This is a genomic window from Paenibacillus tengchongensis (assembly GCF_008973665.1).
Lineage (GTDB): Bacteria > Bacillota > Bacilli > Paenibacillales > Paenibacillaceae > Paenibacillus_AQ > Paenibacillus_AQ tengchongensis.
The window spans coordinates 115,344-173,014 of sequence record NZ_WACP01000005.1 but is presented as its reverse complement, the minus strand read 5'-3'; the positions used below and the strand labels follow the sequence as shown (position 1 = coordinate 173,014).

The following is a 57,671-nucleotide window of genomic DNA, read 5'->3' as shown; positions in this document are numbered from 1 at the left end:
CGTTTCTGGGCTACCGGGCCATCCGGATCAGTCTCGACCGGAAGGACCTGTTCAAGACCCAACTGAGAGCGATTCTGCGGGCAAGCCACTACGGTCATGTCAAAATTATGTTCCCGATGATCTCCTCTGTTGAAGAAGTTCAAGCGGCCAAAGCCGTGCTTCAAGAGGTGAAGGCCGAACTGGAGACAGAAGGGGTCCCCTTCGACAATAAGATCCCGGTCGGCATTATGATTGAGGTGCCGGCAGCGGTGATGATTGCCGATCTGCTGGCGGATGAAGTCGACTTCTTCAGTATTGGCACCAACGATCTGGTGCAGTACGTGTTGGCTGTCGACCGGATGAACGAGCAGATTGCCCATCTCTATCATCCTTACCATCCGGCGGTTCTGCGGATGATCAGACAGACGGTTGACGCCGCCCGCCGCGGTGGCATCACGATCAGCATCTGCGGGGAAATGGCCGCAGATGAACGCTCCCTGCCCCTGTGGCTGGAGCTGGGCATCCGTGATCTCAGCATGTCGCCGCAGGCGCTGCTGCGGGTCAAGCACCGCACGTTGAACACGCTGGCCTCCGAAGCCCGGGAGACCGGGAAGGTCTGCTTCCGCCACCGGACCAGCCTGCAGACGGAGGAGGTGCTCAGCGCCTTCGCGCAACGCAGCAGCCTACCGCTGGCTGCTGGCGCTGAACCGAAGGAGAAGACCTCATGCAGCAATAAGGGATCGGCCTAGCAAGATACAGATAGAAGCTACAACGAAGAATCCGGCATGCCCGCCGGATTCTTTTTTTTGACCGGTCAGAACTTTTACATGGGAAAATGGCTTAAACTCCAAAAAAATAAAACCGTTTGCGCCAGATTGCAGTCAGTATATACAGAAGCATTTGGACAGACAAGCCAGAACGACTAGCAGAGAGCATATGGAGAGGGGGAACAGTATGGAGGATTTGCTGAAGGGGCAATGGGTGCGGCAGATGGAAGATAAGGCCGAGCCGTTTCTTGAGCAGGTGTCCGGCCAGAAGCGGATCTTGTACGGCATCGCTTACAGCTACTTGCGGAATGAGAATGACGCGCTGGAGATGCTGCAGGAAGCCACCTACCGGGCGTGGATCAAACGCTCAAGCCTGAAGGACCCGGGACGGTTTGCCCCGTGGATGACCCGGATTCTGATCAACTGCTGCAAGGATGAGCTGAAACGCAGAAAACAGCTTGTCCCCGCTGAGCCGCAGGCGCGGGACAGCGGAGTGGCTGAGATGACCAGCGACCGCAAGCTCGATATGGAACGCGCTTTGGATAAGGTGAAGCTCAAGTACCGGCAGGTGCTGGTGCTTAAGTATTATCAAGACCTTACGCTGTCGGAAATCGCTGCAGTGCTCGGCAAACCGGAGGGGACCGTCAAGACCTGGCTGAACAAGGGATTAGAGCAGCTGCGCAGTCAAATGGGAGGGGGAAAACGGTATGGCGGTAAATGAGGAACAACTGCTGAAAGAGTATTTTCAGGGGATTTCTGCACACGCAGACGGGGTGTCTGAAGCGAAATTGAATGCGGCAATAGCAGAGGGAGTCGGTAAGCAGCGCTCGCGGCGGCGGCAGCCGCGGCGTAAATGGGCGCTGGCTTTCACGGCGGTGCTGGCGGCCTTACTGCTGCTGCTCATCCCGCAGCTTGGAGACCGGGTTCTGGAGCCGGACGGCGGGCAGGCTGAAACAAATGCGGCGGCCCGGTTAGGGCTGTCAGGCGCAGCAGGTATTTACGGCAGCAGCCAGACGACGGCCGCTTCCGCTTTTGAAGCCGGATTACTGAAGAAGATTGATGGAGCCGTAGCGGAAAAGGGCAGCTATAAAGTGGAGATCGAACGGATCGCCGCGGACCGTAAAGGGATGCTTCTGGTATTCTCTCTTTACAACAACAGCGGACATAAGGTGGAGGTTGCTTCCTTGACACTGGCGGACCAGGAGGGGCAGCCGCTTATATACACTGGCAGTTCATCGCCGAACGAGGCCGCTACAGGCGCTACCCGGTTCTATAGCCAGCAGCTGTGGGCTGGAGAATATTCCTCCCTGCCGGATACGGTGTATGCGAATATAGTGGTGGGCGCCGAAGGAGCTGCAAGCAGCGGGCTTGCCGTTCCGGCATCCGATGCTACCAGGTTGACCGTTCCCTTGAAACTGGATAAAGCGGAAATGGCCAAAGCGGGACAGGAGCTGAAGCTTGATCAGACTTTAACCGCAGCGGGACAGAATATATTAATCAAGAGTGCGTACTTCTCCACAACAGGCGTGTATCTGAATATAGCCTACGACTCTGCCAACTCCAAACAAATATTCAGTCTGATCAGCCCGCAGCTGATTCAGGGAACCGATAATGTATATACCGGATACGGTTTATTGCAGACGATGAAGCTGAATGGCGAGACCATGTATGTTTTTCCAAGAGATAATACTTCGAATGCTCCCCTGAAGCTGAGAATCAGCGGAATTGTGGCTCTGGATAAATCGGCAACCCGGCTCATAATCGATACGGACATGCAAAAAATCATCAAAGCTCCGGATGACCGCCTCAAATTCTCCGCAGAGTCAAGCGGGGAAAGCATGATTCTGGACTACGAGCTGAAATCAACAGAGCTGGCGAAAGGCTACCTCAGCATGCAGCTGGCAGATCAATTCGTGGATGGCACCGGGCAGAAGCATCTGCTTCAAACGTCGGCCTGGTCTTTGGCACAGTTCAGAAAAGCCGCAACGGCAGCAGAGAATCCTTCATACAGGTATTCCTTTGATCTGGGCTCCGGCGATTTGCCGCAGCCGCTGACCTTTACTTTGGAGAGCTACCCCAATCCGATTAAAGAACGGGTGGAGGTAACCATCCGGGAGTAGAATCCTTTCATCCCAAAAGCCCCGCCAACGGCGGGGCTTTTGGGGCTTATTCTCCGGCCAGCGCGTCGCAAAAGGCTTTGCCGTAAGGCGGCAGGTCCGGCGGCCGCCGCGCCGAAATAATGTGGCCGTCGGTGACTACCGGCTCATCCTTCCAGACCGCTCCCGCATTCTCCATGTCGTCGCGGATGCCCGGCGTGGAGGTAACGGTGACACCCTGCAGGATTTTGGCAGAGATCAGCACCCAGCCGGCGTGACAGATTTGCCCGATCGGCTTGCGGGCGGCATGAAAGTCCTGAATCAGCTTCAGCACCGCGCCGTACCGGCGGATCTTGTCGGGAGCCCAGCCGCCGGGCACCAGGATGCCGTCATAATCAGCCTCTTTCAGCTCGTCCCAGGAGAAATCGGCCACGGCGGGAACGCCGTATTTGCCGGTGTAGGTTCTTCCCTTTTCCAATCCTGCCAAGTGCACCTCGGCACCTTCCTCCCGGACGCGGTACACGGGATACCACAATTCCAAATCCTCGAATTCATCATCTACTAATGAGATGACCTTTTTACCGGCGAGTCTCATTCTAGCAAGCAGCTCCTTTCATGTCGGGTTCCTGTCCATTCTAGCAAATCCGTGAGCTCAATTCATCTTTGTGCATTGCAAAGCCTGGCGCTTTTGCCAATTTAATCATTATATGCAAACGGGAAGGGATTTCGCGGGGCATAGTCGAATATAGCTATGAAAAAGGATGAATACGTTCTTAATTATAATATCCGAGGTGCCTGATACGATGTATAATGACAAAATTGCCAAGAAGGCCTGCGGCTGCGGCGGAACGATGACTATACATATGCACACCCTGATATACAGCGCAAAGATAAAAATCAAACATGTTCCGGTCTATACCTGCGCCGTATGCGCCCGTTACGAACCGCTGCCCTGCATTAAGCAGGATCTGGTAGCTTTTCTGGGGGAGCTCAGTGCAGTTGCGGCGAAGCGGAGAAGTTATTCCTTTGCCGACCGAAACGAGTGGGCTTGTGTGCTGAAGGAAACCTTGGCTGCGGGGATGTTCCCGGGCGGTACTGCCGAGCTAGAAGACTCAATTGTAACTGCAATCCAGGCAAAAGTGGATTTGCTGCTGGATGTCTACCGTCTGGCGGTGGACATGGGGGACCGCAGTTGGATGGATGAGACGGAGCGGAGACTATCCCAGTTAACCTTACAGACACCGGAAAACGCTGATTATGGGGGAAAACGTAAGATCGAGGGCTGAAATTCCAGCGTTTGTTGAAAAAACACAGCATTACAATTATTTTTCTGCAAAAACATTGAAAATATTTCATTATACATTGGATTTTTCATAAACTTTTTGATACGATAGTACGTAGAAGTAACTAAGTACATGGCTGCAATGGGATTAAAGCTGGGGATACCTGCGGAATTTGTGCCTTTTGAAAGAAATTTGAAAGGAAAATGAAGCGTTATCATTGCACATTTGTACAAAGTGTCGTATCATAATTTTAATTAGTCGAACGATAAAATTTATCGCAATGGAGAGAGTAATTTGACGGTAACCATTTACGATGTAGCTAGAGAAGCAGGCGTGTCCATGGCGACGGTATCACGGGTTGTGAACAATAACCCCAACGTGAAACCGCAGACCCGTAAGAAGGTATTCGAAGCGATTGAGCGTTTGGGCTATCGTCCGAATGCCGTGGCGAGAGGGCTCGCCAGCAAGAAAACGACGACCGTCGGCGTCGTCATTCCCGATATCTCCAACTCCATCTTTGCGGAAATCGCCCGCGGGATCGAAGATATCGCTAATATGTATCATTACAATATTATTCTGTGTAATGCGGATAAACGTAAAGAAAAGGAAATCCGTGTTATTAACACGCTGCTGGAGAAGCAGGTCGACGGATTGCTATTCATGGGCGGCACTGTGACCGATGAGCATATTCAAGCTTTCCAGACCTCAGCGGTTCCGATTGTACTTTGCGCAACCCGCGATGAGAAAGGGACTTATCCTTCGGTGGATATCGATCATGAGGCAGCGGCATATGACGCCGTGAACACCTTGATCCGCCACGGCCACCGTGAAATCGCTATGATCAGCGGCACGCTGCAGGACCCGGCTAACGGTTATGCCCGTTTTCAGGGATATAAGAAGGCGCTGGAGAATGCCGGCATCGAATACCAGGAGGACCTGGTGCGGATCGGCAACTACCGGTACGAATCCGGTGTCGAAGCGATGAAGTATTTCCTCGGTCTTAAGAAGAAACCGACGGCTATCTTCGCCGCAACCGATGAAATGGCAATCGGCGCGATCCACAGCATCCAGGATGAAGGCTTCAAGGTTCCCGATGATTTCTCGATCATCAGCGTAGACAACATCCGGATGGCCTCCATGGTCCGGCCGCTGCTGACTACAGTCGCCCAGCCGATGTATGACCTTGGCGCGGTAGCGATGCGTCTGCTAACCAAGCTGATGAAGAAAGAAACGGTGGACAACCCCCGCGTAATTTTGCCGCATGAGACGATTCTTCGTCTGTCGGTCAATCATCTGAATAAATAAGGGCTGACCTGCACACTGGATAGTCCGAACATAACGAAGCTCCGGTTACGGAGCTTTTTATGTTGCAGGAAACAAGAATAATGGAGGGATATCATGAATCAACCCACAGGCATTATTGGAGCCATGGATGAGGAAATTGCACTGCTTCTGGAGCGGATGGAAGACAGCGGCTCTGCCGTAAAAGCCGGGATCACCTACTATACTGGCAGGCTGCTGGGCAAGCCGGTGGTAGTCTGCAAGTCGGGAGTAGGTAAGGTTAACGCTGCTGTAACTACACAAATTCTGCTGGATACCTTCGGAGTGAACCGCGTGCTGTTTACAGGGGTAGCGGGGGCGCTCCATCCGGAGCTGGAAATCGGTGATATCGTTATATCGGAGAGCTGCATGCAGCATGATATGGATGTGACGCCGCTCGGATATCCCAAGGGGGTCATTCCATATCAGGAGACCTCTGTATTCAAAGCCGACCCGCCGCTCACGGCGCTGGCCGAAGAGGCTTGCCGGGCGCTCAACTGCCGTTATGTAACAGGCCTGGTTCTGTCGGGCGATCAGTTCATTGCCAGCGGCGAAGCCGTGCTGCAGCTTCGTGAGGAGCTGGGCGGGGCATGCGCCGAAATGGAGGGGGCGGCGGTAGGGCAGGTTTGTTTCATGAACGGCGTGCCGTTTGTCATCATCCGTTCCATGTCCGATAAAGCCGACGGCTCGGCACACCTGAATTACCGCGATTTTACCGAAACGGCTGCCCGTAATTCCTGTGCCATTCTGGAGTATATGCTGCAAGCATTGTGACCGGCCTTTCAAATATCTAATACATAAAGCGCTGCCTGAAACGGACTCTGTCAAAAGCCTCCTGCGAAGACACCGGCACTTCCTTGCCGATCCGGACCATGAGGCAATTGGCGGGATGGGAGCAAATCTCCGGATCATCCGTGGCGTACCACACCATATCGACGGTCTTCATCAGCTTCTCCATCATATGCCGGTACGCCCACACATCCAGCCCGCTGCCCTTCAGGTCCCAATGCCAATAATATTCGGTCGTAAATACGATACAGTTCTCAAGCTGCTCCCGTTCAAAAGCGCTGGCAATCAGCAGCTTGGCCAGTCCGCTTCCCCGATAATCATCCGCCACTTCCACCGCTCCCAGCTCAATCAGGTCCTTCATTCCGCCTTGTGACCACAGTTCCTGCTCGTCCGGATAATGGAAAGTAACATAACCGACGACTGTTGTCCCGTCCAGCGCTGTAATCACCCGGCCCTCCGGCAAATCCGCAATTTCAGTCAGCGCCTCCAGCTGTTCATGCGGTTTACGGAAGGCATCGAGGTCAGCATGCATGGTTAAACCAGCCAGATACGGGGACGGGAGAGGGCCGCCAACTGTAAGTGTACGCTCCTTATGCCTGTGAAGATGCGAAACCGGGATTTTGCGGTGATTCATATCTCTGCTCCTTCCACAACCTGATTATGGTATGTAAACGCTTCCTGTGATATACTGATTCAGACATAAAAAATTCACAATTACAATATTGACACTATTGCCTGCAGCAGAGTTCTCACCCCTAAAGCTTAAATCAAAGACGAAAGGGAGGCAAGAGAAATGGGGCAAGTCCAGCGTGAAATTGTGCCGGCAAGTGCGGCAGACCCGAATATGCGGGATTATTCGTTGGAAGTCAACGGCTTCCGCTGGGAGGACGTCGCCAGTGCGTTCTCCTGGTACACCAGCGGGAAAGTCAATATGGCCCATGAAGCGGTGGACCGGCATGTACTGGAAGGGCGCGGCGACCGGACGGCGCTGATTTACAGCGATGCCGGGAGCGAGGAGCGCTATTCCTTCAGTGAGCTCCGGGAGCAGTCGAACCGGGTGGGCAATGTCCTGCGCGGGCTCGGGATCGGCAAAGGTGACAGAGTGTTTATTTTCATGCCGCGCTGTCCGGCGCTGTATTTCAGTCTGCTTGGCATTCTGAAGGTCGGAGCGGTAGCCGGGCCCTTGTTCGAAGCGTTTATGGAGACAGCCGTCAAGGATCGGCTGGAGGACAGCGGTGCAGTGGCGCTGATTACAACGCCGGAGCTGCTGCAGCGCGTGAAACGTGCGGAGCTTCCCGAGCTGCGCCATATAGTTGTAGTGGGCGGTACCGGCGCTTCGGACGAAGGAACGATCAGTTATGAGCAAGCGACGGCCGCAGCCTCCGGAGAACTGGAAACAGAGTGGCTGAGCCTGGAAGACGGTCTGATCATGCATTACACCTCCGGCTCAACCGGTAAGCCGAAGGGTGTCTATCACCTGCAGCGGGCAATGATCCAGCATTATTATACAGGCAAGGCTGTGCTTGATCTGAAGGAGGCCGATGTGTACTGGTGCACAGCGGATCCGGGCTGGGTCACGGGGACTTCATACGGTATATTTGCCCCGTGGCTGAACGGGGTGACAAATATAGTGCGCGGAGGGCGGTTCAGCCCGCAGGACTGGTACCGGACCATCGAACGCTACCGCGTCACCGTCTGGTATAGCGCGCCTACTGCGTTCCGCATGCTGATGGGGGCGGGGGAAGGTGCGCTTCAGGGCGTAGATATCAGCAGTCTCCGTCATGTAATGTCGGTAGGGGAGCCGCTGAATCCCGAAGTGGTCCGCTGGGGACAGCGGGTGTACCGTCAGCGTATCCATGATACCTGGTGGATGACGGAGACCGGAGCGCAGCTGATCTGCAATTATCCGGCCATGGACATTAAACCGGGTTCCATGGGCCGGCCGCTGCCTGGCATAGAAGCCGCCATCCTGGATGACCGCGGCCACCGGCTTCCGCCGTATGCCATGGGCAACCTGGCTATCCGGACCCCCTGGCCTTCGGTGATGGGGGCGATCTGGAACAATCCGGACAAATTCAACGAGCATTTCCGCATACCCGGCTGGTATGTCTCCGGCGATTCAGCCTACATGGATGAGGACGGCTATTTCTGGTTCCAGGGACGGATCGATGATGTTATTAATTCCTCCGGAGAACGGATTGGTCCGTTCGAGGTGGAAAGCAAGCTGGTGGAGCATCCGGCGGTAGCTGAGGCAGGCGTGATCGGCAAGCCGGATACGCTCCGGGGAGAGATTATTAAAGCGTTTATCGCACTCCGGGAAGGCTTTACGCCAACGGATACGTTGAAGGAGGAAATTTCCGCATTCGTCAAGGCAGGGCTTTCGGCCCATGCTGCTCCGCGGGAGATTGAATTCAAAGAGAAGCTTCCCAAGACCCGATCCGGCAAAATCATGCGCCGGGTGCTGAAAGCCTGGGAGCTGCAGCTGCCTGCCGGCGATTTATCCACCATTGAGGATTAACCCGCTCACTGGATTAAATGCAAAGAAACCGTTCCTTGAACGTCAAGGAACGGTTTCTTTAATATGGTAGCCTGGTCCGGCCAGTCCTTACGGTGCGCTGCCTGCAGTGTTGCCGGCAGTATTGCCCGAAGCGTTGCCGGGAGCATTGTTTCCGCTGCCCGCTTCACCGCTCATAGCAGGCGGCTCAATAATAATCATTCCGGAATCCTCGGTATTCTCCGGCGGGAGTCCATCCTCCGGCGTAGGTACTGCCCCCGGATCGCTTTCCGGTGACGGGGTAATCTCCGGAGTGGCTGCAATGCCGCCGGCCACACTCGCCGAAGATGTCTCGTGCCCGGCCACATCGACGGCTGTGACATAGAACGTGGCGTTCACGCTTTGCGGAGTCCCCGGATTAAATACGGTGGCTTCCCCGACCGAGAGGACTGCTTGCTTCTTGAAGGCTCCTCCGTTCAGCGACCGGTAGAGCCGGTAACCGACAACGTCGGCCGAGCTGCTCGGCGTAAAGTTAATGACGGCTTTGCCGGTGCTGTAGGAGACGCTCACTGTGCCTGGAGGGGCAGGAGATGAGCCGTCGTCCACCCGCGGATCCACCTCGGTCGGGAAGTCGGTCTTTGCGTCTGCAGGCATATAATACGCCAGCGACTCATGTTCTTCCATCCCTTCAAAAGCGGCCAGGAGCTCCTTCACCAGATCCTGTATCGGCTTTTCGCGCTTAACCACAATTTTTTCTTTGAGGAAGTCCTCAGGCGTACCTTCCAGCGGCAGGTAATTCACGTCGTTGAAGGTAATGTATTTGGCTTTGGATATGCCGTCATCGCTGTCCGTAGGCACAAATTCGGCATTGAACAAATCGGTAGTGAACTTGTCGGTCAGCTCGGTCGGCAGCTTGCCGCTGTAGGCGGAGACCGTCTTCTTGACGATACCCTCCGGCTGCGGGAATTCTTTGGTGGCAAAAAGCTCCGGCTGCTTATCGATTACAGCATTCATGACCTTGGTCCATAAGGTCTGGGCTTGCCGTTTCTGCTTATCACCCTCCAGCGTGTTGATCTGCTCTTTATAGCCGACCCACATGCCGAGTGTGACATCCGGAGTATAGCCCATGAACCAGACATCCCCGTAATTCTGTGTTGAACCCGTCTTGCCGACAATCGGCACTTCCTTGAAGTGCTCAAAGTTGCTCTTGACGGTAGAAGCCGTACCCTCTGTGATTACAGTGCGCAGCATATCGGTCATCAGGTAAGCGGTCTGCTCGGAGAACACCTGCTCCGGACTGTCTTTATGCTGGTAGATAATTTTGCCCTGGGCATCGACAATTTTCTCGATCATATAAGCATCATTGAAAGCACCCTGGTTGCCGATGGCAGAGTAGGCATTGGTCAGCTCTTCTACGGACACCCCGTAACGCAGCCCGCCGATAACGCCTGTCTGTGCCTGATAGTCGTTATCCTGGAGGGTCGTGATCCCCAGCTTCTTGGCAAAAGCCCAGGCATTGTCGATGCCGACCTTGTCGTTAAACAGCTTCAGCGCCGGCAGATTAAGCGATTTGTTCAGCGCATAGCGCGCTGTTACAAGTCCCTGGTAACGGTTATTGGCATTCTTCGGAATATGGAAGCCCTTAGAGCCGTCTTTCAAAATGATCGGCGCATCGTCCAGTATGCTTGCCGGTTGGATCAGTCCGGCATCGAGCGCCGGCAGATAAGCAGCAATCGGCTTCATGGTCGAGCCGGGCTGGCGGATCATTTGCGTGGCATAATTCATCTGTTCAATGTTGAAGTCACGGCCTTCGATCATTCCGAGGATCGCCCCGGTCTTATTCTCGATCATCATCCCTGCGGTCTGTTCGACGCCTTTGGTCTTGCTGTCTTTTGTGAAATTGTCTTTGTCGTCGGAGACGCTGTGCATAGCGTTGTATACTTTCTTGTCTATCGTCGTATACACGCGGTATCCGCCCGTCATGAGCTGCTGGCGTGCTTCTTCGAGAAGCACGGTGTCATCAGCCGTGGAAGTGTCTTCAGTGAGGCCGTTCTTGCTCAGGTTGATCGAGAGCAGAATACCTGCCGCCTGGCGCTCGGTCTCCAGCATCAGATAAGGATATGTAGCATAGGCCTTCTTGGTATGCGGTGCCAGCGAGCCCTTGATGTCGAACAGCAGGGCCTCGTCATACTGCGTGGTTGTAATCTTGTTCTCCTCGAGCATCCGGCGGAGCACAAGCTGCTGGCGTTCAAGCGCGCGGTTAAAAGCGGTCTCATTAAACTCCCCGACGCCGTTGAAGGCGGAGTATGAGGAAGGGAGCTGCGGAAGCCCGGCCAGATATGCAGCCTGGGCGACATTCAGCTTATCCAGATCATCCAGTCCGAAGATGCCTTTGGCGGCGGCCTTGATGCCGAACACGTTGTATCCGTTCGAGCCGTTGCCGAACGGGACTTTGTTCAGATAGGCGGTAATAATCTCATTCTTGGAGACAAAGCGCTCCATGCGCAGGGCCAGCAGAATCTCTTTCACCTTGCGGTCTTCAGTGCGGTCCAGATTCAGGAACACGCGTCTGGCAAGCTGCTGGGTCAGCGTGCTGCCGCCGGTCTGTACGGATTCGTTCAACAGCCGCTGCTTGACGGCACGCAGGGTGCTGCTGAAGTCGACACCTTTATGGCTGTAGAAATTGTTGTCCTCAATAGCGAGGACGGCATCAATGACAAGCTGCGGTATATCATCATATGCGATTATTCTGCGGTCCTCTTCGGTTCTCAGCTGGCCGATCGGCTGCCCGTCGCGGAAATAGGCAAAGCCGGTGATGGCATTCTGGCTGATCTGCTGCTGAATGATTTCTTCGGAGCGTACGGGTTCATCCTTCACAATGGAAGTGACGTAGCCCGCGAGTGCTCCTCCGGCAAACAAAAGGCCCATAATGCCGAGTATAAACATCCATTTTACGACAGATCCGATTCTGCGGAGCCAGGATCTGCGGGGTGGACGCTGTTTTACGGATTTCTTTTTGTTCTCCTCAACCATCGACGATAATCCTCCTTTTAACGGAACTATTATAGCACAATTTGCCGCTTTTGAATGCGCTTCTGCGTAAAGGAGGGGCGCCGGCAGAAAAAGGCAAAAGAGCATACAAAAAGCCCCCGGACATATCCGGGGGCTTTACGTTCGCCGGTTAGGCGGATCTTAACGGTTGTAGAATTCGACGATTTGCTTCTCGTCGATGTCTTGGGACAGCTCGGCGCGTTCCGGCAAACGGATGTATTTGCCTTCGAAAGCAGCGTCGGCGTATTCCAGGTAAGCCGGCAGATGAGTGCGGCCTTCCAGAGCTTCCTTGATGGATTTCATCGAACGGCTTCTTTCGCGCAGGCCGATAACGTCGCCTACACTTACACGGTAAGAAGCGATATCGACTTTCTTGCCGTTAACGGTTACGTGACCGTGGGAGACCAGCTGACGCGCGCCGGCGCGGGAGTTGGCGAAGCCCAGACGGTATACGAGGTTGTCCAGACGGCTTTCGAGCAGGAACATGAAGTTTTCGCCCGCGATACCTTGCAGCTTCTGAGCCTTGGAGAACAGCGTGCGGAATTGCTTCTCGCCCAAGCCGTACATGTGGCGCAGTTTCTGCTTCTCGAGCAACTGCATGCCGTAGTTGCTTACTTTGCGGCGTTGGTTAGCGCCATGTTGTCCCGGAGGGAAAGGACGCTTCAAATCTTTGCCTGTTCCGCTGAGGGAAATGCCCAGGCGGCGGCTGAGTTTAAATTTAGGACCGGTGTAACGTGCCATATTATAGTAGACTCCTTTAAATTAAATTTCATTTGAGGGCTCTATTTGCGCCGCGAATCGTATCCGTGAAAGCATTCTGTGGTTTCACACTGCCAGGGAAGTTCAGCCGCTGCCCCGGCAGTAACGATAAGCGTGAGGGTGACACAACGTTCCGCCCGATAAGACTTGTTACAGTCTTGTTCAACAATAAATATTATATGAAAATGAATGCTAAAGTCAAGCAACTCTTTAAATAGTTTTTTGTCAATCTTTGTCGTTAGTTCTTTGGTCCTAAAAAAAATCAGGCCATTGCGGAAAATATAATGCAATGCGGGAGGAAAGGGAGTAAAATGTAGCTAATTGGATGCAATCGGATTCTTCAAATTGGATGCAAAGGGGATCCTCTTATGTCAGATCAGGAAGCGCGTGATCAAGAATATTATCGTGCGCTGTTGCAGGAAGCCGTGAGATCAGGCGGAGAACTTCATGATCCCGCCGCTTGGTTAAAGGAAACGGATATCGTCTCCCACGACTTTCCTTATGCTGCGAGGCTTATTGCAGAAAGTTTCAGGGAGTGGCGCACGGAGTCCGCTCCGCAATATGCAAAGCACTGGGATTGGTGTGTACTAAGCCACGAAGCCAAATGGATCGGCCCTGCTGTGCAGACCGTGCCCGGCCGGGAGGACACAGAACGCCGCCTGCGCAGCAAATGGCTGGAATACGCCGCCATCAGTCTCGCCTCCGGAGAAATATTTGCCGCACCGGAGCAGATGGACGGCCAGCAGATCTATCTGATGACCTTTCCGCTGCGCACCCGCAAGCTGGGGGAAATCTTTGCGCTGCTGTGCTGTGCAATGCCTGCGGTGCAGTATGAACAAGGAGGTTGGCACACGGCGGAAGCGATGGCCATGCATTTTCCCGTCTGCTTTTACCGGAACTTCGAGCATCTTTTTGTGTCCGATTTGGCCCGGACCCACCAGCAAGCGGAACGGGAGAATAACCGCCGCTCTTTGCTGTTTCAGATCGTGCAGCGGATGCATGACAACATTGATGTAAATGCCGTGCTCTCGGAGGTCATCGACAGTATCCTGGCCATGTACCCGGGTGCCCGGCTGGATTTGTTCATGTCACAGGATCACCGCAGCACCCATCCGCAGGTCAAGCCGCTGCAGCTCCGGCTGGGCAGCGATGATGTATGCGCGCGAGCCTTTAAGGACGGCCAGATAACCCTGAATGCCGGACGGGACGAGAGCGATATAGTGGAGATCGGCCTGCCGCTCGGCGGCAAGCAAGGGGTGTACGGGGTATTTCATATGATCATGGACAAGCCCTCCTTCCCTGAAGTGGATTTGCGTTTTTTGGCAATGGTGGCCGATACAGCGGGAACCGCCTTTGAGAACGCTAAGCTGTATGAGCGTTCCAATCAGCTGATCCGCGAGCTGCGGATGAGCAATGAACTGACGCAGCGGCTGAATCAGAGTCTGCGGCTGGGCGATATTTTCCAATATGCCTTCGAAGAGCTGCTGGAGATGTTCGGCGCCGATTATTGCTGTATCTTGCATATGAATGAAGAGAAGGGCGGCCTGGAGGTCATTGCCTGCAATCACCTTCCGCTGGTCGGCGAAATCATCGGCTGCGGGGAAGGCATCAGCGGTAAAGTGTATACAACGGGAGAAGCAATCATCCTCTCGGATTTTGCCGGTACGCCCGGAGCGAAGTCGCGGCTGATGGAAGCGACCCGCTCGCAGTCATTGATTGCCGTTCCGCTGAATGTCGGCGGTGTAGTGCGGGGGACGATTATGCTGGCCCACCAGTCCGCGCATTTCTTTTCCTACGACAGCTTCAGGCTGTTGCAGGCAATGGCCGGACATATCGGCCTGGCGGTAGGCAATGCCCGCCTGCATGCGGAGGTGCGTTATCTGGCGAACCGGGACAGTCTTACAGGGCTGTATGCCCGTCATTATCTCGACGAGGAGATTAAGGAGCGGATGACGGCAGATTTTTGCGGCTCATTGATTGTCGTGGATATTGACCAGTTCAAGACGGTGAACGATACTTACGGCCATCAGCGGGGGGACAAAATCCTTAAGCAGGTCAGCGAGATTATCAAGTCGTCTATCCGCCAGGGCGACATTGCCGCCAGGTGGGGCGGCGAGGAACTGGCAGTCTATCTGCCGCAGCTTGGTGTGCAGCAAGCGGTCAATGTAGCTGAGAGAATCCGCAAACGGGTAATGGGAGAAACAGAGCCCAGAGTTACCGTATCCTGCGGAGTGGCAGAGTGGAGCTGGATCGACGAGCGGGTAAGCGTCGAGTCGCTGTTCTACCGCGCCGATATGGCGCTTTACGAAGCGAAGAATAACGGACGCAACCTGGTCGTTATCGACAGTGCGCTTACGGAAGGTTTGATTAAGAAGCCCCTGGCCTAGCCGGGGGCTTTTCTATTATGCAGCAGGAGGTATACAAGGCCGGCGGGCAGGGGATACAGCCGCAGACTTAGGGACAACCTAACAGTAGTTTATGGCAACCATACTGCTCGGGAAAGGCTTGAATGTTATGCAAATATGGAAGAGGTTTATAAGCGCCCCAAAGGCACTTCTTTTGCTGTTAGCCTGCTGCCTGCTCTGCTCCGGTTGCTCTGCTTCTGGCGGGCAAAAGCCGGCGGCAGAAGCGCTGAGCCTGGCGCTGGCCGGCATGGACGGAAGCGACGGCGTATCCTTTGAGGGAGCGGCCGCCCTGATGCTGAACGGCAAGCTGCTTGAAGAATCGGCGTTATATTACGGCGGCAATGTCGAAGATCATCACAAGGTGAGCCTGCATACGCTGCTCCCGGACGGTGAAGGACAGCAGACGGCTGCTGCCGGAAGACAGAAGCGGAACAAGCAGACTGCGGCCACCTACGCTACACGTCTGGAGAAAACGGATGGCGGCTGGACCATGCTGGCGGAAACGGCAGCGGATGAATGGAATCCGCTGCCCGGGCTAAATCCGCTCCGCCAGCTGGAGGAAATGGAGCAGCTGGCGAAACGGCAGGTCACCGAAGAAGGAGGAGCGGCCGCAGGTATCCGCCTGCTGCGCATTGAGCTTGCTCCTGAAGCGGCCAAGGAGCAATTAGCCGCCGCCCTGGAGCGCGATATGCTGGTGATCCGTCCAGCTGCGTCAAACAGCGGTGCGGCCGACGGCAAGGAGGCGGCAGGGAAGGAGCTGTCGGCATACTGGGAGCAGAAGGAGCAAGAACTGCACGGAAAGCTGGCGGGGGCAGAAGTGGCCTCTATTTATTCCCTGCAGGTGGATGCCAAGCGCAACCGGCCGAAGAAGCTGTCATGGACGCGCAGGATAACCTATCCCGGTTCTGCAGGGCAAGCGACCGAGGAAGTATATGTGTCCGAAGTGGAGTTCTACGGTTACCGCTGAGATTTCTTCGCGGTCACAACGCTTGCGCTTGACAGTCGTCGTGCTACAATAGTAAACGGTACGTCTATTTTTTAGCTTGAGGAAGGAAGCGAGAAGCGATGAAGGACCCCAGAATTCAGAAGCTGGCGGAGAATCTGGTCGGGTACTCCGTGAATGTACAGCCCGGCGAAAATGTGCTGGTGGAAATGATCGGCACAGAAAGAGATTTGATCAAGGCGGTTGTGGAAGAGATCGGCAAAGCCGGAGGTAACGCATTCGTGCAGCTGACAGACCGTACGGTCCTGCGTAGCATGCTTAAATATGCCACCAAGGAAAGCCTGCAGACCTGGGCGGATATCGACCTGAACCGCATGAAGCAGATGGATGGTTATATCGGCATCCGTGCCGGCGAGAACATCAACGATCTGGCTGATGTGCCGGAAGAGAATATGAAGCTGTATAACGCGATTTATTCACATGCGGTACATAGCGAGCAGCGCGTGAAGCACACGAAATGGGTTGTGCTGCGTTACCCGAACGCGAGCATGGCGCAACTTGCCAATACGACTACAGAGGCGTTTGAGGATTTCTATTTCGAGGTATGCAATCTGGACTACGCCAAGATGGATAAGGCGCAGGATGCGCTGGCCGATCTGATGCGCCGTACCGACAGGGTCCGGCTGGCGGGTCCGGGCACAGACCTCAGCTTCTCGATCAAAGGCATCGGCGCCGAGAAGTGCTCCGGGCAGCGCAACATTCCCGACGGTGAAGTGTACAGTGCCCCGGTACGGGACTCTGTCAATGGTACGATCAGCTATAACGCGGCTACGGTGTATAATGGTATTACCTTCGAGAATGTGAAGTTCACTTTCGAGAACGGCAAAATTACCGAGGCATCCAGCAACGATACCGCCCGTCTGAACGAGATTCTGAATTCGGACGAAGGTGCGCGATATATCGGGGAGTTTGCTATCGGCTTTAATCCGTACATCCTGCATCCGATGAAGGACATCCTGTTCGACGAGAAGATTGCCGGCAGCCTGCACTTTACCCCGGGGCAAGCCTATGAGGTCACCGACAACGGCAACCGCTCCTCGATCCACTGGGATCTGGTGCTGATTCAGCGTCCGGAATACGGCGGTGGAGAAATTTATTTCGACGATGTGCTGATCCGCAAAGACGGGATCTTTGTCATACCGGAGCTGGAAGGTCTGAACCCTGAAAATCTGAAATAACCTGTAATAACAAGAAAATCCCTTGCGCGAGTAAGCGGATTCAATGTATCATGGTATTGATTACAAGACCTTGTTCCATAATCAAGTTGTGGAGGGATTCCTATGTCCAGTAACAATGCAGCAATCGTGGAAATTGCACAAACAGCAAGCAAATTCAACTCATCCATCGTTCTACAAGCGGACAACAAGTACATTGATGTTAAGAGCATCCTCGGTTTATTTACTACGCTGGTATCCAGCCAAAGCTATGAGCTGCATGTACACGGGTCCGATGCCGATGAAGCCAAACAGGCTATGAGCGAAGTATTTGCCAAACACGGATTGAAATTTACAGTGGTTGCTGAGTAGTGAGAGCTTGAATTTCATGAAGACGTCCTGCCCTGGCGGCAGGGCGTTTTTCCTGTGCAGGATTGTTCCAAACACAATTCTTGTATTAGGCCCCGATTTCGACTAATATTAAAGAAATGGCAAACCGCAGCAGTAACTTTTGGACATGGGGGGGAAAATGCATGACTTCATCAGATTTGCAGGAACAGCTGAATCTCAGAGCGATCACTCTTCTACAAGAAGATGCCAATAAAATTCAGAAGCTCATTGAAGTACAGATGGAGAATTTGGCGACGCGTTACTGTCCTCTCTATGAGGAAGTGCTCGATACCCAAATGTACGGCTTCTCCAGAGAAGTGGATTTTGCGGTCAGAGCCGGACTCGTGCCGGAGCTTACGGGCAAGCTGCTACTGAGCGAGCTGGAACGCAATTTGGCTGTATTATATGAGGCTTTGAACCAGAAGGCAGAGGAACGCGGGGTATAAGCGGCCTGTCAGCCAGTATCTCCGTTCATAGAAAACGCACATGAACCTCCGGCAATCCGGAAGCTCATGTGCGTTTTTGGTTTGTTTATACCAGATAAAAAGACACGCCGAGGATGACATAGACGGCGAGCAGAAGCAGGCCTTCATACCAGTTGGTTGAACCGTCCTGGGTAATGGATTTGGCGATAAACACGGAGACGGCAATCGCCACAATCTCAATAATGGTGAAGACGATATCCATCGTGCCGTGCATGAAGTAGCTGGAGAAAATAAGCACAGGTGCTACAAACAGCGCAATCTGCAGACTGCTTCCGACGGCAATCTCCACGGCCGCGCCGATCTTGTTCTTCATAGCCAGCATGATGGCGGCGCTGTGTTCGGCGGCATTGCCGATGATGGCCACCAGGAACGCACCGACGAACAGCTCGCTGAATCCGAAGCGCTCGGTCAAGGTTTCCAGTGTGCCGACCAGCCATTCGCTGACAAAGGCAACCATTACAGTTGCCAGGATGAGGTAGAGAACCGATTTGCCTTTGGACCAGACAGGCGGGTGCTCATTGGGCAGCTCCTCTTGGCCGTCCACCGCAACATCTGCGAGATACTTCTTGTGGGTAATCATCGAGAACACCAGCCAGGCGATATACGCGACGATCAGCACTCCCGCAACCACCAGACTCAGTGTCTTGGTATCACTCTCCGTAATAGAGTGGGTGTTGAAGAACATGGCGGGCACGAACAGGGCGATGACGGCCACGATCATGAGGGAGCCATTCATCCCCGCCAGCGTCACATTGAAGTTCTGCGTTTTAAACTTCAGGCCGCCGGCAAAAAGGCTGAGACCGAGCACGAGCAGCAGGTTGCCGATGATCGAGCCGGTTAAGCTTGCCTTAACCATGTCGTAAAGCCCTTCTTTGACCAGGAAAAAGGCGATAATCAGCTCTGCGGCATTGCCGAAGGTGGCGTTCAGGAAGCCGCCGAGCCGTTGTCCGGCGTAGTGGGCTACGCTTTCCGTCGCTCGGCCGAGAAAGCCGGCGACAAAGATGACGGCAACGGCGGAGACGGCGAACTGAAGCGTGTGGTCCCAGTCCGCATAGTGTCCGATGGCGCTGAGGATAAACGCGATGATCATCAGCGCAGGAGAAATCCATTTTTTCAAGTGCGACACACTCCAGTCTCAAAATATGTAGTTGTTAAATCCATATTTCACTATACCCAAATCAATCCAGTATGTAAACGGAATTGACAATGAGATGGATGTATTTGCTTTTTAACCCGCTTTCGAATTACAATAATTGATAATGAGTGTAGGGGGGATATGGCATGGCAGAACAACTTCAACAACTGGAAAATGGTAACATACGGATATCGAATGACGTCGTTTCGAAGATTGCCGGTATGGCCGCTCTGGAAACGCCGGGGATTGCAGCCATGTCAGGCGGATTGTCCGAAGGCTGGGCGAAGCGCCTCAGCGGCAAGAATGTGCAGAAGGGCGTTACCGTGGAAGTGGGGCAGCTGGAAGCGGCTGTAGATCTGCGGATTATCGTTCTGTATGAAACCCCGATTCACGAGGTTTGCCGGATGCTGCAGCAGAATGTACGTGAAGCAGTCGAGAGCATGACGGGTCTGCGCATCGTAGAGGTCAATGTCAAGGTTGAAGGCGTAGCCTTCAAGAACGACGAAATCGCGTAAGAAGCGGGCACGGTTCTTCAGCCGCCGGCGGCTTTCGGTCTAGCGGCCGGAACCGCATAGATAGGCAAGGCAAAAGGCAGTCCGGATAAACCGGACTGCCTTTTGTGTGTGCCTATCATTTATCTGCCGCCTGCGCTCCGGGCATTGCGGATTTCGCGGACGGTGACGGACTTGGTCACTTCCTCTTTGACTGGACGGGTGCTCTCACGGGAGATGCTCAGCATGATGCCCATACAGAGCATGCTGACCAGCAGCGAGGATCCGCCGTAGCTGATGAACGGCAGCGTAACGCCGGTCAGCGGGATCGTCTTGGTGACGCCGCCGATATTGATAAAGGCCTGAATGGCGATAAGGCCCATGATGCCGATCCCGACGAGCGTACCGAACGGGTCGGTGCAGCGGAGGGCGATCAGAATGCCCCGCCAGATGAAATACAGATACAGCAGCAGGAAAATGGAGGTTCCGATAAAGCCCAGCTCCTCGCCGACAATGGAAAAGATAAAGTCAGTATACGGATAGGGCAGATAATGCAGCTTCTGCACGCTCTGACCGAAGCCCGTGCCGGTGGTTCCGCCTTCGCCGAAGGCAATCAGCGACTGGACGATATTGAAGCCGCTGTCGGACTCGTCCGCGAGCGGGTCCATAAAGGCGGTGATACGGTCCAGCTTGTAGCTGCCCTCCACAGCGGCTGTATTGGAAGCGGGGGAAAGCGAATCGACAGCCATCTTAGCGCCCATCACAATGCCAACGCCGAGCACAAGCAGGGCAATGGATCCGAGAATATGCTTCATGCTGGCTCCGCCCGCATAGATGACCAGTCCGCTGGTGGCTACCAGGATCAGGCAGGAGCCCAGATCCGGCTGCATCATGATCAGTCCGGCTACGATTCCGACGATGACCATGACCGGGATATAACCGGTGCGCAAATCGCGGAAGCGTTCGCCTTTCTTGGTAATCAGCGCCGACAGGTACAAGATGATCGAGAGCTTGGCCAGCTCAGTCGGCTGAATTCCCATCTTGCCGATGCTCAGCCAGCTCTTGGCACCGTTGATTCTTTCCGTGAAAGCGACAAGCAGCAGCAGGATTAGTGTCAGGACGAACAGCGGAGCATACCATTTCTTGAATTTGCTGTAATGGATGTTCATTGCTGTAAACATGACGACGGTACCCATAGCCACCCACATCACTTGGCGCTTAATGAAGTATAAAGGATCATTGCCGAATTTATCGCTGGCCAGCGTCAGGCTGGAGCTGGAGCTGAAGACCATGACAAGTCCGAAGCCCACCAGCAGCAGCGTCAAAATAAGCAGCTGAAAATCCGGTGTGCCTCTGGACGGCAGGCTGGCTTTAGCTTTGGCTTTGGGGGCCTGCCTGGCTTTCGAATTGCTTCTGGGCTTGGCGGCGGTTTTGACGGTTCCTTTCACGGCGCTCATGTCTCCAGCCGCGCTTTCATGCCGAAAATATGTATATTTATAAAAATCATAGTAATTGATCTCCTTAATCGGATAGAATTATAGATTTATAGCTTTCGAAAAACACTGTTTACCCAATAATAGTATGTTTCCGGGGGCAGTGCAAGGTAATCGGGTCCTATGATTCCCTAGTATATAGCCTTTCTGCTACAATAGAAGAAATATAGCCTTTTGCGGCTGAAATCCGGCAACTTCACCGGAATTGGGCCGGAGCGGGTTATGGCAGAGAGGACGAAACGATATGGAAACTTTGACGCTTGAGCAGTTACACCCGGAGATGGTCAAGTGGCGGCGCCACCTGCATGCGCATCCGGAATTATCCTACCAGGAGAAGGAGACCTCGGCTTATGTGGCGGCGAGACTGGCCGAATACGGCATTGAGGTCAAACGAAGCTCTTCGGGGTATGGCCTGACCGGGATTCTGAAAGGGGACAAGCCCGGAAAGACAGTGGTGCTGCGCGCCGATATGGACGCGCTGGCGATCCGGGAAGAGAGCGGGGCCGAATACGCCTCATTGAATGAAGGGGTCATGCATGCCTGCGGCCATGACGGGCATACGGCGATGCTGCTGGCGGCAGCCGCCTATTACAGCGGCCGGCGGGAGAGCATTGCGGGAGAGGTGCGCTTTCTGTTCCAGCCCGCAGAGGAAATCTGTCCCGGCGGCGCGTTGGGATTGATCGCTGAAGGCGTGTTGGAAGGGGCAGACGCCGTGTACGGCCTGCATCTGTGGACGCCGCTGCCGGTAGGAACGGTAGGCAGCGCACCCGGGCCGCTGATGGCTTCGGCCGATGAATTCTTCATCGACCTGATCGGCAAAGGCGGCCACGGCGGGATGCCGCATAAAGCGGTGGACAGCATTGTGGCCGGAGCGGCGCTGGTCATGCAGCTGCAGACCATCGTCAGCCGTTCCGTCGATCCGCTGCGCCCGGCGGTGGTCAGCATCGGGACCTTCCAGAGCGGCACGGCCCAGAATGTGGTGGCGGAGCGCACCCGGATTACCGGGACGGTGCGCGCGTTCGACGAAGAGACGCGCCTGCTGATCCGGCGCAGGATCGAGGAGCTCACCGCCGCTGTGGCGGCGGCATACGGCGCTGAATCCCACCTCGACTACCTGATGGGTTACCCGCCGCTGGTGAACCACGAGGCGGAATTTAACCGCTTCTTCCGAGTAGCCCCGCAGGCGTTGGGCAATGACGTTCAGGTGATGCTGCTGGAGAAGCTGATGCCGGCGGAGGATTTCGCTTACTACGTCCGGGAGATCCCCGGCTGCTTCATCTTTGTGGGGGCCGGCAATCCCGGTAAGAATGCGGTGTATCCGCATCACCACAGCAAATTCGATTTCGACGAGGAAGCGATGCTGCACGGTGCCCGCCTGCTGGTCGCTATGGCCGACTCTTGCTTAAATGAGCAGACTGGCGTATAAATATGGCATAGCGGGGAAATCCTACTGTCATCCAGCCCAAGGATAGGAGGTCCCCTGCTTGAAAACAGTCAAGGAAGTCATGACGGTGCAGCCGGCATACGTTACACTGCTGGACAATGTTTACGAGGCAGCCGTTAAAATGAAGGAGCATGACACCGGATTTATCCCGGTGGTCGATGCTGAAGACCATGAGACCCTGATCGGAGTCATTACTGACCGCGATCTGGTGATCAGAGGGTATGCAGAGAAGCATTCCGGCTCTACCGCCGTGGAGACGGTGATGAGCAAGGAAATCATTTCAGTGTCTCCTTCGGCTACCATAGATGAAGCTGCGGAGCTCATGGCCCAGAAGCAGGTGCGGCGCCTGCCGGTAACGGAAGGCCGGAAGCTGCTTGGCATCGTCTCGCTCGGCGATCTGGCGGTGCGGAATCTATTTGCGGATGAAGCCGGCGAAGCGCTCAGTGATATTTCGCGTCATCTGCATTAAATACACAGTGATTATACGGGGAAGCTCATGTCCGGCCTTAGGCCGGAGGTGGGCTTCTTCCTGCTTTAATAGGGATTAGATGCACTATGAACATATTGGAGGGGTTGCTATGAATGGACAAGGCGCCTGCATCCTGCGCCGGGACCGCACCGTGCTGCTGGAGTGCGCCCATCCCGGATTTGCGGAGGCCAGAAGGCAGCTCTCCGGTTATGCCGAGCTGCTGAAGAGTCCGCCCGCTTATCACACATACCGGATTACACCGCTGTCGCTATGGAACGCTGCGGCTTCCGGCCATACCGCAGAAGAGATCTGTGCCAGTCTGGCCGGATTGTCCCGCTGGGCTGCTCCGGCGGGCCTGTATGAGGAAATTGCCGAAATAATGTCCAGATACGGCAGCCTGGAGCTGTGTACCTGCCCCGGAGACCCGGCGCTGATGCTGCTCCGTGCATTCGGGGATAGCCTGCCGATGCCGCTGGAGGAGAATGCAGCCTTGACCGGTCTCGGACTGCGCCGGGCCGGCCCCCGGGAATGGCTGCTGCCGGCCGCGGGGCGCGGCCTGCTGAAGCAGGAGCTGACCCGGCTCGGCTACCCTGTGCTCGACCGGGCCGGCTACCGGGCGGGGCAGACCTTGTCCGTGGCCTGGAGCGGCGGAGGGTTCCGGCTGCGCGGTTACCAGCGCGAAGCAGCCGGCGCCTTTGAGACGGGCGGCGGCAGCGGGGTTGTCGTCCTGCCCTGCGGCGCTGGGAAGACCATCGTGGGTATTGCCGTGCTGGAGCGGCTGCAATGCGAAACGCTGATCCTGACCTCGAGCGCCACCTCTGTCGGGCAATGGCGGGAGGAGCTGCTGCGCCGCACCAGGCTCCCCGAAGCGCTGATCGGCGAGTATACGGGAGAGAAACGGGAGGTGCGTCCGGTGACGGTGGCGACTTATCAGATGCTGACCCGCCGGGCCTGCAAAGACGGACCTTTTCTGCACATGAGTCTTTTTAATGAACGGAACTGGGGGTTGATCGTTTACGATGAGGTGCATCTGCTGCCGGCTCCGGTGTTCCGGGCGACTGCCGACATTCAGGCCACCCGCCGGCTGGGGCTTACCGCCACGCTGGTGCGGGAGGACGGACGGGAGGACGACGTCTTCTCTCTGGTCGGCCCTAAATGCTACGAGCTGCCCTGGAGACAGCTTGAACAGGAAGGCTATATCGCTGCGGTCGAATGCGTTGAGCTTACAGTTCCGATGAATGAGCGGCTCAGGAGCGAGTATGCTTATGCGGGCAGCAGGGAGCAGTTCCGCCTCGCGGCGGTAAACCCGGACAAGGCGGAGGCGGCAAGACGGATTGTCGAGGTCCACTCCGCCTCACCGGTGCTGGTGATCGGACAATATCTCGACCAGCTTGAACAGCTGGCAGATGCGCTGCAAGCTCCGCTGGTTACCGGTAAAACGCCGCAGCGTGAGCGCTCGGAGCTGTACGAGGCCTTCAATGGAGGGGCGCTGCGGGTGCTGGTGGTGTCCAAGGTGGCGAACTTTGCCCTCAACCTGCCGGATGCCGCAGTGGCCATTGAAGTCTCGGGCGCCTACGGCTCGAGACAGGAGGAAGCGCAGAGGCTGGGCCGCATTCTGCGTCCGAAGCCGGGAGACAACAAGGCATACTTCTATACGCTTGTCTCGGAGGACAGCCGGGAACAGGATTTCGCACTGCGCCGCCGGCTGTTCCTCACCGAGCAGGGTTATGAATATGCGGTCAGAACCGCTCATTCCCTAATGAAAGGAGATCAATAATGTACGGGTTGACCGATGAAGCACAGGAAATGCTTATGCGGATATTCTCAGCCCATTCCGCCCTGCCGTTCCCCGCAGAGCAAGCCGGCAAGCTCCGTCCGCCCGCGATGTGCCGGGCGGAGCTTGCGCTGGTCCTGCTGGAGCTGCGGCAGGAAGGGTGGCTGGAGCTGCGGCAGAAATTATGGGGGGAAGCCTGGTACCGGATTCCTGAGCTGCGGATTCCGCAAATCCTGCATGAAAGGTTTCCGGTGGCACTCTCCGGGGAAGACAATGCAGTAATTACCGGCGTGGAGGGCGGTCCGAATATAGCCGGCGAGCTGTTCCGCGCGCTGGTCTTTATGTCCGGCGCCGGGCTTATGCTAACGGCCAAGGGCGAAATACATAAAGCTGCCGCCGGCCGTTTTGCTGCTGCGCTGAAGGGAAACGGCCAGGCGTGGAGCGGGCTGCTGCCGGTCGCTTCCGAGGCTGCGGGGAATCTCTCCGCCGGGGCTGCCGTGCTGCTGGATCTGCTGTTTACCCTGGGACTCGCGGTAAAAGAAGGCGGCGCAATCACGCTGGTGCCGGAGACGCTGGCCGGCTGGCTTAAGCTGACCGAAGCCGAAATGAACGATATTCTTTATCGAGTGCTGCTGGCGCGGTACGGCGCCCGGGAGCCGGAATTGCTTCATTTCCGGTATTGGATCTCCGGCAGCCGCTTCGCGCCGGGGCGCTGGGCCAAGCTGCCGGAGGTGCTGGCGGAGCTGGAGCAGGCGGGCCTGACAGCAGGCCAGCCGGTCCAGATGCTTCAGCAGCATTGTGAAAGCTGGCTCACGGCAATGGCCGGCTGCGGCTGGATGGAGCTTGGCGGCGGCGCCGGAGGAGAGCGGTGCTTCCGCTGGACGGAGGGCAAGCCGCGCCTTGCGGGCAATGCCTCACACGGGGAGGCGGGGAGTCCTGCCGCCACTGTGAACGGGGAGCCGGCGGGGCATGCCGCCGCAGAGCGCGGTCGAAACGCAGCTGCGCGGGCAAGCTTTATCGTCCAGCCCGATCTGGAGGTGCTCGTGCCTCCGGAGGTGCCTTACAGTGTCCGCTGGACGCTGGCTGCCTGTGCCGAGCTGGAGCACAGCGAGGAGCTGTGGAGCTTCCGCTTATCCAGGGAGCGGCTGGAGCAGGCGGCAGAGCATGGCCTGGACCCGGAGCAGGCCATCGCCTGGCTCGCCGGACACGCGGACGGCGGTCTGCCGGAGCAGGCCGGACAGGCGCTGCGGCTCTGGAGCAAGGGAATCGGCCGGACCGTCTTGTCGGAGGCGATTCTCCTGACCTGCCGCAGCCTTGAGGATGCTGCGGTGATCGCCGCGCATCCGCGGCTGCGGCTCATGCGGCTCGGCCCGCTGCACTTCGCGGTGGCGGCCGCAGACGTGGCGGCGCTGCGCAAGGAGCTGGCCGCAGCCGGCCTGGCTCCGCCGCGCGCGTTCGCCGGGCAGGAGGCAGCGGCGGGCGCGCTGCAGCAGCTGTTTATCGGCGGCAGCGGAGCGCAGCCGCCCGTGCGCTATGCGCTGCCGCCGCTGCGCGCAGCGCACGGGCCCGGAGCTCCTGCATTTACAGAGCTGCCGCTGGTTCCGGCCACTCCAGCGGAGCAGGCGGCGGAAGAGGGCGGTGTTCCGCTGATGTGGCTGAAGGAGTGGCGGCATTACCACGCCTCGACTGCCCGGGAGATGATGGAGCATGCGCTGGAATACGGGCTAAAGGTACAGATTGCCGTTAGCGGCGAAGCCTGCGTGTTCATCCCTGAACGCAGCCACGGCGCACCGTGGAGGGTGTTGGGGATCCTGCTGAGGCCGGGCTCCATGCCGGAGGAAACGGTGCTGGCCGCAGGCGAGTGGCAGGAGATGAAGCTGCTTCCGCCCGGGGGACGCAGAAATTCTTCTTCTGCTGCGACGGGCGGTTATGGTATGATAAGAAAGTCTACTGGTACACCGTAGAATATTTGTACAGAAATGAGTGAAGTTCATGAGCGTAGCGGAAATGAACACGGTCGATATGACCGAAGTGCTGACATACGCCTATGAATTAGGCGATATGATTAACCAGTCCGCCGAAGTGGCGGATTACTTATACTGGAAAAGCCGGGTGAACGGCAACCCGGACATCCAGAGCATGGTCAGACGGCTGCAGGCGAAGAAAGAGCTGTTTGAAGAGACGCAGCGGTTCGGGCATTTCCATCCGAACTACCATGCCGCGAAAGACGAAGTGGCGGCCGTGGAGAAGGATTTGGAGCAATTCGAGGAGGTTGTCCGCTTTAAGCAGGCGGAGAATGCGCTGGACGACATGCTGCATACGATGTCGGAGACGATCGCCTTCGCGGTCTCGGACAGCATCAAGGTTCCAAGCAATGACCCGAATCCGAAGGGCGGATGCGGCAGCGGGGGCAAATGTTCCTGCGGATAAGCCCTGGCGGCATGCCGGGATGAACGAGAGGCGGATGAGCACATGTTTGCGGAACGGACAGGATATATCGTCTGGGTCAGCGACGTCAAAGCGGCGCGGAACTTGGAGAAATACGGGACACTGCATTATGTCTCCCGTAAGATGCACTACGCGGTAATGTATGTGAATGCGGACCGGGCCGAGGAGGTCATGAAGAATGTCCGCCGGCTCTCCTATGTACGCAAGATCGAAAGATCCTACCGCAATGAACTGAAGACGGAATATTCGAGCAACGCGCAGGACAAGACCCGGTATTACGGTCTGTGACCAGCAGCAATTGCCCGCAGAAGCAGGCGCCGTCAGGCGTCTGCTTTTTTAAGGTTATCCCTGAAAGTCCCTGAATGGACTTCATGCCAAGGCCCCGCTTTGCGGGGTTATTTTATATGCAAAAAATCCGGCATGTGGGGTCTGAGGGTACATTCCTGCGCAAGCCCGGGACGCCTTTCTTGGTGGAATTTGCCGATTTGTGATCGTTTATCCGTGAATTTTATCGCCGCTTAATATTTGCGTCCTATACTGGAAGAATAGTGACAAAATTCACGAGAAAACATGCGGGTGATGGGATGAAAGCAGAGAATGCTTCCAGAGGGCTGCCTTTATGTATGCAGGTTATGCAGCATCTGAACGGAAGGATCAAACAAGAGATCAAGGAATTGGGGAGGCTGTCTGCTTTTCTGGATATTATGCATCAGGAGCGGCTGGATACGTTCTTTCAGCCGATTGTGCAGCTGGCCGGAGGGCGTACCATCGGACATGAGGTGCTGAACCGTCCGCCCAGTTCGCCGCATTTTCCCTCTACAGAGCAATTTTATGAGTTCGCCGGGTGTACGGAGCAGATGTTCCGCTTTGAGCTGTTTTGCCGCCGGATGTCGCTCTCCAGGTATGTGGAGCGCAGCAGCCGCACAGAAACGCCGGCGGACGGCCTGGTCTTCATCAATGTTCATCCCGGTGTGCTGGGTGACGTCCGCCACAAAAGCGGTGAAACGATGGCGCTGCTCGGCGAACTGGGCCTGTCTCCCGAGCGCATCGTCTTTGAATTGACAGAACGCCAGGCGGTTCAGGACTATGTCGGCTTTGAAAAGGTGCTGTCGCATTACCGCAAGCAAGGCTTCCGGATTGCCGTCGATGATGCAGGGTCAGGCTATAACAGCCTCAAGACACTCGTTTATCTGAAACCGGAATTCATCAAGCTGGATAAATCGTTGATCCGTGACATTCAGGACAGCCGGGAACAGCAGGAACTGCTGGGGCTGGTCAGGGAGTACGCTGAACGGTCGGGGACTAAAGTGATCGCCGAGGGAATCGAGACGGAGCAGGAGCTCTATTACTTACGGCAAAGCGGAATTCATTTCGGACAAGGGTATGCACTCGGCAGGCCGGCAGGCAGACCGGTTCCAGGAGCGCTGCCCGCCGACAGATCTGCGCTGCGACAAGGGGGGCTCAAGCATGTTTCTTCAAATCGGTGAAATTGCCGAACAGATTCCGGAAATATCCCTGGATCAGAAATGTGAGGTGGTAGACCGGATTTTTAAACAGAATCCGCATCTGCACGGGGTGGCCGTGACAGAGAACGGAGTGCCGATGGCGCTGATTATGCGCATCCGTTTTTACCAGAGCATCGGAACCCTCTATGGATATACCTTGTATATGGGCAGGGCGGTAGAGCTGGTCATGGATAAAAAACCGCTGCTGGTCGATTACCGGACACCGATAACCGAGGTCAGCAAGCTCGCTATGAACCGCAGCGACGAGCATTTGTATGATTATGTGCTGGTTACCCGTGAGGATAAGCTGTTCGGGGCGGTCAGCGTGCGGGATTTGCTGCTTAATTTTGCCGAAATACAGGCGCTTGCAGCCAGTTTCCTCAATCCCTTAACCGGACTGCCGGGCAACCTGAGCATAAACGAACGGTTGGTGAAGTCGCTGCTGCAGGAGCAGTTCAGCGTGCTGTACATCGATCTGGACCACTTTAAGGCGTACAACGATACATATGGATTCAAAGAAGGCGACCGGATGATTCAGGCGACGGCGGAGATCTTGAAGCACAGCGCGCTGCGGGCAGACGGATTTCTGGGCCATATCGGCGGGGATGACTTTATCATCTGCCTGAATCATTACCGCTACGAAGAGTGCTGCAGGGACATCATCCGCCAATTCGAGAAGACGATGCAGGAATTCTACCATGAGACGCATTTGGCCAAGCGTTATGTGCTGACCGAAGCCCGCTCAGGGGCAGTCGAGGAGATCCCGCTCGTCTCCATTTCGATTGCCGTGGTGACCAGCCGCTGGCGGCGTTACGATTCCATTGAGGCTTTGTCGGGCGAGTCGGCGCGCATTAAAAAGAAATGCAAGGGGATTCCGGGCAGTATATGCGTGGACGATACCGGCATCCTGGCCGGGTCGGCAAGCTGAGCCTGGCAGTGATTGGATGGAACAGAAAGGGAACATGCTTGAACAAGCCGTGTATATAGGGTAAGATGGACAACAATAAGAGCATGCCTAGACCCTTTTTGTGTGGAGTGTGATGAATATGCCCTTCAAGGGGATGGAATTGGAGCGGACGTATGAACCCTTCCATATCATGCTGAACGAGCACTGTGTCGCCGATATCTCCATCACCCACCACGCGCGGAGCCGGTATGCCGACCGGATTCAGCAGGAGGGCGCTGCCGCAGAGGACCTGGACGCCTGGCTGTGGCAATGCCTGAGGCAGCGCCGGATCAAGCCTTACCAGGCTCCTGAGTACAATGCGTATCTGATTGACGACGATACGGTCATGATCGCCGAGTTCAACCGGGTGGAGGGTGTAACCAGCCTCTCCGGCCGTCCGCTGGATGTGATGGTGGCTTTGACCTTCCTCGGACGGATCTCCGCATTGCCCCAGCTGCGGGATTTAAAGGGATATTATGCGCGGCTGGCACAGCCCCGCCGGAAGAAACCGGGCAAGAAGCGCCGCAAGCGCAGATAACCCGGCAGCCCCATAAGCAGACATGCGGCTTTATTGCTGCATGTCCTTTTTTGAGATTATAGAATTTATAAGTTCTTCTGCTAATTGCGGGATGTACTGGAGCGATCGGCAGCCACAGCTGCTCTTTACTTTGACGAAGGAGTTTTCGAGGCATGAATTTTCATCAGCTACATATTTTTTATACCGTGTCTGAACGGGGCAGCTTCTCTGCAGCTGCGCAGACGCTGCATATGACCCAGCCTGCGGTGACGATGCAGGTGCAGGCGCTGGAGGACTATTTCGGCACCAAGCTGTTCGACCGCTCCAGCAAAAAAATTATGCTGTCCGAAGCGGGCCGTACGCTGCTGCCGTTCGCCCTCCGCAGTATCCAGCTGATGCGGGAAACTGATCAGGCGATGTCGGCCTTTACCCATATGCTTGAAGGGCGGCTGCTGCTGGGTGCAAGCCTGACCATCGGCGAGTATGTGCTGCCGCGGCTGCTCGGCCCTTTCGGCAAGGAATACCCGCATATCTCCATCATGATGAAGGTGATGAACACCACGCAGATCATGGAGGAGATTCTGAAGCATCAGCTGAATTTCGGGCTGATCGAGGCGCCGGTCTCCCATCCGGACATGGAGGTGGAGCCGGTGATGGGCGATGAGCTGAAGCTGATCGTTCCCGGCGGACACCCTCTGGCGGATCAGGCGGAGGTAACGCTGGAGGAAGCGCTGCGGTATCCGTTCGTGCTGCGCGAGCAAGGGTCCGGAACGCGCCGGGTCATGGAAGAAGAACTGATATCCAAGGGCATTGACTCTGGGGCCATGCAGGTGGTCATGGAGCTGGGCAGCACAGGCGCAGTGAAATCGGCCGTGGAGGCGGGGCTGGGCCTGACGATTATTTCCGCTTCCTCCGTCAAACATGAAGCTGCGCTGGGGCTGCTGCGCATCGTCGATCTGGCCGGGACCTCTTTTAAACGGCAATTTTATGCAATTCACCTGAAATCAACGCTGCTGCCGATCTCTGCAGTGACCTTCCTGACTTACCTGCGGCAGCATACGAATGAACGGTAAGGGCCTTTCCTGCGGGCCGGTGCCGATAGTTTAGGAACGGGGGATGGGCATGTCTATTGTATTGCGGAGTGAACGGGTGGTGCTCAGAGATTTGACAGAGAGCGACATCCGGCGGATGTATTATCATTACTATGAAGCAGAGGACCGTGAATTTCTGGAATGGGACGGGCCTTATGAACCGCTTGAAGAAGAAACGTTCGGGCAGTTCGCGGACCGTTACCAGGCACAGCTGGCCATTGTCGGCACCGATACGCCCCGCAACCGGCTGGCGATTGAAATCGGCGGCGAATTGAAGGGCACGGTGGGCCGCTACTGGGTCGATAAAGCGACCAATTGGTTTGAAATCGGCATCACCATCTATGATTCCCGTTACTGGTCCGGCGGCTACGGCACTGAGGCGTTCGGTTGCTGGATGGAGTATTTATTTGCAACAGTGGATACTGTCCGGCTCGGCATCGGCACCTGGTCGGGCAATACCCGCATGATAGGCCTGGCGGCCAAATGCGGCATGCTGGAAGAAGCACGGGTCCGCAAAGCACGGATTGTGCGCGGCGACTACTATGATGCGGTCAAGATGGGCATTCTCCGCGAGGAATGGGATGCGCGCAGCATCCGGTATATTAAAGATTGGAGTGGCGTACATGCAGCAGGATGTGATAAATAAGACCACGTTGGAAAGCAGCGGCGGTTGCGATTTGCATACGCATACTTCAGCTTCGGACGGCAAGCAGCCTCCGGCAGAGAATGTGCGGCTGGCCTGGGAGAAGGGGCTGGAAGCTGTGGCAATCACCGATCATGATACGGTGAGCGGTGTGGCCGAGGCTGTGGAGGCCGGACGCCAGTATGGGATTACTGTCGTGCCCGGCGTAGAGATCAGCACGCGGGCGGGCGGTAAGGAGATTCATGTACTCGGCTATTACATCGATACGGAGCAGGAGCTGTTCCTGTCGCGGTTGGCGGCTCAGCGGGACACACGGGCGCAGCGGAATGAAGCTATTCTCGCCAAGCTGCGCGAGCTCGGCATTTCCATTACGCTGGAGCAGGTCATAGCGAATCTGGGCCGGGAGCTGAAGCCGGACGAGAGCATCGGACGACCGCATATCGCCGATGAGCTGGTCCGGCTGGGAGCCGCCGGGAATATGCGCGACGCTTTCGACAAATATCTCGCGGAAGGGGCAGCGGCATACGTATCGTTGCCGCGGATTTCGCCGGAGACGGCCTGCGGCTGGATCAGGGAGGCCGGCGGTGTTCCGGTGCTGGCCCACCCCGGCATCTACGGGGACGATGAGCTGGTCCGCAGCATCCTCAGCACCGCGCGGCCTTATGGCATAGAAGCTTACCATTCGGACCACAGCCCGGCAGATGCAGCGAGGTACACCGCCATGGCGGAGGAGTTCGGCCTCCTGGCTACCGGCGGCTCCGACTATCACGGTGTGCGCCAGGGCGTCGTCTTCCACGGCGACATCGGCAGCGTCCGCGTTCCGGCGGATGTGCTGCTGCGGCTGCGGGAGGCCTCAGGCAGCCACTAAAAGGGGCGGATTGAAACTGCAGTGAGCCGGAATGGACGAGCTCATTTCATAATCGGTTATGCAACAAGGGCAAATAGGACAAAGAACCTCCGGATTATAAGCGTCAGCTTCTGATCCGGAGGTTCTTTTGTATGGTGGCGGCTGCGTTATGCAGCCGCCACCGACATAAAGGAATTTAAGGTTTAACTGCACTTTGTACAACTATATCGTTGGGAATACCGGTTTTGCTTGAAATAGCTGCATTTGGCACAATTATTATTACGGAATATTCCCAATCGGCTATTCTCCCGCGAGTATAATTGCAGATAGTGCAATTAAAGCGGAGGCGGAGGCAATATAGCCGGGAATAATTGTATGAAATACATTTACATCACGGTTTTGGATGAAATTGCTCGCCATTTAGGCCCAAGAATCCCGCCGCCGCTCTAGCTCTTCAGCGCACTCGGGAGGCTCTTGATCCGCTCTTCGTCCGGGGTGACGAATAACGTCTTCTGATGGTCGTATATGACGAAGCCTGGCTTGGCACCGCTTGGCTTACGGACATGGCGGATCAGCGTGCTGTCCACCGGTACGCTGCTGGACTGCTTGGCCTGGCTGAAATAAGCGGCCAGCTGCGCAGCCTCTTCCAATGTAGCCTCGCCGTAGCTTTCACTGCGGATGACCACATGGGAGCCGGGGATGTCCTTCGTGTGCAGCCAGGTATCGCCAGGTGCTGCAAGCCGGTTCGTCAGGTATTCGTTCTGCAGGTTATTCTTGCCGACATAGATGTCAATGCCTTCGGATGATGTGAAGACCTGGAGCGTGGGCCGGGCGTTCTTTTTCTTCTTCTTGGCGCCCTTCTTGCTGCGGTCCCGCAGATAGCCTTGGCTGACCAGCTCTTCGCGGATTTCCTCGATATCGTTCAGGGAAGCGTCCGCAAGCTGCTGCAGCAGTGTCTCCAGGTAGACAATCTCTTCACGCGTCTTAACCAGCTGTTCATCGATGACCAGCAGACTGTTCTTGTATTTGTTGTATTTCTTGAAATACCGCTGGGCGTTGTCGGAAGGGCTGATCAGCGGGTCGAGCGGGATCGTGAGCTCCGCCTGGTTCTCGTCGTAATAATTCACGAGCCGGACCTCCTTGTCACCCTTGGAGACGGCGTGAAGGGAAGCGAACAGCAGCTCGCCGCAGATCCGGTAATGGTCGGCATCCTTGGCTTCTTCCAGATCCTTGTGAAGATTGTCCAGCTTCTTGATGTTCTTGGTCCGCTCGTTGGTGAGGAAGCGGATCAGATCGCTGACCCGCTGCTTCACGGTATCGCGCTCAGCCTTGTCACCGTAATAATCCTCCATGCAGGCGCTGATCGTCTCGTAGTGCTTAAGCTCATCTCCTGGCAATGTGAGCGGTATAGCCGAATAGACCAGCTTCCCGCGCGCATTCGCTCCGGATACAGGGGAATAATGATTCTCCCGTACCGGGGAGAGCACAGCATCGAATGCAGCCCACAGCTGTCCGGCTGCAGATTCATCCATAGGCTGCAGAGCACCGCTGCTTAACCGCTTCGCAATCTCCCCGGCTACCAGGGGACTAATGCCGCTGAATGCGTGCACAAGCCAGCCCGTGAGATCGGCGGAAGGGGCGGGACCGCCGCTTCCGTCCGGCCGCTGCGGCTCCACGTGGCCGGCTAACTTGGCGATGTCGCCTTCGATGAGCTCTTCGGCCGGCGCTTCTTCCGCTTCGGCCTCCCGCCGGGCGGCTTCTTCAGCGGCGACCGCTAAGCGGAAGAATTCTTCCCGTCCGATAGTGAGCGGGTTCAGCTTGTGCTGCTGCGGCGGCTCTGTATAGGCGAAGCCGGGCATGACGATCCGGTAGCTGCTGATGGATGGCGTTACATGATGAATTCCGTCGATAATCGTCCCTGTATTCAGGTCGGTAAGAATAATGTTGCTGTGCCGGCCCATCAGTTCTATGATGATCCGCTTCGCCGAGACATCTCCAAGCTCATCCCGGGTCCGGATATCAAGATGGATGATCCGCTCCATGCCGACCTGGGTGACCGCTTCAATCATTCCGCCTTCGCAATGCTTGCGCAGCAGCATGCAGAACATCGGCGCCTCGGCCGGATTGATGCTGCTGCGTTCCGTCAGATGCAGCCGCGGATATGTCGGGTTGGCCGACAGCAGCAGCTTGCCGCCGCCTCCGGCCCCCCGCAGGATAAAGATCAGGTCATGGAGGTTGGGCTGATATATTTTGCCGATGCGTGCGCCGGTGAACGGCTGAAGCTCATGCACGATCGCTCTGGTAACAATGCCGTCTAGTGCCATATTAGTTCTCCTGTCGCATGAATGTGATAATCCCTCTCTATGATGCCATAGATTGACACCTTGCGCAAAAGGAGAACCCGCTTCTCCGGTGATAATTTGGGACGACCATGAATACAATGGCTCATGAACGGGTGGAAAAGCTGTGCGCCGCCGGAAGTCAAGAAACGACCGGGAGGGGAAAGGGTAATCATGGAACAAAAAAGTTGGCACCGGCTCGGTGCGGAAGAACTGCAGAAGCTGCTGAGCGTTCATCCCGAAACGGGCCTGAGCGAAGAGGAAGCGGAGGCAAGGCGCAAGGAAAGCGGCGCCAATGAGCTTTCGGAAGGCAAGACGGTCTCGCCGTTGACCCTGCTGCTGAACCAATTCAAAGATTTTATGGTCCTGGTGCTGATGGGCGCGACACTGGTATCGGGACTGCTGGGCGAATATCTGGATGCGGTCACGATCGTTGCCATTATTGTGCTGAACGGGATACTCGGGTTCGTACAGGAGTTCCGTGCCGAGCGCTCGCTGCGGGCGCTGAAACAGCTCTCGGCGCCCACGGCCAAGGTGCTGCGCGGCGGCAGTCAACAGACGGTACCGGCGAGAATGCTCGTTCCCGGCGATATCGTGCTGCTGGAGAGCGGCGACCGCGTGCCGGCGGATGTCCGCTGGCTGGAGTGCAGCGCGCTGTATGCCGAGGAATCCGCACTGACCGGTGAATCGCTGCCCGTCTCCAAGCATGCTGAAGCGATCCACGCGGAGGAGATACCGCTTGGCGACCAGAAGAACATCGGCTTCATGGGAACGATGGTTACCCGCGGGACCGGCAAAGCGGTGGTAATCCGTACAGGAATGGATACGGAAATGGGCAAGATCGCCGACCTGATCCAGAACACGGAGTCGCAGGAGACGCCGCTGCAGCACCGCCTGGAGCAGCTGGGCAAAATCCTGATTTATGTCTCGCTCGGATTGACGATTGTTGTAGTGCTGGCCGGCATCCTGCACGGACAGCCTGCCCCGGCCATGTTCCTGGCCGGCGTCAGCCTGGCGGTTGCAGCCATCCCGGAAGGCCTGCCGGCGATTGTAACCATCGCCCTGGCGCTTGGCGTGCAGCGGATGATCAAGCGAAAGGCTATCGTACGCAAGCTGCCGTCGGTAGAGACACTCGGCTGCGCTTCTGTCATTTGCTCTGACAAGACAGGCACACTGACGCAGAACAAAATGACGGTTACGCAGGTGTGGGCCGCCGGCCGGAGTCTGGAGGTCACCGGGGAGGGCTATGCCCCGTTCGGACAGATTCTGGATAAGAATAAGCCGGTTGATCTGAAAACGGACCAGAATTTACGGCGGCTGCTGCAGGTCGGCGCCCTGTGCAGCAATGCGGAAATTGTGGAGACCTTCCCCGAGGAAATGCGCGGTAAGCGCAAAGCTAAAGAAAAGCCGGAAGCGGATAAAGCAGGTCCACTGAAATCCGTCTGGGAGCTGAAAGGCGACCCGACGGAAGGCGCCCTGGTCGCCCTGGCGGCTAAAATGGGGCTCAGCGCGCAGACGCTGGCCGTCACCTTTGCCCGAGAGAAGGAATTTCCCTTTGACTCCGAGCGTAAGCTGATGTCCGTGCTGGTCAGCCATCCCGGCGGCCGGATGATCTGCACCAAAGGAGCGCCCGATGTGCTGCTGAATAACTGCTCTTATATGCTTTGGGAAGGCGGAGTGGTGCCATGCACGCCAACCCTGCGGCAAAGGGTGCTGGAAGCCAATGAAGGTATGGCCTCCGGGGCGCTCCGTGTGCTCGGCATGGCCTACCGCGAGCTGCGCTCCGGGGAAACGGCGGCCAGCGAGAAGGAGGCCGAGTCCCAGCTCATCTTCGTGGGACTTGCCGGGATGATCGATCCGCCGCGCCGGGAGGTGCGCGATGCGATCAGTGTCACACGCCGGGCCGGCATCAAGACCGTCATGATCACGGGCGACCACGGGACAACCGCCGAGGCGATTGCCCATCAGCTCGGCATTCTGCAGCGCGGCGGCTCCGTGCTGACGGGCAGCCAGCTTAGCCGAATGGATGACGATGCGCTGGACAAAGTGTCCGACAAAGTATGTGTATATGCCCGTGTATCTCCGGAGCATAAGCTGCGGATCGTCAAGTCGCTGCAGCGACACGGCCATGTGGTGGCGATGACCGGCGACGGGGTTAACGACGCACCGGCGATCAAGGCGTCGGATATCGGCATCGCGATGGGCATTACCGGCACCGATGTGACCAAGGAGGCGTCGGCGCTGGTTCTGGGCGACGATAATTTCTCCACGATTGTGGCGGCGATCGAGGAAGGGCGGAGCATTTATGAGAATATCCGCAAATTTATCCGTTACCTGCTGGCCTCCAATGTCGGCGAAATTCTGACAATGTTCTTTGCCATGATGCTGGGGCTGCCGCTGCCGCTCGTGCCGATTCAGATTCTATGGGTCAACCTGGTCACCGATGGTCTGCCGGCCATGGCGCTGGGCGTGGATCAGCCCGAGAAGGACCTAATGGAGCACAAACCGCGCGGCGCAAGGGAGAATATCTTTGCCCGGCGGCTGGGCTGGAAGATTATCAGCCGCGGCCTGCTGATCGGTCTGTGCACACTCGCCGCCTTCTGGCTCACCCTGCGGGTGGACCCCGGAAATCCACAGCGGCTGATTCAGGCCCAGTCGGTGGCCTTCGCCACCCTGGTTATGGCGCAGCTGATCCATGTCTTTGACTGCCGCAGCTCACGCTCAATTTTCCACCGCAATCCGTTCCAGAATAAGCCGCTGGTCCTGGCCGTACTGTCATCTGTTGTACTGATGCTGGCCGTGATGTACCTGCCGGTGCTGCAGCCGGTCTTCAAGACGGTACCGCTGGGCTTCCGCGACTGGTGCCTTGTTCTGGTGATGGCCGGCATCCCGACCTTCCTGATGGGAGCAGGCAGCGTCTGGGGCGGCAGGAAGAACCGTGCCCGGGCAGGACGGCCGCCGATGATGAAAAGTACAAAAATTTCGGCATAAAATCAATAGCGCTGGCGGCGCTCCTTGGGGTATGCTAGTCTCACGGCTCCGGCCCTGCAGTGCACTGGAACCAGCAGTGCGGCAGCGGCCGGGCACCAAGCGGAACAACCGCGCGGGCAGTGAAACCAACATCTCATAGGAGTGAATCAGATATGGAATTTACCAAAATGCACGGACTCGGCAACGACTTTATCATTGTATACGGGGAACAGGAGCGGCCGGGCAATGCTTCCGAGCTGGCCGTCAAATTGTGCAACCGGTACTTTGGGATCGGCGCGGACGGCCTGGTCTATATTCTGCCGTCGCAACGCGGCGACTACATGATGCGCATCATGAATTCGGACGGCTCGGAGGCGGAGCAGTGCGGCAACGCCATCCGCTGCGTCTCCAAGTATGTTTATGAACACGGGCTGGTGGACAGCGAAGAAATCGTGATCGAAACCATTGGCGCCGGCGAGCAGAAGGTGAAATTGCAGGTGGAGGACGGTGTTGTCCAATCGGTTACGGTCGATATGGGCGAGCCGGTCTTGTCCGGTCGGCAGATTCCGGTCGCTATCGATGCAGAGCCTGTGCTGGATCAAGCGATCGCTGCTGGCGGTGCGGAGTTCAAGTTCACCGCCGTCTCTATGGGCAACCCGCATTGTGTCATTTATGTGGATGATGCCGTGTCGTTCGATCTGGCCACCTGGGGACCGCAGCTGGAAGTACATCCACTGTTTCCGCGCAAGGTGAACGTGGAGTTCGCCACCGTGAAGGACCGCGGGCATGTCGATATGCGCGTCTGGGAACGCGGTGCGGGGCCGACTCTGGCCTGCGGAACAGGTGCATGTGCGACACTGGTATCCTCGGTGCTGAACGGCCTCACCGACCGCTCTGCTGTCATCAGTCTGAAGGGCGGAGATCTGTTTATCCGCTGGAGCGAAGAAGATAATCATGTATATATGACCGGTCCTGCACAAGTGGTATACACCGGTACTGTAGAGGTTTAATCATTCCTTGGGACATAACAAGGGTACAGAAGTGAATACCGTTTCGTCAAAGAAAGGATGCTTTTCGGGCCGTTGCCCGGAGCATCCTTTTTTTATCCGAATAATGGCAGAGTGAACCGCGAATAATAACCCATTATCGGAAAAGGGGGGAGCGAAATGACCGCCAGACATGGTTCCAGCGGCAGGAGCGAAGCGGAGGCTGCCGGAGGCAGGCGGGAAGGCGTGGAACGCCGCATATCTCCTGTGCTGGGTGAGAGCCTCCGCAATATTCAGGCCGAGGTCGGCTACAGTCCCGATATCAAAATACGGGAGGTGCGCCTTGGCTCTTCGCCGGGGATCAAGGCGGCAGCGGTTCACCTCAGCGGCTTGACCGACACCCAGGCGCTGAATGAATTTGTGATGGGCTCCCTGCTGCAGAACACGGATCTTTTGACGGATGACCCGGCGGTTCATCTGCCTGATCTTCTGCTTGGCCGCGCACTGGAGATTGGCGAAGCGTCGATTATGGATGAATGGCACGATATTCTGATTGCCATACTCGGCGGAGATACCGCCATCTTCCTGGACGGTTACACGGATGTGATCCTATGCGCCACCCGGGGCGGAGAATGGCGGTCGGTCAGTGAGCCGACCTCACAGCTGGTAGTGCGCGGTCCCAAGGACGGATTCGTAGAATCGATTGCCACTAACATATCACTGGTCAGGCGCCGGATTCACTCGCCTAAGCTGCGGATGGAAACCATGAAGATCGGTTCAGAGACCCGGACACCGGTGGTCATGATGTATATGAAAGGCTATGCGAGCGACGATCTGGTCGGTGAGGTTCGTAAACGCCTGGAGAAAGTGGCGATCGACGAAGTGTTGGAATCGGGATTTATCGAGGAATTGATACAGGATAAGACCATTACCCCTTTTCCGACCATCTATAATACGGAGCGTCCGGATGTGGTGGTCGGCAATCTGCTGGAGGGCAGGGTAGCGGTTATTGTTGACGGCACGCCGTTTGTGCTGCTGCTTCCGGCGGTATTTACCCAATTCTTCCAGTCGGCCGAGGATTATTCCCAGCGCTTTGATATTGCCATCCTGATGCGGATTGTGCGTTATCTCAGTTTCGTCGTCCTGATTCTGGGTCCTTCCGTTTATATTGCCCTGACAACCTATCACTATGAAATGATTCCGACGACGCTGCTCATCAACCTGCTGTCCCAGCGGGAAAACGTGCCTTTTCCCGCTTTTGTCGAAGCGATGCTCATGGAAGTTGCCTTTGAATTTCTGCGGGAAGCAGGTGTGCGGATGCCGCGTGTCATCGGACAGACTGTTTCTGTGGTCGGCGCGCTGATTCTGGGATCGGCGGTGGTGGAGGCGGGCATCATTACGCCCATAATGGTCATTGTGGTCGCTCTGACCGGAATCGCCAGCTTCGCCATTCCTGCTTACAATATGGCGATTGCGGGAAGGCTGATCCGCTTCGCGTTCCTGCTGCTTGCCGGAATGTTCGGCTTCTACGGAATTACTCTTGGCCTGATCGTTATGGTTGCGCATATGAACAGCTTGCGGTCTTTCGGTATCCCTTATCTGTCGCCGTTTGTCCCACTTTCGGTGAGGGGGCAGAAGGATACCATCCTGCGTCTGCCGATGTGGCTGATGAATACCGGCAAATCCCCGCAGCAGATGCGGGCCGAGCTGCCCAAATCGATGCAGGTGACAACGGGACACGAAGCCACGCTTTCGCCGGCGATTCAGAAGAACGAAGAGTTACAGCAGAAACGGCGGGAGGAGGACAGCGATGAACAGGAGTAGCTGGAGTAAGCCGGGCCGCATCTGCCTGGTCCCGCTTGCGTTGTTGCTTGCCGTGATGCCGCTGTTCCTGGCAGGCTGCTGGGACAGTGTCGAACTGAACCGCCGGGCGATTGTATCCGGGGTGGCCATCGACAGAGGCGAGACAGAAGCGGATAAGTACGTGCTGTCCTTCCAGGTGATCGTGTCTGAGGAAATTTCCGGCGAGAAAGCGAGAGGGATTGCACCGGTGGCTTTATACACGGGCAAGGGCCGGACCATGTTCGAGGCGCTCGCCAATGCTTCGCGGCAGACAGCCCGTTTTCTCTCGCTCGGGCATGTCCGTGTGCTGGTCATCTCCGAGAAATTCGCCCGGGAAGGGATCCGGGATATTATGGACGTGCTGGAAAGAGAGAGCGATACGCGCTTGACCAGTCTAATGTTTATCTCCAAGGGGCAGCCTGCTAAGGACTTGATGTCCACCATGACCGTATTCAGCAAGATTCCGGCCAATGATCTCGTGGAGAAGCTGGAGACCACCTCCAAGCAGTTCGGCTATAATTACCGGCTGGAGGTCGATGAGGTGATCCGCGGAATACAGCTCAGAGGCGGGGGCCCTACAATTAACGGGGTTCAGACGACCGGCGACAAGGAGAACGCAGGCTCCAACGACAATCTGAAGACAATTGCCCCGAAAGCCATCCTGCGGATCACCGGGCTGGCCGCTTTCAAGGACGACAAGCTGAAAGGCTGGCTGGAGGGAGAGACGGCGCTTGGAACAGCACTGCTGCAGAACCAGGTCAAAGAATTCCCGTCCCTGGTCGAAGACAAGGAGGGCGGATTTATTGCGTTTAATGTGTATCAGTCTACGGTAAAGATTGCCGCCGAAGGCAAGGATCCGGAGCATCCGCTGATCATCGTGAATATTTCGCAGCAGGCTGCGCTGAAGGAAGGACCCAGCACCCTGGATTACTCCAATCCGGAAGTGATCGAGGGCTTGTCGGACCGCTTAACCGCAGAGACGGTTAACATGATTCAGCTTGCTGTGCAGGAGGCCCGCAGACTGGGCAGTGATTATATCGGCTTCGGAGAAGCACTTCGCAGAGAGAATCCCCGCGGCTGGAACCGGATCAAAGACCATTGGGAAGATATCTTTCAATCGTGCGAGGTCCGGATTAAGGCGGATGCCGTCATCAGACACACGGATATGCGCAGCAATTCTTTTCAGGTAAACAATTGAAGACGGAAGGGGTGCAGATATGGGGAGCGTAAGAATCGGTTTAAGCCAGTTCTTCAGCATTACGTTGTTGTTTGAACTGGGGACAGCACTGGTCGTTAATTTGGGGGTGCTCAGCGGAAAGGATGCCTGGATTTCGATTCTGCTCGGAGGGTTGGCCGGCATCCTTGTATTTCTGGGATACGCTTATCTCTATTGGAAGCATCCGGATTTGACGTTCGCCGGCTACACCACCAAGATACTCGGCAAAGCGGTCGGGATACCCGTCTCCATTGCCTATATCATTTTGTATTTGAATCTGGCAGCCCGCGATATGCGCGACGGCAGCACGATGCTGGCCATGGCCACCATGCACCATACACCGTTGTTTATTTTGAGCACACTGATGATTTTATCCGCCGCTTATGTACTCCATAAAGGAATCGAGGTGTTGACCAGAACATCGCTGGTCTTCCTCCTGATCGTGCTTCTGATCGGTGTGTTCAGCACCATTATGCTGATGCTCTCGGGGTCCATTAACCTGAACCGTCTGCTGCCTGTAATGGAAACCGGTATACAGCCCGTAATCGAGTCCGTGGTGCGGCAGAATTATATGTTCCCGTTTGGCGAAATGGTGTGCTTCACCATGCTGATGCCCTATCTTTCTAATGTCCGGAAGGGGCCCTGGGTTATTATGGGGGCGATGGCGACCGCAGCGCTGTTACTGAGCTTCACCATGGCGCTCAACATCGCTGTACTGGGTGCGGATATCGCCCAGCGCTCGCCGCTGCCGCTCATGCCGGCCATCAGCAAAATTTCCATTTCCGATTTTATTCAACGCGTGGATATTTTCGTCGTGATGGTGCTGATTATCGGCGTGTTTTTCAAAATGTCGGTGTTTTTTGCCGCCGCGCTGATCGGCATCTCCGAAGTGTTCAAGCTCCCTTACCGCAAAATGCTGTATCCCGCCGCGCTGCTTATTCTCCTCATCTCCATGCTGGACGCCAGAAGCTTCATCGAACATTTGAATGAGGGCGGAAAGCTGCTGTACACGATATATCCTTTCTATATGCTCGCTGTTCCCGGTGTGCTGATTCTCATTACCGCCGTGAAAGGTCACTTCTCCGAGCGGCGTCCGGGCTGAGTGCCTGTTATCCAGTAGAAAACGTCGGGAATAAGCAGGCAGAGCAGGAGGAACAGGGCTGTCAGCTTCTCTGAAGCGGTATAAAGCAAGTAATTGCAGATGTACCACAAATTCAATAACCCGTAGCCGAACAGCCAGTCGCCCAGCAGCAGGTACAGCAGCGAAAGGAGGGACAGCAGTGATAATGCCGCATATTTGCGGAGCAGCTGCTTTCGGATTTTTTTCTTCATTTATAAAATGGATGCCTCCCGTTTGTACAATTTACAGTAGTATGGATCAATTTCCGCCCGGACATGCGGCATGTACCGGTAAGCGCCGCTTTTAGGCCGATCCGGCTTATCAACCTACCCGTTTTATGTTACATTAGTATGAAACTAAGGACAGACAGGGGAGGTTCTAGCGGTGAAGCCGGATTTGCGCTCAGCTTGGAGCAACAGGGTTTTGGTCGGGGACGGGGCCATGGGCACTTTTCTGTATCAAAAAGGTTTTCCCGTAGGCATCTCCTACGAGGAATTGAATCTAACCTCGCCGGAGGTGATTGAAGAGGTGCACCGCAGCTATGTGGACGCGGGCGCCGTTCTTCTGGAGAGCAACACTTTCTCCGCCAACTATGACAAACTGTCCAAATACGGACTGGAGTCCAAGGTCAGCGAAATCAACCGGGAAGGCGTGCGGATCGCACGCAGGGCTGCGGGCGATACAGGTTATGTTGTCGGTGCAGCCGGATCCATACGTGCAGGCAAGCGGGCTAACCTGTCTTCTGCGGAGCTGAAGCGCTTGTTTAATGAACAGTTCTCGGCACTGCTGGCGGAGGATCCGGACGGAATCATGCTCGAAACCTTCTATGATGTCGAGGAGCTGCAGCTTTCGCTTCGCGCGGTGCGCAAGCTCACCGGGCTTCCGGTGATCTGCCAGCTGGCGGTGGACGAGATGGCCCGGACGCTGGACGGGTTCACGTTGCCGGAAGCGTTCCGCATTCTGGAGCAGGAGGGCGCGGATGTCATCGGTTTCAACTGCCGTACCGGTCCGAACGGCATTAAGCGGGCGCTGGGTGTGCTGCAGGGCAGCCTGACGCTTCCGGCGTCCGTGTACCCGAATGCCGGGGTCGCCGATTATGTGGACGGGCAATACCGCTACGGGGCTTCGCCGGAATATTTCGGCCAGATGGCCCCGGTACTAGCCGATCTGGGCTGCCGGATTATCGGCGGCTGCTGCGGCACTACACCGCAGCACATTGCTGAAATATCAACGGCGCTGCAGGCATATGTTCCGCAGCCGCTGCCGGAGCCGGTGCAGCCGCGGGTCCAAGAACGCATTGCGGTACAGGAGCACTTTAGCGAAGATGCCGGCGGCGGCGGTGAACCGACGCTGGTCGATCTGGTGAAGGAGCGGCACACGGTTATCGTGGAGCTCGACCCGCCGCGTGACCTTGATATTGCGAAGTTCATGCTGGGCGCGGAAGCCCTGCGCAGAGCGGGGGCCGATGCCTTAACACTGGCCGATAACTCGCTGGCGGTTACGCGGATGAGCAACATGGCGCTGGGACATCTCGTGCAGGCCCGGACCGGCCTGAGGCCGCTGGTGCATGTGGCTTGCCGCGACCGCAATCTGATCGGAACGCAGTCGCATCTGATGGGCTTTGACGCGCTGGGCATCGACCATGTGCTTGCAGTTACAGGGGATCCGGCGCGGTTCGGGGATTTGCCGGGCTCAAGCTCCATTTATGATCTGACCTCCTTCGAGATCATCCGGATGATCAAGCAGCTCAACGACGGCATTGCCTTCTCGGGCAAGCCGCTGAAACAAAAGGCGAAATTCGTCATCGGTGCCGCGTTCAACCCGAATGTCAAGCATCTGAACAAGGCGGTGGAGCGGCTGGAGAAGAAGATCGCCTCGGGCGCGGATTATATTATGACCCAGCCGGTCTATGATCCGGAATTAATCGTCCGGATCGCTGAGGCCACCGCGCATCTCAGCATACCGATCTTTATCGGAATCATGCCGCTGGCCAGCGGCCGCAATGCCGAGTATCTGCACAATGAGGTTCCGGGCATCCAGCTTTCGGACCAGGTGCGCAGCCGGATGCAGGGGCTTGAAGGAGCAGAGGGACGGGCGGAAGGTGTAGCCATCGCCAAGGAACTGCTGGATGTCGCCGCTGCCCATTTCAACGGCATATATTTGATGACGCCGTTCATGTTCTACGATATGAGCGTCCAGCTGCTGGAGTACATCTGGCAGAAGCAGGGCCGCCGATTGTCCCCCTTGTTTCGCTAGTAAGAATCAATTACAATAGTGTAATGGATGTGATTCCGTTGTCATTTAGCATGACCGGATACGGTCAATCATCCCTCCAAGCCGGCGGCTACAAGATCACTTTCGAAGTAAAGTCGGTGAATAACCGATACTGCGAAGTAGTGCTGCGGATGCCCCGGGATTGGTCGGGGTATGAAGATATGCTGCGCCGCAAGGTGCAGAGTTATATCAAGCGCGGACGGGTCGATGTCACGATTAACCGGGAATCGGCCGTCGAGGCCGCGCCTGTCCAGAAGCTGAATCATACTTTGGTGCGGTCCTATCTGGCCGGCGCTGAAGCACTGAAGAAGAACTATGGCTTGCCGGGCGAGTTGACAGTACGTGATATACTTTCTATGCCCGGAATTATGGAATCGGCGGAGGAACCGGATATGGCGGACTTCTCGGCCGCCGGGGATTTCCTGGATACGCTGGCCCAGGGACTGGAGAGCAGTCTGCAATCCCTTATGGAAATGCGTGCGCGGGAAGGGGAATTCCTCGCCCGGGATATCGCACACCGGCTGGACCGGCTGGAGGAACTGCATGCCGAGATGCTCAAATTATCCCCTGTCGTCGTGCTTGAATACCGCGATAAGCTGCGGCAGCGGCTGGATGCCCTGACTGGCGGAACACTGCCCCTGGATGAACACCGGCTGGGGATGGAAATCGCCATCTTTGCCGACCGTTCCAACATTGATGAGGAGCTTACCCGTCTGTTCAGCCATTTCGGTCAGTGCAGGGCGCTGCTGCGATCAGGCGAGCCCAGCGGCCGCAAGCTGGATTTCCTCGTTCAGGAGATGAACCGGGAGACCAACACTATCGCTTCGAAATGCAGCCATCTGCTGCTGGCCAACCTTACGCTCGAAATGAAAGGCGAACTCGAGAAGATACGTGAACAGGCGGCCAATCTGGAATAACCGCCACCGGAAACAAGACAAGTTACTTATGGGGGGAACAACCGGAACATGGCAATTAAATTAATTAACATCGGCTTTGGAAATATCGTATCGGCCAACCGGATTATTTCCATTGTCAGTCCTGAATCGGCGCCGATCAAGCGCATCATTCAGGAGGCGAGAGACCGGCACATGCTGATCGACGCCACATATGGCCGCAGGACGCGGGCCGTCATCATTACGGACAGCGATCATGTCATTCTCTCGGCGGTTCAGCCGGAGACCGTGGCGCACCGCTTGTCTAGCAAAGATGACGACAGCGACGAATAACAACAAATGGAGAGTACTATGTCAAGAGGATTGCTGATTATTTTATCCGGCCCTTCCGGCGTAGGCAAAGGAACGGTGTGTTCTGCGCTTAGACCGCGGATGCCTGAGCTTGTCTACTCTGTTTCCGCAACGACGCGCAGTCCGCGCGAAGGTGAACAGGACGGCGTCAATTATTTCTTTAAGTCCAGGGAACAATTTGCGGAGATGATCGAAGCCGACCAACTGCTTGAATATGCGGAATACGTGGGCAATTATTATGGCACACCGCGCGACTTTGTGGATCGGACGCTCGACAGCGGCCGGGATATTATTCTTGAGATTGAGGTGCAGGGAGCCCTTAAGGTCAAGGAGAAATTTCCGGAGGGAATCTTTGTGTTCCTGCTCCCGCCTTCTATGGACGAACTGAAGGACCGCATCCGCGGCCGCGGTACTGAGCATCCCGATATTATCAATCACCGCATGTCTGTGGCGGAAGATGAGATCGGACTGATCCGGCATTATGATTATGCCGTGGTTAACGATGAGATTGATTTGGCCTGCAAACGAATAGAAAGCATTATTATCGCCGAGCATTGTAAAGTCAGAAGAGATGCGTTGCTTGGTTGATTGACTGTTCCAGTATATCGTTCCAGTATAAAGATGATGAAGAGGTGTCTTACGTGCTATATCCATCCATTGATGAAATGATGAACAAGGTTGACAGCAAATATTCACTCGTTGTTGCCGCAGCCCGCCGGGCGAGAACGCTTCGCGAAGGCGGAAAGACTGATGTAAAGGCGCCTAAATCGCATAAATATGTCGGTGTTGCGCTGGAAGAGATTTATGAAGACCGGATTGTCGTTACGCGCGGCGAAGAATAGTCTTTCGGCCAGCCGGGCCCGTCTGCTGCGGAAACGTAAAGCCGCCCGAACCATTTGCCGCTTTACGTTTCCGCCAGCATTCCCCGCTTCTTTAACCTAGTGATCTTCGGCCCACCGGGCTGTTACTGACAACCGCAAGGTTGTTATTTTTTTAACAGAATAAGAGTTGTACAATATATATGATGAACTTTAGTTACAGTGCCATCAATGCATAAGTATCATTTACGCCAAACGGATGCCGTCTCAGCAAGGGCCACAGCAGCCGTTTTTTCGTGCCTCAGGGTACTGCTTATGGCTTATTTTGTAGGAACAGGGGGAGAGACAGATTGAACCACATTCACGGTAAAACCATTATACTCGGCGTGACAGGCGGTATTGCCGCTTATAAGGCGGCGGCTTTAACGAGCAAGCTGACGCAAAAAGGTGCGAAGGTCCACGTTATTATGACAGCGTCGGCCAAAGAATTCATCACCGAGCTGACGCTGCAGTCGCTGTCCAAGCACCGGGTGTACAGCGATACCTTCCAGGAACGCGACCCTGCCGAGATTTCCCATATCGATCTGGCCGATGCGGCCGATCTGGTGCTGATTGCTCCGGCCACAGCGAATAGTATTGCCAAAATGGCGCTCGGCATCGGTGACGATATGCTCTCGACGACGATGCTTGCCGTAACCGCACCGGTAATGGTCGCCCCGGCAATGAACGTGCATATGTATCAGCATCCGGCCGTTCAAGCCAACATGAAGACGCTGGCCGGCCGAGGTATTCATTTTATTGAACCGGGCGAAGGCCTGCTTGCCTGCGGCTACGTCGGCAAAGGACGGATGGAAGAGCCGGAGTCGATAGTTGATGTTGTGAACAGCTTCTTTGCGGACAGGGAGATGGCGGCTTCCGGTCCCTTGCAGGGTAAACGGGTGATCGTAACCGCTGGCGGGACGGTGGAGCGCATTGATCCCGTGCGGTATATTTCCAATGATTCTTCCGGCAAAATGGGCTTCGCGCTGGCGCGTGCAGCCCGTGCGATGGGTGCGGATGTCACCCTGATCGCGGCCCGGACCGATGCGGCACCCCCCCAGGATCCGCAGATCGAATTGCTCCGCGTCGAATCTGCAGCGGAGATGTTTGACGCGGTAAGAAGCCGCTGGGAGGACTGCCATGTTCTGATCAGCGCGGCGGCCGTGGCGGATTACCGGCCCAAGCAAAGCGCGGAGAACAAGATCAAGAAGAGCGGGGATACATTGACCCTTGAGCTGGTGAAGACTACCGATATTCTGGGTACCCTCGGCAAAATCAAAGACCGGCAGTTTGTTATCGGCTTTGCGGCAGAGACTGGGAATGCCGAGATGTATGCCAAAGACAAGCTGGTCCGCAAAAATCTCGACCTGATCGTTGCCAACGATGTCCGGGAGGAAGGAGCGGGCTTCGGCACAGATACCAATATTGTTTCCATTTACGATGCTCAGGGTCTCGTGCTCGACCTGCCGCTCAGCTCCAAAGACGAAGTGGCGCGGCGTATTCTGCTGCTGGCGGCGGAACGCGTGGCCGGGGCGGCGGTTTAAATGGACATTGCCAAGGTCATTGTCGATGTCCCTGTACGCAGCACGGACAGGCCCTTTGATTATTTGATCCCCGGCCCGCTTAAGCTGTGGATTGAAGTCGGCAGCCGGGTAGCGGTCCCGTTCGGACACCGGACAGTGCAGGGGTTCGTCGTATCGCTCGAATCGGGTGAGACGGAGACGGCCGCAGGCCTGAAGCCGGTTCAGGAGGTGCTCGACCTGATTCCGCCGCTCTCGCCGGAGCTGGTGGAGCTGGCGGATTGGATGAGCCGCAAATATGCCTGCCGGCGGATTTCCGCGCTGCAGGCTATGCTGCCGACGGCGCTTAAGGGTAAGGCCGAACGGCTGATCTCTCTTGGCGAGACGGAAGGAGCGGGCCGGGCGGAAGATGAGCTGTTTCCGCTGTTTCTGGAGAGCGACCCGGAGGAACAGCGGATTATTGACTTTGTCCGGCAGGCCGGAGAAGTGACGATGAAGCAGTTGACCCGCACCTTTCCCGAAGCCGCGGAGACGGTGAAATTCATGCTGCGCCGCGGCGTGCTGACCGAGAGCCAGTCGATCAAGGACAAGCTGGGCAAAAAGAAGCTGAAGGCGGTAGATCTCGCGGTCGGCCTGTCGGCTGCCCGCGAAAGCCTGAACGCCTTCACGGCACGTTCGGCGAGACAGAAGGAAGTGCTCGCTTTCCTGATCGAGATGGAGGCCGTACTGCCCATGCCGATGAAGGATCTGCTGGCCGTGCTTCAGGTAACGGCGGGTACCGTGAAGGCGCTGGAGGATAAAGGACTGATCGAGATCAGCGAAATCGAGGTCTACCGCGATCCCTACCGCGGCCGGGATTTCAAGCCGACGGCGCCTCTTCCGCTTACGCCCGAGCAGCAAACGGTCTATACACGGATTGTGGATGTCGTGGAGGACATGCGGCATGAAGTATTCCTGTTGCACGGGGTCACCGGCAGCGGCAAGACGGAAATCTATCTGCAATGTATTCAGCGAGCGCTGGATCAGGGGCGGCAGGCGGTCGTGCTCGTGCCGGAGATTGCCCTCACCCCGCAGATGGTCGAACGGTTCAAGGGGCGTTTCGGCAGCGGCGTGGCGGTGATGCACAGCCGCCTGTCCGCAGGGGAACGCTATGATGAATGGCGCAAGATCCGCGAAGGCAAGGCGCTGGTTGCCGTCGGTGCCCGCTCGGCGATATTTGCGCCGTTTAACGATCTCGGCCTGATTATTATGGACGAAGAGCATGAAAGCTCCTACAAGCAGGAGGAGAATCCGAAATATCATGCGCGTGATGTTGCCGTCCGCCGGGCAGAGGGGTGCGGAGCGGCGGTTATTCTGGGCTCAGCGACACCTTCGCTGGAGAGCTACCATGCGGCGCGCTCCCAGAGCGATATTCATTTCTCGCCCGTGCTGCTGGAGATGCCGACCCGGGCCCTCGGAAATGAGCTGCCCAAGGTGCATGTAACCGATATGCGGGCGGAGCTGAAGGAAGGCAACCGCTCCATGTTCAGCCGCAGGCTGCATGCCGGGCTCAAGGCCCGCCTGGAGCGGGGGGAGCAGACCGTGCTTCTGCTCAACCGCCGGGGTTTCTCGACCTTTGTCATGTGCCGGAGCTGCGGATACGTCGCCCAGTGTCCGAATTGCGATATTTCGCTGACTTATCACAGCCGCAGCGAGAACCTGCGCTGCCATTACTGCGGGCATGCGGAGTCCGCGCCGAAGCAATGCCCGGAATGCGAGAGCGAGCATATCCGCTTCTTCGGGACAGGCACGCAGCGGGTGGAGGAAGAGCTCGGCAAGCTGTTTCCTGGTATCCGCGTCATCCGGATGGATGTCGACACGACTACCGAGAAGGGTTCGCATGAGAAGCTTCTTAATCAATTCCGCGACAAAAAAGCGGATGTGCTCCTTGGCACACAGATGGTTGCCAAAGGGCTGGATTTCCCCGATGTAACGCTGGTCGGCGTCATCACCGCCGATTCGGCGCTGAATCTGCCCGATTTCCGCGCAGGGGAGAAGACCTTCCAGCTGCTGACCCAGGTGGCGGGCCGCGCGGGGAGACATCAACTGCCGGGTGAGGTCGTTATCCAAACGTATACGCCGGAGCATTATTCCATCATCCATGCCAGCGGACATGACTACGGCTCCTTCGTGCGCGATGAACTGAAGCACCGCAAGGCGCTACATTATCCGCCCTATTGCCGGCTGATTCTCGTTACGCTGTCGCATGAGCAGCTGCCGGTACTGCTGAAGCTGGCGGAGAATTATGCGCTGGAGCTGCAGGGTAAGGCCCGCCAGCTCCGCTGGTTCGGCAGCCTCGACAAGCTGTCGCCGGAGGCGCTGGACCTGCTGGGTCCGGTAGCTTCACCGCTGCCCCGTCTTAAGGGCAGATACCGGTTTCAATGCATTGTTAAATGGCGGGGTGCGATCGACGCGGTCGGCCTCGCACGCAAAGTGGCGGAGGAACTGGAAGACTCGGCGCGTGACCCGCTGCTGCAGATCAGCATCGACGTCGATCCGCAAATGTTGATGTAACCCGTCTTCATGGTACAATGGGTTAGGAAATATCGCGCCGCATTGGCTTCAGGCCAATGTACTTGCGCTTTATTGTATAGAGTACAGAATCGTAGAAACAAGGATGGTGTTGCTTTATGGCAATCAGAATGATCGTGAAAGAACCTGACGAGGTATTGCACAAGACGGCCAAGACCGTCACCAAAATTACTCCCAACGTCCAGAAGCTGCTGGATGATATGGCTGATACGATGTACGACGCCGAAGGCGTAGGTCTGGCCGCGCCGCAGGTCGGCATCCTGAAGCGCCTGATTGTGGTCGATGCTGACGAAGAGCACGGCCTCATCCAGATGATCAATCCGGAAATTATCGACAGAGACGGCGAGCAGTTCGGCCCGGAGGGCTGCCTCAGCATCCCCGGGCTCAACGGCGATGTCCGCCGTGCAGAGACTGTTACCGTGCGGGGGCTTGACCGTGAGGGCAAGGAAATTACCGTTACCGGCAGTGGGCTGCTGGCACGTGCATTCCAGCATGAGATCGATCATCTGAACGGTGTGCTGTTTACGGATATCGCCGAGAAGATCTACGAGGCGACACCGGAGCAGGACGGCGGAACCGGGGAGTGAAGACGATGAGAATCGTATTTATGGGCACACCGGCTTTTGCTGTGCCTTCGCTGAGAATGCTGGTGGAGGAGGGCTACGAAGTTGTAGCCGTGCTCACCCAGCCGGATCGTCCCCAGGGACGCAAGAAGACGCTGACGCCTTCACCGGTGAAGGAAGCGGCCCTGGATCTGGGGCTGCCTGTGCTGCAGCCTGAGCGGCTGCGCCGACCCGAGGCGGTGGCAGAGCTGGCTGTCTATGCGCCGGACCTGATTGTCACAGCCGCCTACGGGCAGATTCTGCCCAAATCGGTGCTGGACATGCCGGTGAACGGCTGCGTCAATGTGCACGGCTCGCTGCTGCCGAAATACCGCGGCGGTGCACCGATACAGCGCAGTATTATCAATGGCGAGACGGTGACCGGCGTTACGCTGATGTATATGGCCGAGGGACTGGATACCGGCGATATGATCTCACGTGTAGAGGTTCCCATCGAAGAGGAAGATACTTCGGGCACGCTGTTCGAGAAGCTCAGCCTGGCGGGCCGCGATCTTCTGAAAGCGGAAATGCCGCGCCTCTCTGCCGGAAAAGTGGAAGCAGAGGCCCAGGACGACAGCGAAGCGACCTATGCCCCGAATCTGAGCCGCGAGGATGAGCGGATTGACTGGAACGCGGGCTCGCGGGAAATCTATAACCGTATCCGCGGGCTGGTGCCGTTCTCCGGCGCGTTTACGCTGTGGAACGGTGAGACATTCAAGGTGTGGGCGGCCGCGAAGCCAAGCGGCGCCGGCACCGGCGGAACGGCCGCGCCCGGAACGGTGCTGGCCGTCAGCGAACGCGGCGTCGAAGTGAAGACGGGCGACGGAAGTCTCCTGCTGACCGCCGTGCAGCCGGCGGGCAAAAAAGCGATGAACGCCGCGGACTTCAGCCGCGGCGCCAACATGCCGCCCGGGACGGTGCTCGGTTGAGCCGGGACACGGGCGGCGCAGGCCGCGGCGGAGCACGTGCGGCCGGTAAACCCGGCAGCGGTGCTTCCGCTGCCGGAGGCCGGCGAAGCGGTGGCGGCGCGAACGCCACCGCGCGCGAGGTCGCGCTCGACATCCTGACGCGCGTCGAGCAGCAGGGGGCTTACAGCAATTTGCTGCTGAACAGCACCTTGCAGAAGGCGGGCCTCGGGCGCGAGGATGCCGGCCTGGCTACCGAGCTGGTCTACGGCACCATCTCCCGGATGCTCACGCTGGATTATGTGCTGGAAGGCTTCGTCAGCAAGGGGGTGGCCAAGCTGCAGCCCTGGGTGCGTAATCTGCTGCGGCTTAGCCTGTACCAGATCATGTACCTGAGCCGGGTGCCGGCGCATGCTGCAGTCAACGAAGCGGTTAATATCGCCAAGAAGCGCGGCCATCAGGGCATCTCCGGCATGGTCAACGGTGTGCTCCGCAGTGTGCTGCGGGCAGGGGAGCTGCCGGTTCTGAAGGAGGGGCTGAGTCCCGAAGAACGCATCTCGGTGCTTCATTCCCATCCGCTGTGGCTGGTACGCCGCTGGGCGGAGGAGTATGGGCTGGAGACTGCCGGGGCGATGTGCGCGGCGAACAACGAGGCGCCGGCGGTCAGCGTGCGCGTCAATACGACGATGATCAGCCGCAGCGCCATGCTGGCCAAGCTGCTGGAAGCAGGGCTGGATGCGGCGGAATCGCAGGTCAGTCCATACGGCATTGTCGTCCGCGGGGGCGGTAACCTGGCGCTGAGCTCGTGGTACGAGGATGGCTATTTATCCGTGCAGGATGAAAGCTCCATGCTGGTAGCCGAAGCGGTCGCTCCCGAGCCGGGCATGCGTGTGCTCGACTGCTGTGCTGCTCCCGGCGGCAAGAGCGCGCACATGGGCGAACTGATGAAAGATGACGGCGCTATCTACGCCAATGACCTGCATGAGCATAAGACGAAGCTGATTGCCGATCAGGCGCAGCGTCTGGGCCTTGAATGCATTACGGCGCACAGCGGCGACGCGCTGGAGCTGGCGGAGAAGCTGCCGGAGGCGTCCTTTGACCGGATTCTGCTGGACGCGCCTTGTACGGGCCTGGGCGTTATCCGCCGCAAGCCCGATCTCAAGTGGCGGAAGCAGCCCGGCGACATTGCCGAAATTGCGGCTCTTCAGGGCAGGCTGCTGGAGTCGGTCTCCCGGCTGCTGAAGCCTGGCGGAATCCTGGTCTACAGCACCTGCACGACCGAGCAGGCGGAGAACAGCGGTGTTGTCTCCCGGTTCCTGCGTGAGCACCCGGGCTTCTCCTCCGTTACCTTTGACTCGCCGCTCTGGGCGCGGCTGCAAGGCACGGCGCTGGCGGCGGGCGATGGAATACAGCTGCTGCCGCAGCATTTCGGCAGCGACGGCTTCTATATTTCATGCTTGCAGAAACTCTTGTAATATAGCATTTTCAGCCGGATTCCCGCCCGCAGGGCCCCTGCGCGGCGGGCTTTTCTTTTACCGGCTCTGATTTTTGTGTTAGAATAGGAAGAATGAGAAACAATAAGCATATCCTTAATAAAGAAAGCACAGGTGTTGATGATAATGAAACCTTTAATATATGATTTTACTCTGGAAGAGTTACAGCAGTGGGCCAAGGACAACGGCGAGCCCGCTTTTCGCGGCGCCCAGATTTTTGACTGGCTGTATGTGAAACGCGTCACCGACTTCGAGTCCATGAGCAACCTGTCCAAGGCACTGCGGGCCAAGCTTACCGAGAGCTTCAGCATTGCGGCCCTAAGCGAAATTACCCGTTTTGAGTCCAAGGACGGTACCGTCAAATTCCTCTTCGGGCTTCATGACGACCATGCGATTGAGACGGTCATCATGAAGCATAACTATGGCAACAGCGTGTGCGTTACTACGCAGGTGGGCTGCCGGATCGGCTGCACGTTCTGTGCCTCCACCCTGGGAGGACTGAAGCGGAATCTGACCGCTGGAGAGATTGTGGCGCAGGTGGTGCGCTGCCAGCAAATGCTGGACGAAAGAGGCGAGCGTGTCAGCAGCATTGTCATCATGGGCACCGGCGAACCATTTGAGAATTATGAGGCCACCATGACATTCCTGCGCCTGATGATTCACGAGAAGGGGCTTAATATCGGCCAGCGCCACATTACAGTATCCACCAGCGGCATTGTGCCCAGCATCTACAAATTTGCCGACGAGGATACGCAGATTAATCTGGCGATTTCTATTCATGCACCCAACGACGCTCTGCGTTCCAAGCTGATGCCGGTTAACCGCCGCTTCCCGTTTGACGAAGTGATTGAATCGCTCCGTTATTATCAGGCCAAGACGGGCCGCCGCATTACCTTCGAATATGCCTTGATCGGCGGCGTCAACGATCAGCCGGAGCATGCGAAGGAGCTGGCCGGCGTATTAAAGACGATGCTCTGCCATGTGAATCTGATTCCGGTCAACCATGTGCCGGAACGCAAATATGTGCGGACATCGCGCAAGGATATCTTTGAATTTCAACGTGTTCTTGCTGACGAAGGCGTTAACGTGACGATCCGCCGGGAACAAGGCCATGATATTGCCGCGGCCTGCGGACAACTGCGCGCCAAACATATGGAGTTGGGGTGAGGATATTTGATCAGAACAGTTCATGCCAGCGATGTTGGCCGTGTGCGATCGGTCAATGAAGATTCGGTCTGGACCGGGGCCACGCGCCACGGCTATACCCTCGGCATCATCGCCGACGGAATGGGCGGCCATTTGGCCGGCGACACGGCCAGCAGGCTTGCGCTGGAGAGTATGCGCGCCAGCTTGGATTCTCTGCCTCCCGGTCTTCCGGAAGAGGAACTGCGGGAATCCTTAACTGCGGCAATCGCAGAGGCTAACCGTACAGTCTACCAGGAAGCAGCGAGCGATGAGAAGTACCATAACATGGGGACCACCGTCGTGGCTGTGCTGCTGAAAGAGGCAGCAGGGTATATCGGCCATATCGGTGACAGCAGAGCTTACCTGATCAAGGACGGTAAGGCAGTGCTGCTGACCGAGGATCATACGCTGGTCAATGAGCTGTTCAAGAACGGCCAGCTCAGCCTGGAGGAGCTGGATAATCATCCGCGCCGCAATGTCCTGACTAAGGCGCTGGGCACTGACCCGGCCGTGTCGGCCGATCTGTCGGCGGTAAGCCTGGCAGCTGGTGAACAGCTGCTGCTGTGCAGCGACGGGCTGAGCAATTTTGTCAGCCAGGAGCATCTGGGCAAGGTGGCCGGCATCCATGAAATCTCTTTAGAGGAAAGAGCGGACCGTTTACTTCAACTGGCGCTACTGGCCGGTGGCGGCGATAACATCAGCGTCGCTTTGTTAGAACATCAAGGAGAGGCCGCTGTGCCCGAAACGAAGGAGTGGAACAGATGATCGGTCACGAATTGGGCGGCCGTTACCAAGTCATCGAGCGGATCGGAGGAGGTGGCATGGCGCTCGTTTACAGAGCCCATGACATTCTGCTCAACCGCAATGTCGCAATTAAAGTTCTGCGCAACCAGTTTGTGCATGATGAAGAATTTATCCGCCGCTTCCGGCGTGAGGCGCAGTCCGCAGCATCGCTGTCCCATCCGAATGTGGTCAGCATTTACGATGTCGGGCAGGAAGACGATGTCCATTATATTGTTATGGAATACGTGGAAGGCAAGAATCTGAACGAAATCATCAAAGAGCGGGCGCCGCTGCAGGTCGACGAGGCCGTGCGCATTGCTTCGCAAATTTGCGATGCGCTCGATCATGCCCATCATAACCAGATTATTCACCGCGATATTAAACCTCATAATATACTGATCGGCCGCAACGGCCGGGTGAAGGTGACAGACTTCGGGATCGCCCGTGCTGTAACCTCAACAACCATTACCCAGACCGGCTCGGTGGTCGGCTCGGTGCATTATTTTTCGCCGGAGCATGCCAAGGGCGTTGCGGCAGGCGAGAAATCGGACCTGTATTCCCTCGGCATCGTGCTTTACCAGATGCTGACCGGCGCATTGCCCTTTCTGGGGGAGAGTCCGATCAGCGTAGCGCTGAAGCATTTGCAGGAAGAGTTCGAAGAGCCGCGGCAGCTGAATCCGCTGATTCCGCAGAGTGTAGAGAACGTCATCCTGCGGTCCATGCGGAAGAATCCGGAGGAACGCTACCAGTCTGCGAAGGAAATGCTGCAGGATCTGGAGACCTGCCTGCTGCCGGAACGGCGCAGCGAAGCCAAGGCGGATTTCCACGACGACGACGATCTCGACAGGACGCGGATTATTCCGGCGATCAAGCCGCTGCAGCGCGGCTTTGAGGACCGCGGAGATGAAGGGCTGTCCCGGCGCCAGATGGAGCCAGAGCCGGCGCCTGCGTCTAAGCGCAAGTGGAGCAAACCGGCGCTGTGGGCC

At 56.7% G+C, this 57,671-nt stretch carries 51 protein-coding genes (2 of these 51 cut by a window edge); 43 read left to right on the top strand and 8 right to left on the bottom strand.

All coding sequences use genetic code 11. The features are described from left to right. The 3 genes from ptsP to F1381_RS10470 form a co-directional block, all read left to right on the top strand. A protein-coding gene (gene ptsP, locus F1381_RS10480; protein WP_151734795.1) for a phosphoenolpyruvate--protein phosphotransferase crosses the window boundary here: on the top strand, positions 1-728 show its 3' portion. 1,060 nt of this gene lie to the left of the window's left edge; only the last 728 of its 1,788 coding nucleotides appear in the window; its start codon lies off the left edge, out of view; its stop codon occupies positions 726-728. A 205-nt stretch (positions 729-933) separates the two neighbouring features. After that, the gene (locus F1381_RS10475) at positions 934-1,467 is read left to right on the top strand and encodes a sigma-70 family RNA polymerase sigma factor (protein WP_151734794.1); all 534 of its coding nucleotides are present in this window, start codon (positions 934-936) and stop codon (positions 1,465-1,467) included. Then, complete coding sequence (locus F1381_RS10470) at positions 1,454-2,866, top strand: hypothetical protein (protein WP_151734793.1); 1,413 nt, start codon at positions 1,454-1,456, stop codon at positions 2,864-2,866. Before F1381_RS10475 ends, F1381_RS10470 begins: the two co-directional genes overlap by 14 nt. Positions 2,867-2,912: 46 nt before the next feature. On the opposite strand, the gene F1381_RS10465 is transcribed toward F1381_RS10470, so the two are convergent. After that, positions 2,913-3,437, bottom strand: coding sequence for a type 1 glutamine amidotransferase domain-containing protein (locus tag F1381_RS10465; RefSeq protein ID WP_151734792.1), 525 nt, complete (start codon positions 3,435-3,437; stop codon positions 2,913-2,915). A gap of 208 nt (positions 3,438-3,645) precedes the next feature. Between F1381_RS10465 and F1381_RS10460 the strand changes: the two genes are divergently transcribed. The 3 genes from F1381_RS10460 (at position 3,646) to F1381_RS10450 (ending at position 6,219) form a co-directional block, all read left to right on the top strand. Further along, the gene (locus F1381_RS10460; RefSeq protein WP_151734791.1) at positions 3,646-4,128 is read left to right on the top strand and encodes a hypothetical protein; all 483 of its coding nucleotides are present in this window, start codon (positions 3,646-3,648) and stop codon (positions 4,126-4,128) included. Between the two features lie 291 nt (positions 4,129-4,419). Beyond that, positions 4,420-5,430, top strand: a complete 1,011-nt coding sequence (gene ccpA, locus F1381_RS10455; RefSeq protein WP_151734790.1) for a catabolite control protein A — start codon at positions 4,420-4,422, stop codon at positions 5,428-5,430. Positions 5,431-5,523: 93 nt separating this feature from the next. After that, positions 5,524-6,219, top strand: a complete 696-nt coding sequence (locus F1381_RS10450) for a 5'-methylthioadenosine/adenosylhomocysteine nucleosidase (RefSeq protein ID WP_151734789.1) — start codon at positions 5,524-5,526, stop codon at positions 6,217-6,219. A gap of 16 nt (positions 6,220-6,235) precedes the next feature. On the opposite strand, the gene F1381_RS10445 is transcribed toward F1381_RS10450, so the two are convergent. Then, positions 6,236-6,868 carry a GNAT family N-acetyltransferase gene (locus tag F1381_RS10445; RefSeq protein WP_151734788.1) on the bottom strand — a complete coding sequence of 211 codons (633 nt, stop codon included), beginning with the start codon at positions 6,866-6,868 and terminating at the stop codon, positions 6,236-6,238. Between the two features lie 210 nt (positions 6,869-7,078). Between F1381_RS10445 and acsA the strand changes: the two genes are divergently transcribed. Beyond that, positions 7,079-8,752 carry an acetate--CoA ligase gene (gene acsA / locus F1381_RS10440; protein ID WP_246187995.1) on the top strand — a complete coding sequence of 558 codons (1,674 nt, stop codon included), beginning with the start codon at positions 7,079-7,081 and terminating at the stop codon, positions 8,750-8,752. 87 nt (positions 8,753-8,839) lie between these two features. Here the strand turns inward: acsA and F1381_RS10435 are convergent, their stop codons facing one another. After that, positions 8,840-11,761, bottom strand: a complete 2,922-nt coding sequence (locus F1381_RS10435) for a transglycosylase domain-containing protein (RefSeq protein WP_151734786.1) — start codon at positions 11,759-11,761, stop codon at positions 8,840-8,842. Between the two features lie 159 nt (positions 11,762-11,920). Beyond that, entirely contained in the window at positions 11,921-12,520 is a 600-nt protein-coding gene (gene rpsD / locus F1381_RS10430) for a 30S ribosomal protein S4 (RefSeq protein ID WP_150268618.1), read from the bottom strand. Between the two features lie 386 nt (positions 12,521-12,906). Between rpsD and F1381_RS10425 the strand changes: the two genes are divergently transcribed. From F1381_RS10425 to F1381_RS10405, 5 genes are all read left to right on the top strand, one after another. Next, a complete protein-coding gene (locus F1381_RS10425; RefSeq protein WP_151734785.1) occupies positions 12,907-14,925 on the top strand; it encodes a sensor domain-containing diguanylate cyclase in 2,019 nt (672 codons plus the stop codon). A gap of 127 nt (positions 14,926-15,052) precedes the next feature. Further along, positions 15,053-15,910 carry a hypothetical protein gene (locus tag F1381_RS10420; protein ID WP_187355284.1) on the top strand — a complete coding sequence of 286 codons (858 nt, stop codon included), beginning with the start codon at positions 15,053-15,055 and terminating at the stop codon, positions 15,908-15,910. A gap of 98 nt (positions 15,911-16,008) precedes the next feature. Further along, on the top strand, positions 16,009-17,124 hold the full coding sequence (locus F1381_RS10415; protein ID WP_151734783.1) for an aminopeptidase: 1,116 nt from the start codon (positions 16,009-16,011) through the stop codon (positions 17,122-17,124). Between the two features lie 102 nt (positions 17,125-17,226). After that, entirely contained in the window at positions 17,227-17,472 is a 246-nt protein-coding gene (locus F1381_RS10410; protein ID WP_151734782.1) for an HPr family phosphocarrier protein, read from the top strand. 161 nt (positions 17,473-17,633) lie between these two features. After that, a complete protein-coding gene (locus F1381_RS10405; protein ID WP_151734781.1) occupies positions 17,634-17,936 on the top strand; it encodes an Fpa/YlaN family protein in 303 nt (100 codons plus the stop codon). Positions 17,937-18,021: 85 nt separating this feature from the next. Here the strand turns inward: F1381_RS10405 and cax are convergent, their stop codons facing one another. Beyond that, positions 18,022-19,092 (bottom strand): calcium/proton exchanger, encoded by a 1,071-nt coding sequence (cax, locus tag F1381_RS10400; RefSeq protein WP_151734780.1) that lies wholly within the window; start codon positions 19,090-19,092, stop codon positions 18,022-18,024. Between the two features lie 164 nt (positions 19,093-19,256). Between cax and F1381_RS10395 the strand changes: the two genes are divergently transcribed. Next, entirely contained in the window at positions 19,257-19,625 is a 369-nt protein-coding gene (locus tag F1381_RS10395) for an Asp23/Gls24 family envelope stress response protein (RefSeq protein ID WP_151734779.1), read from the top strand. Positions 19,626-19,744: 119 nt separating this feature from the next. Here F1381_RS10395 and ftsW read toward each other — a convergent pair whose 3' ends face one another. Beyond that, complete coding sequence (gene ftsW / locus F1381_RS10390; protein ID WP_151734778.1) at positions 19,745-21,058, bottom strand: putative lipid II flippase FtsW; 1,314 nt, start codon at positions 21,056-21,058, stop codon at positions 19,745-19,747. A gap of 280 nt (positions 21,059-21,338) precedes the next feature. Between ftsW and F1381_RS10385 the strand changes: the two genes are divergently transcribed. The 12 genes from F1381_RS10385 (at position 21,339) to F1381_RS10330 (ending at position 32,799) form a co-directional block, all read left to right on the top strand. Further along, complete coding sequence (locus tag F1381_RS10385; RefSeq protein WP_151734777.1) at positions 21,339-22,520, top strand: amidohydrolase; 1,182 nt, start codon at positions 21,339-21,341, stop codon at positions 22,518-22,520. Between the two features lie 58 nt (positions 22,521-22,578). Continuing rightward, positions 22,579-23,007, top strand: a complete 429-nt coding sequence (locus F1381_RS10380) for a CBS domain-containing protein (RefSeq protein WP_187355283.1) — start codon at positions 22,579-22,581, stop codon at positions 23,005-23,007. Between the two features lie 109 nt (positions 23,008-23,116). Beyond that, a complete protein-coding gene (locus F1381_RS10375; protein WP_151734776.1) occupies positions 23,117-24,784 on the top strand; it encodes a DNA repair helicase XPB in 1,668 nt (555 codons plus the stop codon). Further along, a complete protein-coding gene (locus F1381_RS10370; RefSeq protein WP_151734775.1) occupies positions 24,784-26,745 on the top strand; it encodes a helicase-associated domain-containing protein in 1,962 nt (653 codons plus the stop codon). The genes F1381_RS10375 and F1381_RS10370 overlap by 1 nt, the downstream gene beginning before the upstream one ends. A gap of 28 nt (positions 26,746-26,773) precedes the next feature. Further along, positions 26,774-27,211, top strand: a complete 438-nt coding sequence (locus F1381_RS10365; RefSeq protein ID WP_151734774.1) for a YlbF/YmcA family competence regulator — start codon at positions 26,774-26,776, stop codon at positions 27,209-27,211. 42 nt (positions 27,212-27,253) lie between these two features. Then, positions 27,254-27,517: a YlbG family protein gene (locus F1381_RS10360; protein ID WP_151734773.1), complete on the top strand. Its 264-nt coding sequence runs from the start codon at positions 27,254-27,256 to the stop codon at positions 27,515-27,517. Between the two features lie 296 nt (positions 27,518-27,813). Continuing rightward, on the top strand, positions 27,814-28,716 hold the full coding sequence (locus F1381_RS10355; RefSeq protein WP_151734772.1) for an EAL domain-containing protein: 903 nt from the start codon (positions 27,814-27,816) through the stop codon (positions 28,714-28,716). After that, on the top strand, positions 28,697-29,662 hold the full coding sequence (locus tag F1381_RS10350) for a GGDEF domain-containing protein (RefSeq protein WP_151734771.1): 966 nt from the start codon (positions 28,697-28,699) through the stop codon (positions 29,660-29,662). The genes F1381_RS10355 and F1381_RS10350 overlap by 20 nt, the downstream gene beginning before the upstream one ends. A gap of 118 nt (positions 29,663-29,780) precedes the next feature. Beyond that, entirely contained in the window at positions 29,781-30,218 is a 438-nt protein-coding gene (locus F1381_RS10345; protein WP_151734770.1) for a hypothetical protein, read from the top strand. A gap of 152 nt (positions 30,219-30,370) precedes the next feature. After that, positions 30,371-31,270, top strand: a complete 900-nt coding sequence (locus F1381_RS10340; protein ID WP_151734769.1) for a selenium metabolism-associated LysR family transcriptional regulator — start codon at positions 30,371-30,373, stop codon at positions 31,268-31,270. A gap of 49 nt (positions 31,271-31,319) precedes the next feature. Beyond that, positions 31,320-31,934, top strand: a complete 615-nt coding sequence (locus tag F1381_RS10335) for a GNAT family N-acetyltransferase (protein ID WP_151734768.1) — start codon at positions 31,320-31,322, stop codon at positions 31,932-31,934. Next, complete coding sequence (locus tag F1381_RS10330; protein ID WP_151734767.1) at positions 31,912-32,799, top strand: PHP domain-containing protein; 888 nt, start codon at positions 31,912-31,914, stop codon at positions 32,797-32,799. Before F1381_RS10335 ends, F1381_RS10330 begins: the two co-directional genes overlap by 23 nt. Positions 32,800-33,224: 425 nt before the next feature. Here the strand turns inward: F1381_RS10330 and F1381_RS10325 are convergent, their stop codons facing one another. Next, entirely contained in the window at positions 33,225-35,102 is a 1,878-nt protein-coding gene (locus F1381_RS10325; RefSeq protein WP_151734766.1) for an Rqc2 family fibronectin-binding protein, read from the bottom strand. Between the two features lie 189 nt (positions 35,103-35,291). Here F1381_RS10325 and F1381_RS10320 point away from each other — a divergent pair, with 189 nt between their 5' ends. The 5 genes from F1381_RS10320 to F1381_RS10300 all read left to right on the top strand — a co-directional run bounded on the left by F1381_RS10320 (position 35,292) and on the right by F1381_RS10300 (position 43,233). Further along, complete coding sequence (locus F1381_RS10320) at positions 35,292-38,108, top strand: calcium-translocating P-type ATPase, SERCA-type (RefSeq protein WP_151734765.1); 2,817 nt, start codon at positions 35,292-35,294, stop codon at positions 38,106-38,108. Between the two features lie 152 nt (positions 38,109-38,260). Further along, complete coding sequence (dapF, locus tag F1381_RS10315) at positions 38,261-39,097, top strand: diaminopimelate epimerase (RefSeq protein ID WP_151734764.1); 837 nt, start codon at positions 38,261-38,263, stop codon at positions 39,095-39,097. 156 nt (positions 39,098-39,253) lie between these two features. Then, positions 39,254-40,897 carry a spore germination protein gene (locus F1381_RS10310; RefSeq protein ID WP_151734763.1) on the top strand — a complete coding sequence of 548 codons (1,644 nt, stop codon included), beginning with the start codon at positions 39,254-39,256 and terminating at the stop codon, positions 40,895-40,897. Beyond that, positions 40,884-42,113, top strand: coding sequence for a Ger(x)C family spore germination protein (locus tag F1381_RS10305; protein ID WP_151734762.1), 1,230 nt, complete (start codon positions 40,884-40,886; stop codon positions 42,111-42,113). The genes F1381_RS10310 and F1381_RS10305 overlap by 14 nt, the downstream gene beginning before the upstream one ends. 19 nt (positions 42,114-42,132) lie before the next feature. Then, a complete protein-coding gene (locus F1381_RS10300; protein WP_151734761.1) occupies positions 42,133-43,233 on the top strand; it encodes a GerAB/ArcD/ProY family transporter in 1,101 nt (366 codons plus the stop codon). Here F1381_RS10300 and F1381_RS10295 read toward each other — a convergent pair. Next, complete coding sequence (locus tag F1381_RS10295; protein ID WP_151734760.1) at positions 43,206-43,463, bottom strand: hypothetical protein; 258 nt, start codon at positions 43,461-43,463, stop codon at positions 43,206-43,208. The two genes, F1381_RS10300 and F1381_RS10295, sit on opposite strands and share 28 nt — an antisense overlap. 172 nt (positions 43,464-43,635) lie before the next feature. Here F1381_RS10295 and F1381_RS10290 point away from each other — a divergent pair, with 172 nt between their 5' ends. The 13 genes from F1381_RS10290 to pknB all read left to right on the top strand — a co-directional run. Next, complete coding sequence (locus F1381_RS10290; protein WP_151734759.1) at positions 43,636-45,507, top strand: bifunctional homocysteine S-methyltransferase/methylenetetrahydrofolate reductase; 1,872 nt, start codon at positions 43,636-43,638, stop codon at positions 45,505-45,507. Between the two features lie 38 nt (positions 45,508-45,545). Beyond that, the gene (locus tag F1381_RS10285; RefSeq protein WP_151734758.1) at positions 45,546-46,442 is read left to right on the top strand and encodes a YicC/YloC family endoribonuclease; all 897 of its coding nucleotides are present in this window, start codon (positions 45,546-45,548) and stop codon (positions 46,440-46,442) included. 48 nt (positions 46,443-46,490) lie between these two features. Continuing rightward, positions 46,491-46,751 carry an extracellular matrix/biofilm regulator RemA gene (gene remA, locus F1381_RS10280; protein ID WP_150268559.1) on the top strand — a complete coding sequence of 87 codons (261 nt, stop codon included), beginning with the start codon at positions 46,491-46,493 and terminating at the stop codon, positions 46,749-46,751. An 18-nt stretch (positions 46,752-46,769) separates the two neighbouring features. Then, the gene (gene gmk / locus F1381_RS10275) at positions 46,770-47,357 is read left to right on the top strand and encodes a guanylate kinase (protein ID WP_151734757.1); all 588 of its coding nucleotides are present in this window, start codon (positions 46,770-46,772) and stop codon (positions 47,355-47,357) included. Positions 47,358-47,410: 53 nt separating this feature from the next. After that, a complete protein-coding gene (gene rpoZ / locus F1381_RS10270; protein ID WP_151734756.1) occupies positions 47,411-47,611 on the top strand; it encodes a DNA-directed RNA polymerase subunit omega in 201 nt (66 codons plus the stop codon). Positions 47,612-47,937: 326 nt separating this feature from the next. Further along, positions 47,938-49,170 carry a bifunctional phosphopantothenoylcysteine decarboxylase/phosphopantothenate--cysteine ligase CoaBC gene (gene coaBC / locus F1381_RS10265; protein WP_246187978.1) on the top strand — a complete coding sequence of 411 codons (1,233 nt, stop codon included), beginning with the start codon at positions 47,938-47,940 and terminating at the stop codon, positions 49,168-49,170. Further along, the gene (priA, locus tag F1381_RS10260; RefSeq protein WP_151734755.1) at positions 49,171-51,699 is read left to right on the top strand and encodes a primosomal protein N'; all 2,529 of its coding nucleotides are present in this window, start codon (positions 49,171-49,173) and stop codon (positions 51,697-51,699) included. It abuts the gene before it with no gap. Positions 51,700-51,815: 116 nt separating this feature from the next. Next, positions 51,816-52,304 (top strand): peptide deformylase, encoded by a 489-nt coding sequence (gene def / locus F1381_RS10255; RefSeq protein ID WP_151734754.1) that lies wholly within the window; start codon positions 51,816-51,818, stop codon positions 52,302-52,304. Between the two features lie 5 nt (positions 52,305-52,309). Next, positions 52,310-53,248 (top strand): methionyl-tRNA formyltransferase, encoded by a 939-nt coding sequence (fmt, locus tag F1381_RS10250; protein WP_151734753.1) that lies wholly within the window; start codon positions 52,310-52,312, stop codon positions 53,246-53,248. Further along, positions 53,245-54,699 (top strand): 16S rRNA (cytosine(967)-C(5))-methyltransferase RsmB, encoded by a 1,455-nt coding sequence (rsmB, locus tag F1381_RS10245; RefSeq protein WP_151734752.1) that lies wholly within the window; start codon positions 53,245-53,247, stop codon positions 54,697-54,699. The genes fmt and rsmB overlap by 4 nt, the downstream gene beginning before the upstream one ends. A gap of 144 nt (positions 54,700-54,843) precedes the next feature. Then, positions 54,844-55,884, top strand: a complete 1,041-nt coding sequence (gene rlmN / locus F1381_RS10240; RefSeq protein ID WP_151734751.1) for a dual-specificity RNA methyltransferase RlmN — start codon at positions 54,844-54,846, stop codon at positions 55,882-55,884. 6 nt (positions 55,885-55,890) lie between these two features. Next, positions 55,891-56,667 (top strand): Stp1/IreP family PP2C-type Ser/Thr phosphatase, encoded by a 777-nt coding sequence (locus tag F1381_RS10235; RefSeq protein WP_151734750.1) that lies wholly within the window; start codon positions 55,891-55,893, stop codon positions 56,665-56,667. Continuing rightward, on the top strand, positions 56,664-57,671 hold the 5' portion of the coding sequence (pknB, locus tag F1381_RS10230) for a Stk1 family PASTA domain-containing Ser/Thr kinase (protein WP_151734749.1). The gene runs 1,206 nt beyond the window's last position; only the first 1,008 of its 2,214 coding nucleotides appear in the window; its start codon is at positions 56,664-56,666; its stop codon lies beyond the right edge, outside the window. Before F1381_RS10235 ends, pknB begins: the two co-directional genes overlap by 4 nt.

Excerpts from the sequence above, each read along its gene's own strand:
- fmt (WP_151734753.1), top strand. The coding sequence starts at position 52,310 with ATGAGAATCGTATTTATGGGCACACCGGCTTTTGCTGTGCCTTCGCTG.
- F1381_RS10385 (WP_151734777.1), top strand. The coding sequence starts at position 21,339 with ATGGAAACTTTGACGCTTGAGCAGTTACACCCGGAGATGGTCAAGTGG.
- F1381_RS10335 (WP_151734768.1), top strand. The coding sequence starts at position 31,320 with ATGTCTATTGTATTGCGGAGTGAACGGGTGGTGCTCAGAGATTTGACA.
- gmk (WP_151734757.1), top strand. The coding sequence starts at position 46,770 with ATGTCAAGAGGATTGCTGATTATTTTATCCGGCCCTTCCGGCGTAGGC.
- priA (WP_151734755.1), top strand. The coding sequence starts at position 49,171 with ATGGACATTGCCAAGGTCATTGTCGATGTCCCTGTACGCAGCACGGAC.
- F1381_RS10295 (WP_151734760.1), bottom strand. The coding sequence starts at position 43,463 with ATGAAGAAAAAAATCCGAAAGCAGCTGCTCCGCAAATATGCGGCATTA.
- F1381_RS10470 (WP_151734793.1), top strand. The coding sequence starts at position 1,454 with ATGGCGGTAAATGAGGAACAACTGCTGAAAGAGTATTTTCAGGGGATT.
- F1381_RS10410 (WP_151734782.1), top strand. The coding sequence starts at position 17,227 with ATGTCCAGTAACAATGCAGCAATCGTGGAAATTGCACAAACAGCAAGC.
- F1381_RS10450 (WP_151734789.1), top strand. The coding sequence starts at position 5,524 with ATGAATCAACCCACAGGCATTATTGGAGCCATGGATGAGGAAATTGCA.
- F1381_RS10460 (WP_151734791.1), top strand. The coding sequence starts at position 3,646 with ATGTATAATGACAAAATTGCCAAGAAGGCCTGCGGCTGCGGCGGAACG.
- F1381_RS10365 (WP_151734774.1), top strand. The coding sequence starts at position 26,774 with ATGAGCGTAGCGGAAATGAACACGGTCGATATGACCGAAGTGCTGACA.
- dapF (WP_151734764.1), top strand. The coding sequence starts at position 38,261 with ATGGAATTTACCAAAATGCACGGACTCGGCAACGACTTTATCATTGTA.
- F1381_RS10475 (WP_151734794.1), top strand. The coding sequence starts at position 934 with ATGGAGGATTTGCTGAAGGGGCAATGGGTGCGGCAGATGGAAGATAAG.
- F1381_RS10340 (WP_151734769.1), top strand. The coding sequence starts at position 30,371 with ATGAATTTTCATCAGCTACATATTTTTTATACCGTGTCTGAACGGGGC.
- F1381_RS10395 (WP_151734779.1), top strand. The coding sequence starts at position 19,257 with ATGGCAGAACAACTTCAACAACTGGAAAATGGTAACATACGGATATCG.
- F1381_RS10420 (WP_187355284.1), top strand. The coding sequence starts at position 15,053 with ATGCAAATATGGAAGAGGTTTATAAGCGCCCCAAAGGCACTTCTTTTG.
- def (WP_151734754.1), top strand. The coding sequence starts at position 51,816 with ATGGCAATCAGAATGATCGTGAAAGAACCTGACGAGGTATTGCACAAG.
- F1381_RS10320 (WP_151734765.1), top strand. The coding sequence starts at position 35,292 with ATGGAACAAAAAAGTTGGCACCGGCTCGGTGCGGAAGAACTGCAGAAG.
- F1381_RS10370 (WP_151734775.1), top strand. The coding sequence starts at position 24,784 with ATGTACGGGTTGACCGATGAAGCACAGGAAATGCTTATGCGGATATTC.
- F1381_RS10325 (WP_151734766.1), bottom strand. The coding sequence starts at position 35,102 with ATGGCACTAGACGGCATTGTTACCAGAGCGATCGTGCATGAGCTTCAG.
- F1381_RS10310 (WP_151734763.1), top strand. The coding sequence starts at position 39,254 with ATGACCGCCAGACATGGTTCCAGCGGCAGGAGCGAAGCGGAGGCTGCC.
- rpsD (WP_150268618.1), bottom strand. The coding sequence starts at position 12,520 with ATGGCACGTTACACCGGTCCTAAATTTAAACTCAGCCGCCGCCTGGGC.
- F1381_RS10355 (WP_151734772.1), top strand. The coding sequence starts at position 27,814 with ATGAAAGCAGAGAATGCTTCCAGAGGGCTGCCTTTATGTATGCAGGTT.
- F1381_RS10405 (WP_151734781.1), top strand. The coding sequence starts at position 17,634 with ATGACTTCATCAGATTTGCAGGAACAGCTGAATCTCAGAGCGATCACT.
- rlmN (WP_151734751.1), top strand. The coding sequence starts at position 54,844 with ATGAAACCTTTAATATATGATTTTACTCTGGAAGAGTTACAGCAGTGG.
- F1381_RS10345 (WP_151734770.1), top strand. The coding sequence starts at position 29,781 with ATGCCCTTCAAGGGGATGGAATTGGAGCGGACGTATGAACCCTTCCAT.
- F1381_RS10445 (WP_151734788.1), bottom strand. The coding sequence starts at position 6,868 with ATGAATCACCGCAAAATCCCGGTTTCGCATCTTCACAGGCATAAGGAG.
- F1381_RS10375 (WP_151734776.1), top strand. The coding sequence starts at position 23,117 with ATGAATGGACAAGGCGCCTGCATCCTGCGCCGGGACCGCACCGTGCTG.
- F1381_RS10360 (WP_151734773.1), top strand. The coding sequence starts at position 27,254 with ATGTTTGCGGAACGGACAGGATATATCGTCTGGGTCAGCGACGTCAAA.
- F1381_RS10300 (WP_151734761.1), top strand. The coding sequence starts at position 42,133 with ATGGGGAGCGTAAGAATCGGTTTAAGCCAGTTCTTCAGCATTACGTTG.
- ftsW (WP_151734778.1), bottom strand. The coding sequence starts at position 21,058 with ATGAGCGCCGTGAAAGGAACCGTCAAAACCGCCGCCAAGCCCAGAAGC.
- F1381_RS10330 (WP_151734767.1), top strand. The coding sequence starts at position 31,912 with ATGCAGCAGGATGTGATAAATAAGACCACGTTGGAAAGCAGCGGCGGT.
- F1381_RS10415 (WP_151734783.1), top strand. The coding sequence starts at position 16,009 with ATGAAGGACCCCAGAATTCAGAAGCTGGCGGAGAATCTGGTCGGGTAC.
- acsA (WP_246187995.1), top strand. The coding sequence starts at position 7,079 with ATGCGGGATTATTCGTTGGAAGTCAACGGCTTCCGCTGGGAGGACGTC.
- F1381_RS10305 (WP_151734762.1), top strand. The coding sequence starts at position 40,884 with ATGAACAGGAGTAGCTGGAGTAAGCCGGGCCGCATCTGCCTGGTCCCG.
- F1381_RS10435 (WP_151734786.1), bottom strand. The coding sequence starts at position 11,761 with ATGGTTGAGGAGAACAAAAAGAAATCCGTAAAACAGCGTCCACCCCGC.
- remA (WP_150268559.1), top strand. The coding sequence starts at position 46,491 with ATGGCAATTAAATTAATTAACATCGGCTTTGGAAATATCGTATCGGCC.
- F1381_RS10465 (WP_151734792.1), bottom strand. The coding sequence starts at position 3,437 with ATGAGACTCGCCGGTAAAAAGGTCATCTCATTAGTAGATGATGAATTC.
- F1381_RS10350 (WP_151734771.1), top strand. The coding sequence starts at position 28,697 with ATGTTTCTTCAAATCGGTGAAATTGCCGAACAGATTCCGGAAATATCC.
- F1381_RS10425 (WP_151734785.1), top strand. The coding sequence starts at position 12,907 with ATGTCAGATCAGGAAGCGCGTGATCAAGAATATTATCGTGCGCTGTTG.